This window comes from Paenibacillus sp. PK4536 (assembly GCF_028594455.2).
GTDB classification, from domain to species: domain Bacteria; phylum Bacillota; class Bacilli; order Paenibacillales; family Paenibacillaceae; genus Saccharibacillus; species Saccharibacillus nuruki.
Genome location: NZ_CP126313.1, coordinates 4,707,889 through 4,765,559, shown reverse-complemented (window position 1 = coordinate 4,765,559; position 57,671 = coordinate 4,707,889). Strand labels below are relative to the sequence as shown.

Annotated in this window: 43 protein-coding genes, 1 riboswitch and 1 other annotated feature (2 of these 45 only partly in view); of the genes, 39 read left to right on the top strand and 4 right to left on the bottom strand. The window is 40.5% G+C overall.

The genetic code is table 11. The annotated features are described in order from the left end of the window. Positions 1-2,217, bottom strand: the 5' portion of a protein-coding gene (locus PO903_RS21110) for a right-handed parallel beta-helix repeat-containing protein (RefSeq protein WP_273594474.1). 234 nt of this gene lie to the left of the window's left edge; the window shows 2,217 of its 2,451 coding nt (coding positions 1-2,217); its start codon is at positions 2,215-2,217; the stop codon falls past the left edge of the window. 308 nt (positions 2,218-2,525) lie between these two features. After that, positions 2,526-3,599 (bottom strand): M42 family metallopeptidase, encoded by a 1,074-nt coding sequence (locus PO903_RS21105; RefSeq protein WP_137220801.1) that lies wholly within the window; start codon positions 3,597-3,599, stop codon positions 2,526-2,528. A 221-nt stretch (positions 3,600-3,820) separates the two neighbouring features. On the opposite strand from PO903_RS21105, the gene PO903_RS21100 reads away from it, so the two are divergent. The 15 genes from PO903_RS21100 (at position 3,821) to PO903_RS21030 (ending at position 18,437) form a co-directional block, all read left to right on the top strand. Beyond that, the gene (locus PO903_RS21100; protein ID WP_069329875.1) at positions 3,821-4,777 is read left to right on the top strand and encodes an AAA family ATPase; all 957 of its coding nucleotides are present in this window, start codon (positions 3,821-3,823) and stop codon (positions 4,775-4,777) included. Positions 4,778-4,779: 2 nt separating this feature from the next. Continuing rightward, positions 4,780-6,045 (top strand): DUF58 domain-containing protein, encoded by a 1,266-nt coding sequence (locus PO903_RS21095; protein ID WP_137220800.1) that lies wholly within the window; start codon positions 4,780-4,782, stop codon positions 6,043-6,045. Further along, a complete protein-coding gene (locus tag PO903_RS21090; RefSeq protein WP_273594473.1) occupies positions 6,042-8,258 on the top strand; it encodes a DUF4129 domain-containing transglutaminase family protein in 2,217 nt (738 codons plus the stop codon). Before PO903_RS21095 ends, PO903_RS21090 begins: the two co-directional genes overlap by 4 nt. A 149-nt stretch (positions 8,259-8,407) precedes the next feature. Then, complete coding sequence (locus tag PO903_RS21085; protein ID WP_069329872.1) at positions 8,408-8,935, top strand: YqeG family HAD IIIA-type phosphatase; 528 nt, start codon at positions 8,408-8,410, stop codon at positions 8,933-8,935. Further along, positions 8,932-10,059, top strand: a complete 1,128-nt coding sequence (yqeH, locus tag PO903_RS21080) for a ribosome biogenesis GTPase YqeH (RefSeq protein ID WP_069329871.1) — start codon at positions 8,932-8,934, stop codon at positions 10,057-10,059. The genes PO903_RS21085 and yqeH overlap by 4 nt, the downstream gene beginning before the upstream one ends. 36 nt (positions 10,060-10,095) lie before the next feature. Then, the gene (gene aroE / locus PO903_RS21075) at positions 10,096-10,971 is read left to right on the top strand and encodes a shikimate dehydrogenase (protein ID WP_273594472.1); all 876 of its coding nucleotides are present in this window, start codon (positions 10,096-10,098) and stop codon (positions 10,969-10,971) included. 18 nt (positions 10,972-10,989) lie between these two features. Then, positions 10,990-11,286 carry a ribosome assembly RNA-binding protein YhbY gene (gene yhbY / locus PO903_RS21070; protein WP_069329869.1) on the top strand — a complete coding sequence of 99 codons (297 nt, stop codon included), beginning with the start codon at positions 10,990-10,992 and terminating at the stop codon, positions 11,284-11,286. 43 nt (positions 11,287-11,329) lie between these two features. Beyond that, positions 11,330-11,923 carry a nicotinate-nucleotide adenylyltransferase gene (gene nadD / locus PO903_RS21065; protein ID WP_069329868.1) on the top strand — a complete coding sequence of 198 codons (594 nt, stop codon included), beginning with the start codon at positions 11,330-11,332 and terminating at the stop codon, positions 11,921-11,923. After that, positions 11,904-12,488, top strand: a complete 585-nt coding sequence (gene yqeK, locus PO903_RS21060; RefSeq protein WP_273594471.1) for a bis(5'-nucleosyl)-tetraphosphatase (symmetrical) YqeK — start codon at positions 11,904-11,906, stop codon at positions 12,486-12,488. Before nadD ends, yqeK begins: the two co-directional genes overlap by 20 nt. Then, complete coding sequence (rsfS, locus tag PO903_RS21055; RefSeq protein WP_069329867.1) at positions 12,488-12,835, top strand: ribosome silencing factor; 348 nt, start codon at positions 12,488-12,490, stop codon at positions 12,833-12,835. Before yqeK ends, rsfS begins: the two co-directional genes overlap by 1 nt. Then, a complete protein-coding gene (locus PO903_RS21050) occupies positions 12,832-13,755 on the top strand; it encodes a CvfB family protein (RefSeq protein WP_069329866.1) in 924 nt (307 codons plus the stop codon). Before rsfS ends, PO903_RS21050 begins: the two co-directional genes overlap by 4 nt. A 47-nt stretch (positions 13,756-13,802) precedes the next feature. Beyond that, a complete protein-coding gene (locus PO903_RS21045; protein WP_273594470.1) occupies positions 13,803-14,597 on the top strand; it encodes a class I SAM-dependent DNA methyltransferase in 795 nt (264 codons plus the stop codon). A 106-nt stretch (positions 14,598-14,703) separates the two neighbouring features. Further along, the gene (locus PO903_RS21040) at positions 14,704-15,801 is read left to right on the top strand and encodes a GGDEF domain-containing protein (RefSeq protein WP_175425256.1); all 1,098 of its coding nucleotides are present in this window, start codon (positions 14,704-14,706) and stop codon (positions 15,799-15,801) included. A 71-nt stretch (positions 15,802-15,872) separates the two neighbouring features. Beyond that, positions 15,873-17,309 carry a glycoside hydrolase family 1 protein gene (locus PO903_RS21035; RefSeq protein WP_273594469.1) on the top strand — a complete coding sequence of 479 codons (1,437 nt, stop codon included), beginning with the start codon at positions 15,873-15,875 and terminating at the stop codon, positions 17,307-17,309. Positions 17,310-17,459: 150 nt separating this feature from the next. Beyond that, entirely contained in the window at positions 17,460-18,437 is a 978-nt protein-coding gene (locus tag PO903_RS21030; RefSeq protein WP_069329863.1) for a LacI family DNA-binding transcriptional regulator, read from the top strand. Between the two features lie 34 nt (positions 18,438-18,471). Here the strand turns inward: PO903_RS21030 and PO903_RS21025 are convergent, their stop codons facing one another. Then, positions 18,472-20,523, bottom strand: a complete 2,052-nt coding sequence (locus tag PO903_RS21025; RefSeq protein ID WP_273594468.1) for a molybdopterin oxidoreductase family protein — start codon at positions 20,521-20,523, stop codon at positions 18,472-18,474. A 222-nt stretch (positions 20,524-20,745) separates the two neighbouring features. Next, positions 20,746-20,837, top strand: a riboswitch (SAM riboswitch). Between the two features lie 245 nt (positions 20,838-21,082). On the opposite strand from PO903_RS21025, the gene PO903_RS21020 reads away from it, so the two are divergent. The 10 genes from PO903_RS21020 to holA all read left to right on the top strand — a co-directional run bounded on the left by PO903_RS21020 (position 21,083) and on the right by holA (position 35,299). After that, the gene (locus PO903_RS21020; RefSeq protein WP_273594467.1) at positions 21,083-22,111 is read left to right on the top strand and encodes a 2-hydroxyacid dehydrogenase; all 1,029 of its coding nucleotides are present in this window, start codon (positions 21,083-21,085) and stop codon (positions 22,109-22,111) included. Further along, positions 22,083-23,555 (top strand): FGGY-family carbohydrate kinase, encoded by a 1,473-nt coding sequence (locus tag PO903_RS21015; protein ID WP_273594466.1) that lies wholly within the window; start codon positions 22,083-22,085, stop codon positions 23,553-23,555. The genes PO903_RS21020 and PO903_RS21015 overlap by 29 nt, the downstream gene beginning before the upstream one ends. Before the next feature lie 70 nt (positions 23,556-23,625). Next, positions 23,626-24,879: an MFS transporter gene (locus PO903_RS21010; protein WP_273594696.1), complete on the top strand. Its 1,254-nt coding sequence runs from the start codon at positions 23,626-23,628 to the stop codon at positions 24,877-24,879. 57 nt (positions 24,880-24,936) lie between these two features. Continuing rightward, positions 24,937-25,218, top strand: a binding site (T-box leader). A 115-nt stretch (positions 25,219-25,333) separates the two neighbouring features. Then, entirely contained in the window at positions 25,334-27,775 is a 2,442-nt protein-coding gene (leuS, locus tag PO903_RS21005; RefSeq protein WP_273594465.1) for a leucine--tRNA ligase, read from the top strand. Positions 27,776-27,910: 135 nt separating this feature from the next. Then, positions 27,911-28,528, top strand: coding sequence for a ComEA family DNA-binding protein (locus PO903_RS21000; RefSeq protein ID WP_273594464.1), 618 nt, complete (start codon positions 27,911-27,913; stop codon positions 28,526-28,528). 21 nt (positions 28,529-28,549) lie between these two features. Continuing rightward, complete coding sequence (locus PO903_RS20995) at positions 28,550-29,053, top strand: deoxycytidylate deaminase (RefSeq protein WP_273594463.1); 504 nt, start codon at positions 28,550-28,552, stop codon at positions 29,051-29,053. A 197-nt stretch (positions 29,054-29,250) separates the two neighbouring features. Beyond that, entirely contained in the window at positions 29,251-31,917 is a 2,667-nt protein-coding gene (locus tag PO903_RS20990; protein ID WP_273594462.1) for a DNA internalization-related competence protein ComEC/Rec2, read from the top strand. A 293-nt stretch (positions 31,918-32,210) separates the two neighbouring features. After that, on the top strand, positions 32,211-32,759 hold the full coding sequence (locus PO903_RS20985) for an RNA polymerase sigma factor (RefSeq protein ID WP_069329857.1): 549 nt from the start codon (positions 32,211-32,213) through the stop codon (positions 32,757-32,759). Then, a complete protein-coding gene (locus PO903_RS20980; protein ID WP_273594461.1) occupies positions 32,756-34,162 on the top strand; it encodes a hypothetical protein in 1,407 nt (468 codons plus the stop codon). Before PO903_RS20985 ends, PO903_RS20980 begins: the two co-directional genes overlap by 4 nt. Before the next feature lie 117 nt (positions 34,163-34,279). Then, a complete protein-coding gene (gene holA / locus PO903_RS20975) occupies positions 34,280-35,299 on the top strand; it encodes a DNA polymerase III subunit delta (protein ID WP_069329855.1) in 1,020 nt (339 codons plus the stop codon). Between the two features lie 267 nt (positions 35,300-35,566). Here holA and rpsT read toward each other — a convergent pair whose 3' ends face one another. Beyond that, on the bottom strand, positions 35,567-35,839 hold the full coding sequence (gene rpsT / locus PO903_RS20970; RefSeq protein WP_069329854.1) for a 30S ribosomal protein S20: 273 nt from the start codon (positions 35,837-35,839) through the stop codon (positions 35,567-35,569). A 221-nt stretch (positions 35,840-36,060) separates the two neighbouring features. Between rpsT and lepA the strand changes: the two genes are divergently transcribed. The 14 genes from lepA to addA all read left to right on the top strand — a co-directional run. Beyond that, positions 36,061-37,875, top strand: a complete 1,815-nt coding sequence (gene lepA, locus PO903_RS20965; protein ID WP_069329853.1) for a translation elongation factor 4 — start codon at positions 36,061-36,063, stop codon at positions 37,873-37,875. 210 nt (positions 37,876-38,085) lie between these two features. Next, positions 38,086-39,276 (top strand): radical SAM family heme chaperone HemW, encoded by a 1,191-nt coding sequence (hemW, locus tag PO903_RS20960; RefSeq protein ID WP_069329852.1) that lies wholly within the window; start codon positions 38,086-38,088, stop codon positions 39,274-39,276. A 584-nt stretch (positions 39,277-39,860) separates the two neighbouring features. After that, positions 39,861-40,331: an N-acetyltransferase gene (locus PO903_RS20955; protein WP_069329851.1), complete on the top strand. Its 471-nt coding sequence runs from the start codon at positions 39,861-39,863 to the stop codon at positions 40,329-40,331. Positions 40,332-40,518: 187 nt separating this feature from the next. Then, positions 40,519-41,550 carry a heat-inducible transcriptional repressor HrcA gene (gene hrcA / locus PO903_RS20950; protein WP_069329850.1) on the top strand — a complete coding sequence of 344 codons (1,032 nt, stop codon included), beginning with the start codon at positions 40,519-40,521 and terminating at the stop codon, positions 41,548-41,550. A 61-nt stretch (positions 41,551-41,611) separates the two neighbouring features. After that, the gene (grpE, locus tag PO903_RS20945) at positions 41,612-42,217 is read left to right on the top strand and encodes a nucleotide exchange factor GrpE (RefSeq protein ID WP_273594460.1); all 606 of its coding nucleotides are present in this window, start codon (positions 41,612-41,614) and stop codon (positions 42,215-42,217) included. A 93-nt stretch (positions 42,218-42,310) separates the two neighbouring features. Continuing rightward, entirely contained in the window at positions 42,311-44,155 is a 1,845-nt protein-coding gene (gene dnaK, locus PO903_RS20940) for a molecular chaperone DnaK (RefSeq protein WP_069329848.1), read from the top strand. Between the two features lie 214 nt (positions 44,156-44,369). After that, complete coding sequence (gene dnaJ / locus PO903_RS20935) at positions 44,370-45,491, top strand: molecular chaperone DnaJ (RefSeq protein WP_069329847.1); 1,122 nt, start codon at positions 44,370-44,372, stop codon at positions 45,489-45,491. A gap of 152 nt (positions 45,492-45,643) precedes the next feature. After that, positions 45,644-46,612 (top strand): 50S ribosomal protein L11 methyltransferase, encoded by a 969-nt coding sequence (prmA, locus tag PO903_RS20930; protein ID WP_069329846.1) that lies wholly within the window; start codon positions 45,644-45,646, stop codon positions 46,610-46,612. A gap of 3 nt (positions 46,613-46,615) precedes the next feature. Then, positions 46,616-47,299, top strand: coding sequence for a site-2 protease family protein (locus PO903_RS20925; RefSeq protein ID WP_069329845.1), 684 nt, complete (start codon positions 46,616-46,618; stop codon positions 47,297-47,299). A gap of 149 nt (positions 47,300-47,448) precedes the next feature. Next, entirely contained in the window at positions 47,449-48,237 is a 789-nt protein-coding gene (locus PO903_RS20920) for a 16S rRNA (uracil(1498)-N(3))-methyltransferase (protein WP_069329844.1), read from the top strand. A 46-nt stretch (positions 48,238-48,283) separates the two neighbouring features. Next, on the top strand, positions 48,284-49,654 hold the full coding sequence (locus PO903_RS20915; RefSeq protein WP_069329843.1) for a class I SAM-dependent rRNA methyltransferase: 1,371 nt from the start codon (positions 48,284-48,286) through the stop codon (positions 49,652-49,654). A 239-nt stretch (positions 49,655-49,893) separates the two neighbouring features. After that, complete coding sequence (locus PO903_RS20910) at positions 49,894-50,328, top strand: hypothetical protein (protein ID WP_273594459.1); 435 nt, start codon at positions 49,894-49,896, stop codon at positions 50,326-50,328. 192 nt (positions 50,329-50,520) lie between these two features. After that, a complete protein-coding gene (addB, locus tag PO903_RS20905; RefSeq protein ID WP_273594458.1) occupies positions 50,521-54,072 on the top strand; it encodes a helicase-exonuclease AddAB subunit AddB in 3,552 nt (1,183 codons plus the stop codon). Continuing rightward, on the top strand, positions 54,069-57,671 hold the 5' portion of the coding sequence (addA, locus tag PO903_RS20900; protein WP_273594457.1) for a helicase-exonuclease AddAB subunit AddA. 567 nt of this gene lie beyond the right edge of the window; only the first 3,603 of its 4,170 coding nucleotides appear in the window; its start codon is at positions 54,069-54,071; the stop codon falls past the right edge of the window. Before addB ends, addA begins: the two co-directional genes overlap by 4 nt.

Sequence of the window (57,671 nt, the reverse complement as noted above, 5' to 3'; positions counted from 1 at the left end):
TTTGAAATGAGTCCCATTCGGGTATTCAGGATGCCATTTTGGATTCAACATATTTTTCCATAGATTCGTATCATATCCATACGTATCTGCCAGCACACGACCATACTCTTTCCAAGGCCCGGTAGAAGGGTTCTTAGCAATTAATTGTTCTGCATGAGTACTGTCTGCTGTATATTTGCGTGCAATACCGCGATCATCAATCTGAATACCAGATGTGGCATTAATAATCAGATTGCCTGTAGCTCGATTATGATGACCTCCGCCAAACAGAAATGCTTTGGATACTCCTGAGACAATATTGTTGATAAATGTATCTCCGCTATCCCCGTCATCTGCATAGAATCCATTTGCCCGCGGGCTATCATGTACATAGTTATAACGTAATACATTACCGTATGAAGTCCAGTCTTGAGCGGTATAGAAAGCTCCTGCATCTCCATCTTCAAGCGAGATATGATGAAGCTCATTATATTCGAAAAGCAGATCATTATTATACACATAACGTATACCATGCTTAGGCACATCATGGATTAGATTATGATTGATCGTCATTCCGATCGACTGTGTAATAATTAATCCTTCCAAAGCAATCAGTGTGCCTGTGTTATGGATATGATTGTTGGTGATCCATGAATCAGCAGGGGTCAATGTATCTCGATTCCCTGCATATCCAATACTGATCCCAAAACTTCCTGTTTCATAGATGGTATTATTTTGTATCCGATTGTCATGACCATAATAATCGAGAATTCCACCGCCACCGATATTACGAATCGTATTGTTATCCAGTGAAATATGATGAGAACTTTGCATCTCGATACCGTTATTTAAGCCACCTTCAATCGTCAGACCGACAAAGTTCAGATAGGAAGCATTATTTAATTTGATAATAGGGCCTGTACGATCGGCAATAATAATATTCTGTTTGTTGATATCGCCGTCAGGATAATAATAGATTTTCTGATCTTTAAAATCCAAAGCCCATTCTCCCGGCGTATCAATCTCATCCAATAGGTTCAGTGCTTGCCATTCTTCGGTTCCTGTCCCCACCCGATACACTTGATATGTAACAGAAGTAGCAGTTAGCAACGGCTCAGGAAACAGGGGCGCATGATAAACGTCATCGGTTACATAGACATCTTGCGTAACATACGTATCCCCGTGAATAGTCACAGGAGACTGAGCTGGCAGGGGAGTAGAGATAGTTGTAGATGTAGTTGTCCCTGTCCCTGTAGAATCAGCTACAGGAGCATCTTTACTCCATTTAGAACCCATTCCGCCTTCTGGAATATCGACTAGACGAATCGTATGGCGTGTGTTATCAATACTTTCTACTTTGCTAGTAACAGGGTCAAAATCAGTACGCCAGAATCCTTTGAGATACAGATCATGACCTTGTTCGATAGATCGTTGCCAGCGTGCAGTACGATCGGTCTGATCGGCATTCACTTCATCTGTCGTTATTCCATCTTTCGGTTGTCCACCTTCACCGTAATAAAAAGATTGAGGATCAGCCGAACCATTCATCGTTACCCAGCCCACCCGATTTTTGCCTATTTTTTGCTGAGGATTGGGCCATTGAGAAATCGGTTCTCGTACGCCATCTACAATCAGATCGACAATACCCCATTCTTTTGTAAACGAAGTCCCTCCCGGGAACCCAGACGTATTTTTGAGTCCTAACGATTGTACATCCAATTCGACTAATTGATCAGCATAGACCGCCGGATGAACACGAGCTGCCGCTTCAGAATTAAGCGGTTTCCAACGTGTGGGATCAATTGTTTTGGCAGTCGTAATCACCGCTTGTTCATTAGGATAGTTGCGATATGTCACTGGTCTGTCGGCTGAATCTGAATCCAGTTCATTTAATTCTAATGTAGAAGACAATTCATATTCGCCTTCTCGCAACCAGATTGTTGTTCCGCCAGCAGGTCGTTCAGCATACGTATCCCGCAAAACAGAGCGAACTTTGGGAAGGGTACGATAAGGAGCCTGTAGAGTCCCTGATCCTAAGAAGTCACTACCTTTAGGAGACACATATACATTTTGAGTCACTGTAGACAGATTGGACAGAGTCGATTCGCTGTTAGATGCAGAACTTTCTTCCGCAGTGACAGGTACCGAGTAGATAAACGAACTTAGAGGCATCAAAAATACAGTCAATAACATCAGATTTTTAGACCATTTTTGGTACAGTATAGTCTTTAAATTCATTAGTTCTCTCCTTTTATCTATCTATTTTGTTGCTTATTATAAATGGTATATCACTAGATTACATGTGCCGATAGGGTTAAACCGTTCGTTTGCAAAGTCTCATTTATGCACTGAAAATGGCGAGTGATGTAGATTAAGCGAAGAAAAAGTCGGGAAGAATTTGTAGTTATTTAGTATATAAATCACTTTGAAAAGAAGGAAATGTATAAAAAAATCCGGTTACTTTTCTCCTATTAAGAGATCTGGCAACCGGAAATTTACGTATCATTAAAGTGAAAACATAGGAATAATCATGATCATTCGATAGATTAAGCTCGATCCAAAATGGTACGATAGGTAGAATGATTCATCCCTTTTACCAATTTAATGAGCAATTCTTTGGCAGCATCATAATCATCGGTATGAATAATCGAAGATGAAGTATGGATATACCGTCCGCAAATACCGATAATAGCTGAAGGTACACCTGTTCCGCTGACATGAACTTGACCTGCATCTGTACCACCAGCAGAAATGAAATACTGTACTGGAATCTGGTGTGTACTTGCAGTATCTTGAATATATTCAACTATACCCCGGTGGGTAAACATAGTTGGATCATAAATACGTAATAATGCACCTTTACCCAAATGACCGAATGCATTGCGATCGCCTGTCATATCGTTAGCCGCACTACAGTCAAGTCCGAAAAATAGATCTGGTTGAATCAATTGTGCAGCAGTACGTGCACCACGTAATCCCAATTCTTCTTGCACAGTTGCGCCAGAATACAAAGTCCCACCAAGCTTCTCTCCATGAAGAGCTTGTAATAATTCAATCGCTAGACCGACTCCATAGCGATTATCCCAAGCTTTTGCCATAATTTTTTTGGGATTAGCCATTGGTGTAAATTCACAGATCGGTACAATTTGCAGTCCTGGACGTAACCCCATTTGTTCTGCTTCTGCACGATCATCAGCACCAATATCAATATACATGGATTTGATATCTACAGGTTTGTTACGTTGTTCCGGGCTAAGTAAGTGAGTAGGGGTAGAACCAACAACTCCCACTATAGGGCCTTGATCGGTAATAATATGTAGACGTTGAGCAAGCACGACTTGACTGAACCATCCGCCTAACGGTTGAAAACGGATAAGACCTTGATCAGTGATGCCTGTTGTCATAAATCCAACTTCATCAAAATGACCAGCGACCATCATTTTAGGGCCACTTTCATCACCACGCATAACACCAAATAGACTACCTAATCGATCTTGTACAAATTCGTCGGTATACGGTTCCATTTTTTCTTTAACGAATTGACGAAGTTCTCTTTCAAACCCTGATACTGCGGGGAATTCGGTTAATTGTTTAAACATCTGAAGCGTCTGCTTATCCATTGACGTAGGTCACTCCTTAACAGTGTTATTCTTTGATACAGTATGAACTTCATGTCGAAAAATGTCCAATCATTCGCGCTGACTTCAAATTGTAATCAGCTATTGAAGTGACTCTGACTTATCGTTCATGTACAATATAACTATATACACATTTTCAACAAAGTTAGAGTCATTACATCATTATATAAGAATATGAACCAGAAGTAGGAGGTTTTATATATATGTCGGCACGCAAAGAATCTATGGAAGTCATTGCAGCTGTAAGATCCAATCTAGAATCCTGTATATTAGGCAAATCATTTGAAATCGAATTGTTGCTTACCGCTTTGCTTGCTGGAGGACATGTACTCATAGAAGATGTCCCGGGAACAGGTAAAACACAAATGATCAAAGCGCTTGCTAAATCAATGAGTGGTCAATATCGTCGTATTCAATGTAATCCCGATATTTTGCCAAGTGATATCACAGGTGTTTCTATTTTTCATCCTCGGGATGAGCAGTTTTATTTCCGTCCAGGTCCAGTAATGACGAACATTCTACTTGCGGATGAAATTAATCGTGCAACGACCAAGACACAATCCGCTTTATTAGAAGTTATGGAAGAGCGCAGTGTCACTGTAGATGGAGAGACTCATCCATTGCCTCATCCTTTTATGTTATGTGCTACACAGAATCCGATTGATTTCGAAGGAACATACATGTTGCCTGAAGCTCAATTGGATCGTTTTATGATGAAAATTACATTAGGGTATCCAGATGAGCAGACTGAACGCAATTTGCTTCGTCATGGTGCTGCCGGACAACCGGTGGATCGCTTAGAACCTGTTACGGATATGCAACATATCGCTGATATTCAACAAGAGATTCGTAAGATTCATTTGGATGAATCGGTAAGTGATTATTTAGTAAGTGTGGTTCGCCATACACGTGAACATGGATCGGTATTACTTGGAGCCAGTCCACGTGCAACATTATCCTTTATGATGGCTGTCAAAGCCTATGCATTTATACAGAATCGTGATTATGTACTCCCTGATGATGTGAAGAAGTTAGCTCCTTATGTTATTCCACATCGTATACTTCCACGTCCAGAAGCACGGATGGAGCGCATGAGTTCTGAACGAATTGTAGCGCAGATTTTGGAGCAAATTCATGCTCCTGTATCTATGGGACAATAAGTATGAGAGCCTTATTTTCATACTTGCGTCTGAATTTGCAGTGGAAACGCCAACCGTCTAAATTATGGTTGGTGTTTATGGTATGGATTGGATGTTTATTTTATGTGCTTTTTCAAGGTGGTAAAACATCGGTCATGCTATTTGTGATGGTTTCTTTGCTGTCGCTATATTTAATTGGCGGTGGCTTTCGTGGTGTTGGACGCGCTCATGGTCAGCGCCATTTATCGACAGCAGGGGAACAAGGAGAAATGATATTGGCAGGTGATCAAGTACAGGTACGTCTGGATGTGACGATTCCTGGATTTCTGCCATTACCATATGTGATTATTCGTGAAACGCTTAAGCGTCACAATGGCGAATCGTGGTCTTTTGAAGAAAGTTTGATTCCAAGTATGCGGGGCAAAGGTGAACTACTATTTCAGACCCCTCCGTTAGAACGAGGACGTTACCGCTTTTATGGTACCGAATGTATCAGTGAAGATATTTTTGGATTAATCGAAAATAAAGGGCGATTTACAGCGTCCGGTGAGTTTTTGGTATTACCACGAATTGCTTTTATTCCGAACTGGCAAATGGGATCACGGTATTCTAGACTTGGAGGTCAACAGACCTCGCAATTGATGTCCCGTCCGGAAACGAATCAGATTAATGGTGTACGTGATTATGTATATGGTGACCGAATTTCAAGAATTCACTGGTCTGCTACCGCTCGTACAGGCAATTGGAAGTCAAAAGAATTTGAACATGAATCATTACCCAAAACTGTACTGGTACTTGATGCGATCGCTGATCATTATGAATCAGATGAAGCTTTTGAATTAGCAGTATCCACGACGGCATCAATGCTTGATTATGGGGTACGAGAACGGATGGGAATGGGTTTATTTACAACCGGTCAGAATAGCGGAGTATTCTTGCCATCCGATCATGTAGGGGAACGTCAAAGAATGCGTCTACACCTTGTCGATGTGATGGCAGATGGTAAAGGACGTTTATTAGATAAACTTGAAGATCATGCGCGTATGTTTCCAGCAGGTACTTTATTTATTTTGATTACGCCTTTAATGAATGAAAAAGTATGGGAGATTTTTCAATTTGCTCGTATTCGTCAAATGACTCCTCTTCAATTTTTAATTAACCCTACGATGCAAAAAAATAAAGAAGCTGTAATCAACTGGTCACAATCTGCTCATGCACGCGGAGTATCTTGTTATCCAATCTCTTCATTAGAGCAATTGCCAGCTGTGTTAGGAGGTGGAGCGATTTGAAAAAATGGTGGGATGGAATAAGTCGCTCTTGGTATTATTCGTTATCTTTAATATGGGTTTTTATTATTGCGCTGCAATGGATTAATTATGCCAATGGAGTCTGGTATCAAGAAACGACACCGCTTGTTCTGGCGACGATGGCTGTAGTGGCTATTATTGATATTTTGATACCACTCAAAATGATCTATCGTCTAGTGATCAAATTATTTGCTGTACTGGGTGCAGTCTATTATGTACTCAGTCATTATGGATTTTATAGCTGGCAAGAAGGCTTACTCACCGATAATGTAGAAACATTTACTCAGACTGTCTCGCCTTACTTGTGGTTTGTGTTATCGGCATGGGTGTTGATCGAAGTCTCTGCTCGAATCGGTTCTTCACGTAGAGCCATTATTATGTTTGTCGGTACGAATATTGCGGCATTGTCGATTTTGGATTCTTTTACAACCTCGATGATGTGGGAAGAAGTCGCATGGGTTGTTTTTGCAGGAATGGGTTGGCTGGTAAGTAATCATTTTCGTTATTTTCAGCAACGATTCCCCAAAGGATGGAAACATTTACGTAGATATCCGCTCAAAATCGTTTTTAATATTGCTGTTATTTTCTCCATCATTTTACTGGTAGGTGTCAATGTACCGGAAGTTCAACCTACACTTAAAGATCCATATACAGCATGGAAAAATTGGCGTGGTGAAGCTGTTATTACGATCAATGGTTCTAATCCTTTAAATGGACAAGGTGCTTCTTCTGGATATAGTCGTGAAGATTCCAATCTAGGTGGCGGTTTTAATTTTGACTATACACCGGTGATGACAGTTAGCACTACCAGTCGTAGTTACTGGCGCGGCGAGACACGATTAGTCTATTCAGGCGAAGGTTGGATCGATCGCTCTAGCAATGGTTGGAGTGAACTGCAATCGGTCGAAGCAGGTACCGAGCTTCCACTGGATGAATCGTCAGATGTAGAAAAGAAAACCGTTAAGCAACAAGTAAAAATGCTGTCTGAAGATAATGTAACATATCCTGTATTATTTGGTGCTTATACGATAGGGAGAGTAACCGATGTCGATGGTGGGTCAGATACGTCACAACTGGATTGGCGTAGTAACCCGGGCGAAGTGCACTGGAGCCCTACCCGTCAGAATCGTAAATTCCCAGAATCGTATTCACTGGTTTCCAGAGTGCCGATCGTACCTGTCAAAGAATTAGAAAAGAAAACATTTAATCAACTCTATGCCGATAAATCGTTAGATCGGTATCTACAAGTTCCTTCGGAATTGCCTGATCGTGTGCGTAATCTAGCCAAAGAAGTAACCGCATCAGGAGACACGCCGTACGAGAAAGTAGAGTTATTACAACAATATTTGCAAAACAATTTTGCGTATACCAACAATCCTGATTTGTCGAAGAAAAAAAGTCGTGATTTTGTAGATAGCTTTTTATTTGAAGTCAAAGAAGGGTATTGTGATTATTATTCTACAGCGATGGTCATGATGGCACGTTCATTAGATATCCCTGCACGCTGGGTTAAAGGGTATGCACCCGGGCAAGCGTCCGGTTATGTAACCAGTGATTATTTCCCGGATGGTGCTACAGAATATACGGTAACTAATGCAGATGCACATTCATGGGCAGAGATTTATTTTGCTGATTATGGATGGGTTCCGATTGAAGCCACACCAGGATTTGATATGCCGATGATTACAGAGGCTGTTCAGACACCAGCAGATGATACACCAACACCTGAGCCAGAGGAAGAAGAACAGACACCAGAGGAAGAAGAAACGCAAGCACCGGTACAAAACAATGAGCCTGCAGTACCTGCTGCTGTGATCTGGATAGCAAGTGGTGTGATTGCTGCTTGGGCAATCGTGATGTTGATTCGCTACCGTCGTGAACTGAGCTTTATGATTATGCGTATGCGTCAAGGTGAAGCTTTGACACCGCAACAAAAAATGATGGCTGAATCCAAACGCTGGTTCGCCTGGATGAAACGCCATGGAATGGATCGTCGTCCTCATGAAACATTGCGTGAATCGGTGACCCGATGGGAAGAGGTACGTCCAGATTTGGCGATACATTTAACCCCATTACTTGAATTGTTTGAAAAAGCCAAATACAGTCCGAATCAGATTACAGAGGAAGAGTGGACAACAATGCAACATCATCTACAAAACTTGCGAAAAAGATGGCGCAAAACGTCCACAAAGTAGTATAATAATGGATGGCTGAACGATTGTTCAAAACGTTGGACAAACTATTTATAAATCCTACAAAAAACGCCGCTTATGCGGCGTTTCTTTTTGTCAGATAGGTTACACTTATGATATAGTTTGTCGTATGAAACCGAGGTGAATAAAGCTTGTTTGAGATGCTCGTACCCAAGTTGCGCGTGAATACTGTATTTGATATTGATCTAGAAGCAATGTATGCCAAAGGTTATCGTGGAATCATTACAGATTTAGACAACACACTCGTTGGTGCTAAAGCGCCAAATGCGACACCGGAATTGATCGAATGGTTTGCTAAAGTAAAAAAATACGGCTTCGAGCTGATTATTGTCTCGAATAACAATATGAGCAGGGTATCCTTATTTGCTACACCACTGGATATCAAATTTGTGCATGCGGCACGCAAGCCGTCCAATGCACCATTTCGCAAAGCAATGACGCTGATGAAATGGAGCGAAGAACAGACTATTGTTATCGGTGACCAATTGTTAACAGATGTATATGGTGGGAACAGACTGGGTTTATTTACAATTCTAGTCTTACCTATCGCTGCTGCTGATGAAGGTTGGAGAACCAAAGTTAACCGTCAGGTCGAACGGTTTGCAAGAAAACGACTGCGTAGAAAAGGACTATGGTCCGAGGAGGAAAAGAATAAATGACAGAACAAAGCGGTCTTACCGCGGGTGCGAAATGTAGTGGATGCGGTATTGCTCTACAGATGGACGCGCCTGAATTACCAGGATATTTGCCAGCACAAGCACTAGAAAGAACACCTCTAGTCTGCCAGCGTTGTTTCCGTATCCGCAATTATAATGAATCGTCGACAGTAACGGTAGATCAGAGCGAATTCTTGCGATTGCTCAGTGAAGTGGGCACAAAGGATGCACTGGTTATCCATATTGTCGACTTGTTCGATTTTCAGGGTAGCGTGATCTCAGGATTGCAACGTTTTGTAGGAAATAATCCTGTGATTCTAGCTGTAAACAAAATCGATTTGTTGCCTAAAGTAACCAACTGGAACAAATTGCGTAATTGGGTACAAAAAGAAGCGAAAGAAATCGGACTCAAAACCGAGGAAATTATTCTTTGTAGTGCCAAACAAAATACAGGGTTTGAACGTATTTTGGAAGTGGTTGGCGAGATGCGTGGTAACCGTGATGTGTACGTGGTCGGTGCAACGAATGTAGGTAAATCTACATTGATCAATCGTCTGATCTCAGATTATAGTGATCTGGAAGAAGAATTAACCACTTCGCGCTATCCGGGAACAACATTGGATACCGTCAATATTCCATTAGATGATGGACATTTTATTATTGATACACCAGGAATTGTATACGAATCTCGTTATACAGAATTGGTGACCAAGCAAGATTTGGCTGCGATTATGCCGGACAAACCACTCAAACCGATGGTATACCAATTAAATGAAGGTCAGACGCTATTTTTCGGAGCGATGGCACGATTTGATTACCTTGAAGGTGGTCGTCAATCATTTACTTGCTTCATTAATAATGGTCTCAAAATCCATCGTACCAAGTTGGAACGTGCAGATGACTTATTTGCAGATCATGCAGGAGTTATGCTTGCGCCACCAACCAAAGAACATTTAGCTGATTTGCCAGAATGGACACGTCATGAATTCCGTGTTCCACGCGGTTCACAATATGATCTATTTATTTCAGGCTTGGGTTGGATCAAAGTTAACGGTGACACAGGCGCATTAGCTGCTATTCATTTGCCTAAAGGTGTCAAAGTAATGATGCGTCCATCATTGATCTAATCGAAGACCCATCTTATTCACAGGAGGATGTACATCATGACAGACCGGAAAAATGATTTATCACATCATACGCTTTTATTAGGGGTTATGGGAGATCCAATTGGACACTCCAAGTCACCAGCTATGCATAATATTGCGTTAGAAGCATCAGGAATTCCGGGGATGTATGTTCCTTTACATGTGAAACCAGAACAACTTGCACAAGCTGTAGCAGGAACCAAAGCGCTAGGCTTCAGCGGATTCAATGTAACGATTCCTCATAAAGTAGAAATGCTAAAGTTGATGGATGAGCTTGATGAATCTGCGGTATGTTGTGGTGCTGTGAATACAGTGGTTATTCAAGATGGTAAATTAAAAGGATATAATACCGATGGTATCGGTTATGTCCGTTCATTAAAAGAAGAATTAAATAGTGAGTTATCCGGTAAGCACATTACGATTCTAGGTGCAGGTGGTGCTGCACGTGGAGTGGTCTATGCTTTGTTGCGAGAACAACCTGAAAGTGTAACGGTTATTAATCGTACAGTAGACAAGGCTGAACAGCTAGCAACAGAGTTCAGTCATGACACTTTACAAGTACAAAGTGGCAGTTATGATACACTCGATAAAGTTCTTGCGCAGACCGATATACTTATTAATACCACTTCGATCGGCATGTCACCGAATAGTGACGAGACTCCACTAGAGCAGTCACGCATTCCCGAAGGAATTATTGTCAGTGATCTGATCTACAATCCGTTAGAAACACGTTTTCTACGCGAAGCTAAAAGTCGTGGTTGTACGGTAGTTGGCGGACTCGGTATGTTTGTATATCAAGGAGCATATGCCTATGAATATTGGACAGGGCAACCTGCACCGGTATCTGTCATGCGTAGTGCTTTACTTGAAGCAATGAATCATCAAAAAGAATAGGTATTGAAGGAGAAATATATGTTAACAGGAAAACAAAAACGCTTTTTGCGTTCACAAGCACATCATTTAGATGCGATTTTTCAAATCGGTAAAGGCGGTATGAATGACGGGATCGTTCGTCATGTACTGGATGCGATTGAAACGCGCGAATTGATGAAAATCTCGGTATTGAACAACTGTCTAGAAGAGCCAAAAGATTTGGCTGAAGAATTAGCAAAAAGTACAAAATCCGAGTTGGTACAAGTGATTGGACGTACGATTATTTTGTACAAAGAATCCAAAGACCACAAACAAATTGAATTACCAAAAGCTTAATTGATCTTATTTTTATTATAAAATCGTATTCGGTGGTGTATTCATGAAAGTCGGTATTATGGGTGGAACATTCGATCCTGTGCATATCGGTCATATGTTAGCAGCAGAAGCAGCACTTCAAGGTTGTCATTTAGATGAAGTCTGGTTTATGCCGTCACATATTCCACCGCATAAGCACGAAGCAGGAGCCGGAGGAGATGAACGTCTTCAGATGGTGGAGCTTGCAGTAGGAACGAATCCTGCTTTTCGTACATTGGATATTGAGCTTGTACGCGGAGGTGTATCTTATACAATTGATACGATCCGTGAATTAAAAGCACGCTATACAGAACATGATTTCTTTTTTATTATCGGTGCAGATATGGTAAATTCGTTAACACAATGGCATGGAATCGAAGAGCTAGCACAGGTGCTTACTTTTATCGGTGTCGGTCGTCCAGGTTCTGTGATTCGCAAAGAAGATTTACCTCATTATTTGCAGGAAAAAGTTGTTCTGGTTAAGATGCCACAAGTAGACATTTCGTCGACCGATATCCGTGAACGTCTAGCAACAGGGCAATCTGTTCGTTATATGGTACATGATCAAGTGAATGAATATATAAAAAGGAGCGGAATCTATGAACCTGACACGAGATGAGTTGATGGAATCAGTATCCGCTCAAATGCCACAAAAGCGCTGGAAGCATACCGAAGGTGTGATGCAATCAGCGATTGTACTTGCCAAACGTTATGGTGCTGATCCCGTCAAAGCCGAGATCGCTGCAATCTTGCATGATGTCGCTAAATATTGGACCAGTGATCGCCAGGAGCAAGTGTTACGTGAACATGCTTTGAATGATGAATTATTATTGTATGATAAGCCGTTATGGCATGCTGAAGTGGGAGCATATACGGCACAGGTAGAATATGGTGTAGACGATGAAGAGATATTGAATGCGATTCGTTATCATACTTCTGGACGTGTCGGTATGACTGTTTTGGAAAAAGTGATTTGTTTGGCTGATTATATAGAGCCTGGACGTGATTTTCCAGGAGTGGATCATATTCGTAGTCTAGCTGAGCACAGTCTTGAAGCGGGGTTAGTCGCTGGATTTGACTCAACGATTCAGTTATTGGTTGCCAAACGCCAGATCATTTTTCCTTTGACCGTATTATCTCGCAACGATTTAGTCAAACAGATACAACTCGAGGGGGAACTTTAATGAAATTGAATCCTGAACAATTATTGCAACTTGCTGTAGAAGCAGCTGAAAGTAAAAAAGCAAGCAATCTGGTAGCACTAGATCTACGTGGTGTCTCTATGATTGCTGATTATTTTGTGATTTGTCACGGTAACTCGGATACACAAGTACAAGCGATTGCTAGCGAAATTCGTAAAGTAATGCATGATGCTAAAGCTGAGATTCGTGGTATGGAAGGTGTAAATGCAGCTCGTTGGGTATTGATGGATTTGGGCGATGTTGTCGTGCATATTTTCCATCGTGATGAGCGTGAATACTATAACATCGAGCGTCTGTGGTCAGATGCTAAAGTGATGGAGAACGTATGAGTTTTGAATCAGGTACAGTATTAACACTTGAATTAGTGCGTGAAGTGTCGCCGTATGGTTTTTTTCTGTCTGATGGAGAAAACGATGTGTTGCTTCATTACAGTGAAATCACTAAAAAAATCAAGATAGGCGATCATCTGGAAGTGTTTATTTTCCATGATACGGAAGATCGTCTAGCAGCAACGATGAAAAAGCCATTTTTAACGTTAGGTGGAATGGCGAAATTAACAGTGGCTGATCTTCATCCTCGTCTGGGTGCATTTCTTGAAATGGGACTGGGTCGCCAGTTGTTATTACCTCTAAGCGAAATGCCTGAACTCAAAGAACTTCGTCCGCAAATAGGCGATGAAGTCTATGTGATGATGGAGCATGATCGTCAAGGTCGTCTTCGTGCCAAATTAGCAGGTGAACTTGAATTTATGGAGCATACTTTTCACGCTCCTGAATCTTGGGTCAACCTCTGGTTAGATGCACAAGTCTATCGTCCGTTACAAATGGGAACATTTGTGATTGTAGAAGGTGGCGTACTTGGATTCGGTGCATTGGGTATGATTCACCAAAGCGAACGCAGTCGTATGCTTCGTCTAGGTGAAAAAGTCAATGTACGTGTGACTCAAGTTCGTGAAGATGGACGTGTCAATCTATCCATGATTCAGCGTAAAGAAGTCGGTCGCGATCTAGATGCAGAGCGTTTACTTGCATTCTTAAACGAGCGTCCTGACGGAGCGATGCCTTACTCGGATACAACGACACCTGATATTATCAAGCAACGTTTTGGCATCAGTAAATCTGCGTTCAAACGTGCACTTGGTAAATTGATGCGTGAAGGCATTGTCGAGCAGAAAGAAAACTGGACGATGTTAGTCAAGCCAGCCGATGCTGCTGAAGCTTCTGCGCCTGACGAAGAACAACAGTCTTAATAGATAACTTGTAGTATGAATTGATCATTCTGTAATCAATGTTGCAGATGTACGGAAGGACGGTTAGCGTATTGTCGTACCGGAAGTTTGCTTATGTATATGATGAATTAATGGCAGACATGCCCTATCCAGATTGGTTACGTTTTGTACGTGAAGTCTGGGATAAATATGGTATGCCTCGTACCGTCGCTGAGCTTGGCTGTGGAACAGGGAGTATTACCATTCCACTGGTCAATGCAGGCTTTCAAGTGACAGGAATCGATTTATCTTCGGATATGTTATCTGTTGCTAAAGACAAGCTAGAATCGACTCCGCAAGGACACCGTCTTTTCCAAAACGGGAGTGTCAATTGGGTGTGTCAAAATATGACGCATTGGATGCTGCCAGAGCCTGTGGATAGTGTAATTTCATTTTGCGATTGTCTTAATTATTTAACAGAACCTGAATATATCGTAGATACATTCCAATCTACGTATAAAGGTCTCAAATCAGGTGGTACGTTTGTGTTTGATGTTCATCATCCGCAGACCCTACGCCGTTACGATGAAGAGCAACCTTTTATGTTAGATGAGCGTTCTGTTTCATATTTATGGACATGTGAATATGATCAAGTTCGTACTGAGATCGAGCATCATTTGACGATTTTTGCCCGTGCAAGTGAAGAGCGTAATGCTTTATATGAACGATTTGAAGAAACGCATGTTCAGCGTTCATATGATCCAGAATGGCTGAAAACAGAATTAATCAAAGCAGGTTTTCGAGATGTACATTGTTACGCTGACTTTGAATGGGTTGAAGCTGGTAATGATGCGTCTAGATTGTTCTTTGTAGCGATTAAATAATATGATATGCTTTATAAGAAGCTCCCAGTATAGGGAGCTTTTTTGATCTATCTATTTGATTGATCTACACGTAATGCTTTTCAAATTCATAGATGAGGATTTTGAGATGATAACTATTATTCAATCCCTGCTGAACAATCTTACGTTTCTAACCACAACTCTTTTCTTTGGTAATTTAATATTAAAATGGCTTAGTAAACGAATCGATATCCATTCATTGTATGTCAAATTAGTATCCGGTATATTTGCTGGTGTGATTGGTATCATGCTTACCAAATACTTTTCATTTCGTTTATCAGATATGATCGTGCTGGATCTTCGCCAAGTGGCTATTATCCTTTCCTTTTATTTTGGCGGGGCATTAAGTAGTTTGGTGACTGCTGTTATTATTGGCGTATATCGACTCTTTTTGATTGATCCGATCAATTTTAGTTCATTTATTGGCTTTTTTAATGCGATCTTTACCTTTATTGTGACTGGATTTTTTATCAAAAAAGGCAAAGAGTTAGTCTTATCGCAATGGGTTCGTATGATGTTTGGTATTTTACTTGTATATGGTTTATCTGTTTTTTCTGTATTGGGTGAGAAAGCCTTTTTTACGATTATTATTTTTTCCCTTTTTTATATTCCTGCGGTCTTATTCGTCTACTATTTGCTTCGTTATATGAAACGTACGGATGATGCATTACTACTGATGCGTGAAGCGGTCAATCTCGATTTCTTAACAGGGCTTCATAATCCAAGGGCGTTTGAGAAAATGTTTGAGCAAAAAACAATGAATATAGCGTATCAAGCACAGCCTTTTAGTTTGCTTATGTTTGATCTTGATCATTTTAAACAAGTTAATGATACGTATGGGCATCTGAATGGTGATGTTATTTTGATCCAAGTGGCTCAGTTATTAAAGATGACTATGCGATCGAATGATTATTGTGCTCGTAAAGGCGGAGAAGAATTCGCTGCTATTTTGAATGATTGCACTATAGAAAAGACGCTAAAGATAGCAGAGTCTATTCGTAAAAAGGTCGAAGTTCATCCATTTGAATTAGAAGATGGACAGATTATTCAGGTCACCATCTCAATAGGAATTAGTTGTTATCCGCAAGATCAGCCTGAAAATATGTTTGAACAAGCAGATCGAGCATTGTATGTGGCGAAGTCTTCGGGACGTAATCAGGTGAAGTTAGCTGAACCACTGAAATAAACAGTGCTTGATCTGAAATGCATTTCATACTTTATCATAAAAGCATGATCAGCTTGAAGGAGGAGTATAATATGCATCATGAACAGAAAAAAGCGTTTCCGACAGATTTTCTATGGGGTTCTGCTTCAGCAGCCTATCAGGTAGAAGGAGCTTGGGATGAAGATGGTAAAGGGCCTTCGATGTGGGATTCTTTTACCAAAATTCCAGGGAAAACGTTTAAAGGAACTAACGGAGATGTAGCGGTAGATCATTATCATCGTTATAAAGAAGATATTGCTTTGATGGCAAAGCAAGGGCTTAAAGCATATCGCTTTTCGATTAGTTGGCCTCGTATTTATCCGCAAGGTAAAGGGAAAGTCAATGAAGCAGGCTTGGTGTTCTATGATCAATTGATTGATGAATTGATTGCGAATCAGATCGAACCTGTATTAACGCTATATCACTGGGATGCGCCTCAAGCGCTTGCCGATGAGTATGGAGCATGGGAATCCAGAGACATGATTGAAGATTTCAACCAGTATTGCATCACATTGTATAAGCGTTATGGAGATCGTGTGAAGTATTGGGTATCTTTAAATGAGCAAAATTATAACTCAAATCATGCTTTTATTACAGCGATGCATCCACCGGGTGTACATGATCGCAAACGATTTTACGAGGCGAACCATATTGCTTTTCTTGCGAATGCCAAAGCGATCGAATCATTCCGTCAATATGTACCAAACGGTAAAATAGGACCTAGCTTTGCGTATTCTCCTTCGTATCCAGCGAGTAGCCAACCTCGTGATATGTTGGCGTATGAGAATGCAGAAGAGTTTCAAAATAATTGGTGGCTGGATACGTATTGTCTCGGTCATTATCCACAGGTAGCACTTCGTTATCTGCAAGAACATGATCTAGCACCAACGTTTGAAGAAGGCGATATTGAGCTACTGACCAAAGGGATTCCTGACTTTGTCGGTGTTAATTATTATCAGACGATCACTTATGAATTCAATCCGATTGATGGTGTCGCTGAAGGTAAAATGAATACGACCGGTCAAAAAGGAAGCAATGAAGATACAGGGCGACCAGGACTATACAAAACAACACCTAATGGACATTTAGAAACGTCGAACTGGGATTGGGCGATTGATCCGATCGGGCTTCGTATAGGATTACGCCGTATTACAAGTCGTTATGGATTGCCTGTCTTTATTACTGAAAATGGATTAGGTGAATTCGATAAGTTAGAAGCCGATGGAAGTATTCAAGATGATTATCGTATTGATTATTTACGTTCACATCTCGAACAATGCCGTGAAGCTATAGCTGATGGTGTTGATCTGATTGGTTATTGTAGCTGGTCATTTACAGATTTGTTAAGCTGGTTGAATGGCTATCAGAAACGGTATGGATTTGTCTATATTAACCGTGATGAAGACAGTGAAAAAGATATGCGTCGTATTCCGAAAAAGAGCTATTATTGGTATCAACAAGTGATTGAAAGCAACGGCGAACAATTGTAATAAGATCCCTTTATATCTAAATAAACCGTTTATTCTTCGTTAGATGACTAAGAAGAATAAACGGTTTTTATCGTTTTTATCATTTATAAGCTATGATAGAAATAATACACAAAGTTTATTGAAATGGTATAAACAGAAAGGAGTTACCTCATGGTCAATATCAAACAAATTGCCAAACAAGCAGGCGTATCCGTCACTACAGTCTCCAGAGTGCTCAACCATCATCCTTATGTCAGTGAAGATAAGCGATTGCGTGTTCAGCAAGTGATCGAACAAAATAGCTATACACCTAATTCACAAGCAATCAGCCTCATTCGTGGCAAAACACGTACAGTGGGCTTGATTTTGCCTTTTAGTCATCATCCGTATTATCATGCCATTATTGCAGGAGTGATGGAAGAAGCTTATCAATATGGATATCATGTATTGTTATGTCAGACTTCATATAATCCAGATCAAGAACGGGAATATCTACATATGCTCAGTACAAGACAAGTGGATGGCGTTATTTCATGCTCACGTGTATTACCGTGGGCAGAATTTCAGTCCTACAGTGAATCAGGACCTATTGTCGTCTGTGAGTATACAGAAGAGTCTAATCTCTCAGCAGTCTATACCGATCATTATGATGCTTTTTGTAGTGGAATTCAGTATTTATTAGATCGTGGTTATACCCGGATCGGTTATTGTGTCGGTCGCAAAACAAGTGCTAGCAGTCAAGCGCGATTCCGTGCATATCAAAATACACTCCATGCCGCAGGGCTTGAAGTGTATTCAGAGTGGATTTTTCCAGATTGTATTCATATGAGTGATGGCGAACAAATTGCGAAACAGATTGCTGAAATGGATAAACCACCTTCTGCATTGATCGTTACAGGGGATGAAGCTGCCGCAGGGGTGATGTTAGGCGCACGGCAATATGGTCTACGTATTCCAGATCAATTAGCGATTATCGGTTATGATAATCAGCCGATCTCCGCAGGCTTACAACTCACGACGATTGATCAGAATTTGCAAGAAATCGGCAGACAAGCTTTTTCTTTATTTTATGAACGTAGCCTTGATCCTACATTAACTTCAGCCAAACGGCTTATTCCCTATACATTAATCGAACGCAGTAGTGTCTAACATCTATGGTTATTGGTGGATAAATACTTGAATATTAACTGGACTTCTTCATCACATCGACTCGACCAGAAAAGAATGTCGCACCGCCACCCATATCCGCTAAGCGATCAGGTGTTAGAGCATTCACTAGATGTGTCGCTTGATTGTTATCTGTATCTGCCCACAGTCCTTGACTGACGACAACGCCCGGTAATACATGTTCACCTACCGTAGCAAGCAATTCACAAGAACCCCGCTCGTTCCAGACGGTGACCCAGTCTCCATCTTCGATACCTGCATTCTGTGCATCAGTAGTATTCATAAATAGCTTCGGTGTTTTTTCAAGACCGATATGCTTGGCATTATTAGAGAATGTTGAATTCAAAAAGTTATGATTAGGACCCGGCACAAAAATATAAGGATGAGTACCTTGTTCTTGAAGTGGTGTATAGGTTGGCAATGGAGGTAATCCATCACGTTCCATATCTTTAGAATACAATTCGATCTTACCGCTAGGTGTAGGTAAGCGATCCGGGAAAATATATTGCCGATCTGCTTTGACATATTGATGCTGGACTAACGAATCATACGTAATCGGCTTAAGTGCAGGATTAGCAGGATGATCGAGCGCTTGACGAATTAACTGTTCATCGCTGTCTTGTAATGCTTGTTCTTCATACCCCATAGCTGTAGCAAGTAAGCGAAAGACTTCAGTATTCGATTTACTTTCACCATAGCGAGCAATAACAGGTTGTTGAATCTGCATATAATGATGCCAGTAAGACGCATAGAAATCTGTATTTTCAAAAGCAGATGTAGCTGGTAAAACGATATCTGCATACTTAGCGGTTTCAGTTAAAAATAGATCATGAACCACTGTAAATAAATCTTCACGCGCTAATCCTTGACGCACTTTACTAGATTCAGGAGTGACAACAGCAGGATTCGAATTATACACATACAGAGACTGTACAGGTTCAGATTCTTCTAATAATACACGACCCAATTGGTTCATATTGAAAGAGCGTGTATTGCGATTGATGAGCAAGTCTGGACGCTGTAATGCTTCTTCGTTAAAGCTAAGCTGGAATGTATTGGATTTGATTGCACCACCGCCACGTACTAACCATTGCCCTGTAATCGCAGGCAGACACGTAATGGTACGTACATTCATACCACCATTGTCATGATGTTGTAATCCATTTCCGATGCGAATTAGAGCAGGGCTGGCATCTCCATACATACGTGTTAAACGATACAGATCATCGACAGGTACGCCTGTAATCGCAGATACTGTGGCTGGATCGTATTGTTTCACATGCTCACGAAGTTGTTCATGCCCTACGGTATATTGCTCCATAAAAGCTTGGTCTACTTTATGTTCGGCAAATAAAATATGCATCATGCCTAGAGCAAGTGCACTATCCGTCCCCGGCAAAATAGGGATAAACCAATCTGCTGATCGACCGGTTTGATTTTTGTGAACATCGATAACAATCACTTTAGCACCTTTTTTGCGAGCTTGTTGAGCTAAAGTGACTTGATGCATATTGGTACTTACTGCATTGATCCCCCAGAAAATAAAAAGCTGTGTATCTACAGTATCTTCTGGATCGGTACCGATACTGCCACCCATTGTATATTTATATCCTGCTGAACCGGCAGCTGTACAAATCGTACGTTCTAGTAGACTGGCACCCATATGATGGAAAAAGCGACGATCCATACCTTCTGCTGACAGATTGCCCATATTTCCGTAGAAACTGTAAGGAAGAATACTTTCAGGACCTGATGTAGCAATCATTTGTTTCCAATTCGATGTAATGGTAGAGATAGCTTCTTCCCACGAAATAGGCTCAAATGATCCTTCTCCTTTAGCCCCAACACGTTTAAGCGGAGTCGTCAGGCGCTTCGTATCATAGATACGTTCAGCCATATTGCGAACTTTATTGCAGATATTGCCTTTAGTAACAGGATGATTAGGATCGCCTGCAATTTTGACGATTTTACCCTTTTCTTTATGAACAAGCAGTCCGCATTGATCGGGACAATCGAGTGAGCAGACAGAAGGAAATAGCCCATCTTGTTGATCAATATAAGTAGACATATACCAAGCTCCTTTCAAAATACATCAAACAATTTAAATTATACATACGATGTGTACATGTTGTGTTTATCATAAATCAAATTTTAGATTTAATGTTGACTTTTTTACTAGGTTTAATTAGAATTAAGAAAATTATTTCGAATTCGACAAAATTAGATGTTTTATACCTTATCGTGTCTGATCCTGATTTGCAAGTTTTTTCGACAACTGCATACATTAGATTTTCTATCCAGAGAGGTGGAGGGACTGGCCCTACGAAACCTCGGCAAAAACGTGCCAATTCCAGCAAGCTTGAATCGCTTGGGAGATAGGAAAGCAGGATGAATTATTGCATTAGCTGTTTGTAGATATACAACAGTATAGTGAATATTTAGATAACCTCTTTCCTTGATTTGGGAAAGAGGTTTTTTTATATTTTATCCTTTTACTCATCATATCTATATCTCATATGATCCTTCCATTTGGATCAAAAGGAGAACATGCTATAAGTTCATACTTTCTTACTTTAAAGCTTCACTTAAATAACACTGCACCTAAGTGTACCAAAGGAGATTCAATAATGAAAATATTAATTACTGCCCCTTATAACGAACAAGGTCGTCAGCAACTCGCGGATACTTTTAGAGAAGTCATCTATCGTTGTTGGAAAGATCATGGACAAGCCTATCAAGAAGACGAATTAATTTCTTTATTACAAGAAACACAAGCAGATGGACTGATTGCAGAACTTGATCTGGTAACTGAAAAAGTTATTCAATCGGTACCCAATCTACAATTTATTGGTGTCTGCCGTGGAACACCTTCCAATGTAGATGTTCCTGTTGCCACCCATCGCCGTATTCCAGTCTTTTATACGCCTGCACGTAATGCACAGGCTGTAGCAGAAATGGTTGTAGGCAGTCTGATTACTTTTCTACGGCGTATTATTCCATCCAGCCAATGGTTGGAAGACAAGCAATGGCAAAGTGGCAGTTTAACCGCTTATCTCAAATTCAAAGGTAATGAACTAGCAGGGAAAACCATAGGTATGGTCGGTTTTGGAGCTGTAGCTCAGCGTACCGCAGGTATTCTACGTAGCTTTCCTTGTGATATTCGTTATTACGATCCTTATGTGAAAAGCCCGGATCCACGTGATCAGAAAGTATCGTTAGAGGAGTTATTTGCAACCAGCGATATCATATCAATTCATTTACCAGTCACTGAAGATACCAAAGGATTGATCGATAAGACATTATTACAATCGATGAAAAGCGACGCTATTTTTGTAAATACGGCTCGTTCGATTGTGGTAGATCATGATGCACTGGTTGAACGGTTACAACAGAATCAGATTCGTGGAGCGATTATTGATGTATTTGATCAAGAACCACCACTTCCTAAAGATTATGAATTGATTTCATTGCCGAATGTATTAGCCATTCCGCATCTAGCAGGTGCTACTTATGAAGTAGAAGATCATCATGTAGAGATTATGAATACCGCGTTAATTGATTGGTTTGAACATCATCAGACCGATGTGAAAGTGCTCTACAATAAAGCGATCTTGGAGGATATGAACAATGACACAACAAGCTTATCTAGTCTTTGATATTGGTACAGGTAATGCCCGTGTAGCCGTTGTTGATATCAATGGGAACGTATTATCGATTGAACGTGCTGATATTGTCTATCACAATGATGAACAGTATCCAGATGCACGTCACTTTGTACCTGAAGTATTGTGGGAACAGATTGCCGGGTTGACGAAGGTAGCATTATCTAGAGTACCTGATATTCATATCACAGCGATTACTTCGACTAGTCAACGTCAAGGGATTGTATTGATCGACGAAGCAGGAGAATCGTATTTAGGATTACCGAATATTGATAACCGTGGACGAGAGTGGGAAGAACAGTATACAGATCTATCGTCTATTTATCATAGAACAGGAAGAACACCATCTGCTTTATTTTCAGCGATGAAATTAGTTGGGTTACGCGAACGCCGTTCAGAGCAGTATCAACGGTTACATCGTTTGACAAGTATTAGTGATTGGGTGACATATACGCTCAGTGGATCGTTAAGTTATGAACCTTCTCAAGCATGTGAGACTCTTTTATACGATGTAGAGCAAGGAAATTGGTCAGACGAGATGTGTAGTGTACTTGGAATCTCACCTACTGTATTGCCAGAGTTGGTGTCTTCAGGCAGTGTACTTGGGACAGTCATACCCCCTATAGCAGCAGAGTTAAATCTACCTATAGATACACCTGTGATCGTAGGTGGTGGAGATACACAACTGGCTATTCATAGTACAGGCGCAGAGGCTGAAGATATTGTTATCGTATCGGGAACTACGACACCTATCGCTAAGATTACAAGTACATTTACTACTGATGATTCAGCGCAAGCATGGATTAATGCGTATACGACACCTCATCAATTTTTGATCGAAACTAATCCAGGCATTACAGGCTTGAATTATCAGAAATTGCAATCTATTTTCTATCCTAATGAAGGATATGACGTGATGGAGCAAGAGATGGATGCGCTAGGTGAAAGTCAATGTATTGCAGCCTTAGGTTCTTATCTATCTTCTGCCAAAAATGCACGTGTACGTGGAGGATTTGTATTTGATGCTCCATTATCCGATCAATTAAGTCGTGCTCATTTTGTCAGATCCGCCTTACATGAGATTGCATTTTCAATCAAAGTGAACTTCGATCAACTGGCACAAGTGATATCACTAGATCGTTCGTATATCTGGGCATGTGGCGGAGGATTACAAAGCCGTACTCTGATCCAAAGTATTGCAGATCTGTTGGGCAAAGAAATTCGGATTCGTGCTGGGTTCGAACATGCATCTATTGTCGGTGCCGCTTATATCTGTAATGAAGCTTTGAGTATAGATTCAACGCAAGAAGAACAGATAGAATCTTTTTATCCTCAATCTTCAGATCAATTGCAAAAAGATTATCAACAATGGCATGCGGCACAGCTCTTTTTTGCACAATTACAATTAGCAGAATCAGCACCAACCCCTTCTGGATAAAAAATAATTACTTTTGATGGTACACATCAATATCCATAGTCAAAAAAGAAAAGGAGTGTGGAGTATGAATATATTGGATCGAGTCGGTATCCCCAAAACACTAGTCTGGGGCTATCTCGGAGTATTGATTTTTATGATGGGAGATGGGTTAGAAGCAGGTTGGTTAAGTCCTTATTTGGTTGAACGAGGACTTAGTGTACAACAAGCCAGTCTACTATTTACTGTATACGGAGTCACTCTTGCAATAGCTTCATGGTTCTCAGGCGTATTTTTAGAAGCATTTGGAGCGAAGAAGTCGATGTTGATTGGATTTATCGCTTATGTAATCGGTACGTCTGCTTTTATCGCTTTTGGCATCACTGATTTGAACTATCCAATAATGTTGTTAACGTATGCTGTCAAAGGATTCGGATATCCATTATTTGCGTATTCCTTTTTAACATGGGTCACTTATCGTAGTCCTGAAAATAAATTAAGTACTGCGATTGGTTGGTTCTGGGTCGCTTATTCCGGAGGTATGTTTGTTTTGGGAGCTTATTATTCCAGTTATGCAATCAAACATCTAGGGTATATGCAGACATTATGGAGTGCTGTAGTACTTGCAGGAATCGGAGCTATTTTTGCTTTGTTAATCAATCGTGATCGCTTACCGAAAAAAGCAGGAAATGCCCGTGAAACATTACGTGAGCTCGGCAAAGGCTTAACCATTGTCAAAACGCATCCCAAAGTCGGATTGAGTGGGATCATACGGGTTATCAATAGTGTAGGTTCCTACGGATTCCCTGTATTTTTACCATTACATATGGCACAGTACGGTATACAAACCGGTACATGGCTCAATATTTGGGGAACGATTTTCTTAGGTAATATCGTATTTAATCTACTATTCGGGATTATCGGTGATAAGTTTGGTTGGAGACAGACGGTGATGTGGTTTGGTGGAGTGGGGTGTGGAATTTTCACATTATTACTATTCTATGTTCCTGAATGGACGAACGGTAATTTGTGGATTACAACGATTGTTGGATTTATCTGGGGTGGATTGTTAGCCGGTTATGTTCCAATCGCTGCACTTGCTCCATCGGTTGCAGGTGGAAATAAAGGGCCTGCCATGTCGATCGTGAATCTAGGTGCGGGGTTATCTGCATTTATTGCGCCTGCAATCGCTTTTGCTTTTATTGGTACGATCGGTGCAGAAGGGGTCGTATGGATATTTGCTATCCTTTATTTTATCAGCGCAATTATTACCAAATTTATTACAACACCCGAAGAAGATGCCGCCAAATTAGCAGGCAAACGCAAAGTGCAAGAGAATATTGCGTAATCATTGACTTTCACAGGTGAATTTTTTAAAATAGAACTATTGTTATATTTTATAATACAATGCTCAGTGAAAAGGAATAGTAATATCAGTAAGCATGTAATGATAGAGAGTCGACGGGTGGTGCAAGTCGATATGATACTGGTATGAACTCACCTTGGAGATATGTTGCAAGAATATGTGGCACGCTGTGATCGTTAGCGATACATAGTCAGCGTTGTTATGATAGTTCTGAACGACATCGGCTTCCTACCGTTATCAGGCAACTAAGTGAGTGAATAGCAAAGTATGCTTGTTCACTAACTAGGGTGGTACCGCGAGACACAACCTCTCGTCCCTAGCGATATTATGCGCTATGGATGAGAGGTTTTTTTGTCGCATATGCGCAGTAAAACAGAACGAAATTAATCTACACCACAGACACAAACGGTCTTTAAGACCGAAGGAGGACACATTGATGACAGATTCAAAAACAGCTCAACCCGGTTATCATCCACAGCAGATCGAACCAAAGTGGCAAGGATATTGGGATCAGCACAAAACATTTAAAACACAAGAAGAACCAGGTAAGCCGAAATTCTATGCTTTGGATATGTTCCCTTACCCATCTGGAGCAGGACTACATGTAGGGCATCCTGAAGGGTACACAGCAACAGATATCGTGTCTCGTTACAAACGGATGCGCGGTTTTAATGTTCTTCACCCAATGGGCTGGGATGCTTTTGGTCTACCGGCAGAACAATACGCGATGGATACAGGTGAACATCCTCGTGATATTACATTCAAAAATATTGATAATTTCCGTCGTCAAATTAAATCACTAGGTTTCTCTTATGATTGGGATCGTGAGATCAGTACAACCGATCCACAGTATTACAAATGGACACAATGGATCTTTATCCAACTGTATAATAAAGGGCTCGCTTATGTAGACGAAGTAGCTGTGAACTGGTGTGAAGCATTAGGAACAGTACTTGCGAATGAAGAAGTTATTGATGGCAAAAGTGAACGTGGAGGACATCCAGTTGTCCGCAAACCGATGCGTCAATGGGTGTTACGCATCACTGAATACGCAGAGCGTCTGTTAGATGATTTGGAAGAATTGGATTGGACAGAAAGTATCAAAGATATGCAGCGTAACTGGATCGGCAAATCTGTCGGTGCAGAAGTTCATTTTGATATCGAAGGTACAGATAAGAATCTAACGGTATTTACAACTCGTGCAGATACATTATTCGGTGCAACATACTGCGTATTAGCTCCTGAACACGAATTAGTAGACCTGATTACAACACCTGAACAAAAAGCGGCTGTTAAAGCTTACCAAGACCAAGCAACGCATAAGAGTGATCTGGAGCGTACTGATTTGGCAAAAGATAAAACAGGCGTATTTACAGGTGCTTATGCGATTAATCCAGCAGGCGGAGAAAAATTACCAATCTGGATCGCTGATTATGTTCTTGCAGGTTATGGTACAGGCGCTATTATGGCTGTTCCTGCCCATGATGCTCGTGACTGGGAATTTGCGAAAAAATTCAATTTGGAAATTAAAGAAGTGGTAGCTGGTGGTAGTGTACAAGAAGAAGTGTACACAGGCGAAGGCGAACATGTAAATTCTGATTTCTTAAATGGATTAAATACAACCGATGCGATTGCTAAAATGATTGCATGGCTTGAAGAAAGTGGCAAAGGACAAGGCAAAGTCACTTATCGTCTACGTGATTGGTTGTTCAGCCGTCAACGGTACTGGGGAGAGCCTATTCCTATTTTGCATTTAGAAGATGGGACGATGAAGACTGTTCCTGAATCTGAATTGCCTTTATTGCTTCCTGATATTGATCAAATCAAACCTTCAGGTACAGGCGAATCACCACTCGCTAATATCACGGACTGGGTAGAAACGATTGATTCTGAAACAGGAATGAAAGCACGCCGTGAAACAAATACAATGCCACAGTGGGCAGGTAGTTGCTGGTATTACTTGCGTTATATCGATCCACACAATGATGATGCTTTGTGTTCACCAGAGAAGCAAAAAGAATGGTTACCTGTTGATCTATATATCGGAGGTGTAGAGCACGCTGTTCTTCACTTATTGTACGCTCGTTTCTGGCATAAAGTACTATACGATATCGGTGTAGTCGATACGAAAGAGCCTTTCCAAAAACTTGTGAATCAGGGCATGATTTTAGGTAATAATAACGAGAAAATGAGTAAATCTCGTGGTAACGTGATTAATCCAGATGATATCGTCAATGAATATGGCGCAGATACATTACGTCTATATGAAATGTTTATGGGACCACTGGAAGCAACGAAGCCTTGGAATGAAAATGGTGTAGAAGGCATGTACCGCTTCTTATCTCGTGTATGGCGTCTATTTATCAATGATGAAGGACAATTGAATCCGAAGATTACTGACAGTGAAGGCGATGAAGCTTTCAAACGTACCGCTCACAAAACGATCAAAAAAGTAACCGAAGACTTAGACGGACTTCGTTTCAATACAGCGATTAGTCAGTTGATGATCTTTGTCAATGATGCTTACAAAACCGAAGTATTGCCACGCGATTTGATGGAGAAGTTTGTACAATTGTTATCTCCACTTGCTCCGCATATCGCTGAAGAATTGTGGACTCGTTTGGGTCATGAAGGCAGTATTACGTATGTGGAATGGCCTACATTTGATGAGCAATGGACAACAGAATCTGAAGTGGAAATTGTGATTCAAGTGAATGGCAAAATTGTACAACGTAACAAAATTGCAAAAGACTTGGATGCCAAAGCCATGGAAGAATCGGCATTGTCTTTAGAAACCGTGCAACAAGCCATCGAAGGTAAAACCGTTCGTAAAGTCATTGCTGTACCCGGGAAATTAGTAAATATTGTAGCTAACTAATCACGAACCAGTGAATAGATTAACTACAATAGGATGAATTGATTTAACAGTAAAATCGTTTAATCTCCTATGCGATGGGAGTCTATTACCGGGATTCCGGTAATGTACTGGAGTCCCGACGGCAGAGGTGTAATTATGAGACGGGATATCATATGGACAGCGGTAGTGTCCGCTGTACTTGGTGTAGGATTGATTGGGTTCGGCACTTTACAATCCAGTGATCAAGAAACGAAATGGACAGCTTTAAATGAACAAGCACAAGCTTCACTTACAGAAGATCAGACAGTTGCTCCCAAAACGAAAGATTCTGCTTCACAAGAATCAATAGCTACACCAACCAACTTAGGAGATCGTTCTAGAGATGAACCGACTTCTGCAACAGCTTCTCTTAAAGAGAGTGCGGTTGAGGTAGCTGCTGAGAGTATCACAACTGAACCTGCTTCTACCCGTGAGAAACGATCCACCACAACTTCAATGAACTCAGCAGCATCTACAGGTTCAAGCTCACCGCAGACTGAACCTGTATCAACGACGGTTGAGTCATCTGCTAGTGTGCAAGATGGTCGGATTAGCATTAATCGTGCCAGTTTGTCGGAACTGACTGAATTACCTGGCATCGGGGAAAAGAAAGCACAGGCGATTATCGATTATCGGAATACACATGGAGCTTTTGGCAGTGTCAATGAATTGGATAATGTCAAAGGAATCGGTAGCAAAATGTTAGCGAAGATGTTGCCTTATGTACAGCTTTAGGGGATATAAGGGGGAGTAGGATTGGTACGTAAAGATTGGGATACGTATTTTATGGATATTGCTCATATGGTCTCGACACGTTCACGATGCCCGCGTCGTCATGTCGGTTCAGTCTTAGTACAAGGGAAAAAGTTACTTGGTACTGCATATAATGGAGCACCGATGGGTGTACCCGATTGTTCTGAAGATGGTTGTATGATCTCAGAAGAAGTAGAAGTGGTCAAAGTGGATGGTGTAGAAACAATGGTCAAAAAGCAACGTTGTATTCGCACCATTCATGCCGAACAGAATTTACTCCTTTTTACCGATCGTGCTGACCGTGAAGGTTCAGTAGTGTATGTTACAGACGAACCGTGCTGGACATGTGCCAATATGTTAGCCAATAGTGGGATTATCGAGATCGTCTATTATCGTCCTTATCCTAAAGATACACGTAAAGTGACAGCTATGATGAAGCAAAAAGGCATTATTTTCCGTCAGTTGGATCATTATAATCCACCACCTGACACCACAGTGATCAGCTAATTTCATAAGATTCATCTGCCCTCATCGCAAATTAGGGAACGATATATGGAAGAACCATTATCTTGTAAGTACACCACATCTGTTGAAGATGCGTGTGAACTTATACAGGTAATGGTTCTTTTTTGTGCGTAGAGGGCGAGATGGTCTTGAAAAATAGTTTTTTTGAACACAATAAATCAAGAACGGAGAGAATAGGATTGCAAACACGTCCACTTGTCGCATTATGTGCAGTATGGGTTGGAGGCAGTATGATCGCTTGTCTAACCAGTGAATATATAGGGTGGGTACTTGCAGGTTTAAGTCTGATTTTATGCTCAAATTATCTGTTATTACCGGAAAATCGACGTTCGATCATTATTCTAGGTTCTGTTATGTTGATTGCGCTACTTTACTGGCACTGGAATGAAGTGAATAATATCAGCAGAATCCCTTCTACCCTTCAAGTTCAAGCGTCACAGATGATCGATCAACCGGTTCAAAGTAGTGGTATCATTATTAGCCCTATCAAAATAGATGGTGATCTAGTTACTTTTTTGATGAATACATATCATTTTCAGAAAGATCAATCACTGGCTACACCAGAAAAAGTAAGAATTCAACTCAAATTAGCAAAAGAGTCCGAATTGCAAACAGCGGCTTTGTGGCAACGAGGAGATCAGATACAGATTCAAGGTGTATGGAAAGTACCCGGAGAAGCTCGTAATTTTAATACGTTTAACTACAGAGATTATCTACGTACACAATACGTCCATTGGATCATTAGCGCAAAAGGTGCCCATTCACTGGAAAAGACGACATTGCCATTATCCAAAATAACACAGTGGAAATGGGAACTACTACGTTATAACGATCAGGTTCGAGCGGATCTTGGAGCACGCATTGATGCATTATTTGATGATCATGATCGTGGATATATGAAAGGATTGTTGATCGGAGACTCGGGTGATCTGGATCCTGAGACATTTGCTTCTTTTTCCAGACAAGGATTAACGCATATTCTGGCGATATCTGGATTGCACGTAGCCATTTATACAGCTATTTTATTATGGCTGTTACGCCAGATGAGAGTGACAAAAGAACGGGCTTGTTTGATTGTGATTGTGCTTCTTCCTATCTATGTCTTATTAACAGGAGCTTCTCCATCTGCTGTCCGTGCAGGTATTATGGGCATGATTGGTCTATATGCACTTAGCCGTGGCATCCTCAAAGATGGACTGCATATACTATGTGCTGCTTGTATAGGAATGTTAATCTATGAACCTTATTATTTGCTGAATGTGAGCTTTCAATTATCTTTTATCGTAACAGCGGGATTAATTATTTTTGTACCTTTAGTTCAACCTTTACTTCAAAAAATACCGTCCAAATGGGCAGGAGCGATAGCTGTAACATGGGTGGCACAGATGATCTCGTTTCCTTTAACCATTTATTATTTTAATCAGTTTTCTATATTATCCTCGGTGGCTAACTTCATCTTGGTTCCGATTGTAAGCTTGATTGTATTGCCGATCGGATCTATCGTACTTGCTCTTAGTTATGTATGGTTGCCTATAGCGAATAGTCTTGGAAATGGAGTCTCATGGATCAACACATGGACATTTCATCTGGTAGATTGGATCGATGTTATACCCGGCATGTTAACGATCTGGTATTCGCCTTCTATGTTATGGATCTTATTATATTACGTACTGCTTTATATAGGATTGCGCTGTAATCAAAGTATTATACAGTGGAAATTTCGAGAACAGTCAGCACATGCTGATTCTTCGGATCATTCAACGGATCTACAATCTGCAATCACACAGCCTTTAAAGACTATACATTCTAAATGGCATGCCGTATCTTATCAATCTCCATGGATCAAGCGAAGATATATCGCTTGTTGGATCAGTGGATGTTTAGTCACTATTTTGATCATCTATGGTTATATTCAGCCGACCACTTCAGGTAACGGAATCGTTCAATATTTAGATGTAGGGCAAGGCGATAGTATTTTGATTACGACTCCACAAGGAAAGCAGATCTTGGTGGATGGTGGCGGTACAATGACATTTGAACGTCCGGGACAAGAATGGAGAAAACGCAAAAATCCGTATGAGATTGGTAATAAGCTACTGGTTCCATTGCTCAAAAAGCGAGGGATACATCAATTAGATGCGGTTCTTTTAACACATGGCGATCATGACCATGCAGGAGGATTACCTGCTGTAGTGAAGCAGATTCCGGTTAATCATTTTATTTTTAATGGCACATTGCCAGATGGAGATAGCTTGAATCCATTGATGAAGACGCTATTAGATCAACAGATTCCTTTAATTACACCTACACTGGGTAGCGAATTACAGATCGACGATCAGACTACATTGACCTTTTTAGCTCCTGAATCATTACATCAAGGAAAGAATAATCAGCTCAAAGGATTACCACGTGAAGAAAATCAAAATCATTATTCGGTTGTATTTTTGCTGACCATGAATAAGCGTAACTTTGTATTTACAGGAGACGCTGATCAAGCAGAAGAACAAGGCATATTATATCATCTTCAGCAGTCGTCTACGTTTGAATCTAACTCAGCGTTTGTAGCATCACGAACCGAATCGACATTTCCTATTGATGTGCTCAAAATCGGTCATCATGGTAGCAAAACATCGTCTTCTAGTGAATGGTTACACTACTGGCAACCTCATTTGTCTGTAATCTCTGTAGGAGCTACAAATACATACGGTCATCCTACAGAAGAAGTATTGCAACGGATAGAGCAAGTAGACTCGGAAGTTGCTCGTACAGATCTGCAAGGAGAAATACAGATTCAAGTGACACCCGATGGAGACATGTTAGAGCGAGTGATGTTTCCTTTACCTTAATCCTCCATTACAGCCTTTCTTTAGACGTGTATTCTAATCCATACCAACTGTCGGGATGACGAATACAAGTGTTTCTGTTATTCTAAATACAGTCTTGAACCGTTTACATCTTGACATTCGATTCGGATGAATCCTACATAGGGTAAATCTTTATAACACCAGAGTTCACAAGATAAAGCGCGTAGACCACTAATTATTCAAATGAATCAATTAATTAAAATTAATTTGAAAATAACTGCAACTATTAGGCAACTCTTTGCGTCTGAATAGTTGTAAGGAGAGGGGGATCCTCCGTGGTGGAGCAGGGACTCATCAAGGCCGCCCAAGCGGGAGACCGGGATGCTCTAATCACCCTATTAAGAGAGATAGAACATCATGTCTACAAAACGGCATATTACATTTTAAATAATGAACAAGATGCTCTAGACGCGGCTCAGGAAGCTTTGATCCGTATTTATACCAAAATCGGTTCCTATGAAGAAAAAGCACAATTTAAAACATGGGTACAACGAATCGTGACAAATGTATGTATTGATAAATTTAGACGTAACAAACCAACGGTCTCGATCGATGAACATGAAATGATTTTTGAAGGTCGCGATAATGTAGAGCATGATGTTATGCGTGCTTATACATCAGAAGATGTACGCGAAGCGATTAATCAACTACCAGAGCATCACCGAACCGTGATTGTACTCCGTTATATTCAAGATTTATCCTATAACGAAATAGCAGATTGTCTTGATTTGCCATTGAATACTGTGAAATCGTATTTGTTTCGTGCCCGTCAACAATTACAGAGTCTGCTTGCAGATTATGAGAAAGGAGGAGTGACTGGATGAAACGTGAAGTAGCGGAAGAATGGATGAACCGCTATTTGGACGGTGATCTAAGCGAGGAAGATGCTGATATCCTGTTCCGCCATATCGATAATAATCCTGATGATGCGGATACATTTCGAATAATGAGCGCTTTATCTTTACAGCTTGAGAAATTACCAGATGTTAAGCCCCGGTTTAGTCTAGTCGATTCTATATTGCCTACTTTAGATGATATCGATGCCGAACGTCGTGCTGAGATTGCTTCTGATATCGGCATTATGGAACCGCAACATGAAAGTAAAGATGAATTCACTGAACGTCGTAGACAGCGAAGTTCTTGGAGAGATCGTCTGCCTGTACGTACGATCGGTGGGCTAGTCGCTGCTGGTGTTATTCTTGGAGTGTCGATTGCAACATACGAACCCAAAACACTTTCAGATGCAGGACAAGCACCAACTAGTATCAGTATGGAACAACAAGCAGCAGAGCAAGAAAAAGGCGCAGCGAAATCCAATGCTGAACAAGATGCTACCTTACAAGCACCTGCAACAAATACGCCTGAATCAACAACTTCACCTGAAAGTAATACACAACCACAGTCGGATCAATCACCAGAAACTACGGTGCCTGACAGTGGAACACTAGATTCACAAGCGACACCGCCAGATAAAGCGACTCCTGATACAGGTACAGGCACTAGCCAGGAAAGCACTCCTTCTTCAGGCAACAAGGGAGGCAATCCTCCAGCAAGTTCCCAGACTGGACCAGAAGCAAGTCCGCCGAGTTCGAGCAGTGACCCAAGCAGTAATCAAGATCAGTTGATGAAACAGCAAGAAATTGCGCCGAATACCGATAGTAGTGGCACAAGCGAATCATCATCTGCAACAGGAACCGATTCAGGAACAACAGATAGTAGTTCTTCGAACAGTTCCAAATCGTCAGACAGCACTACCCCAAGTACAGCAAATAACGATGAATCTTCATCTACAGTAGCACCCAAATCAAGTGCAGATGATAGTTCGTCCAAAGATAGTTCATCGTCTAAAGATAATGCTTCTAGTACTACACCGGATACATCCGATAGTGATGTTGCACCAAAAACGTATAGTATAGCACCAGAAACAGATGCTAAACCTAAAGACGATAGTAAGCTTCGTTCATTTAGTACCAATACCATACAGCAAGAGCAAGAATGGGTATCTCCCACTTCGCAATTTGCAGTTGTATTAACCACATCCAATACGTTGAGATTGGATAGTCTATCCAAAAACAATATTAATGGTCGCACAGTTGTGGCTACTGCTACAATTGATGGTACCTGGTTAAATGGTCAATGGACTAAAGATGGCAAAGCATTTAATTATCAAGTAGCTAAAGAAGGCAAAACCAAATGGTATAAACTTTCTACAGCTGGACTTCAATAACATTAATGTACATGATAACAAGTGTAAATTAAGAACTTTCCGAGTATTTAGGAAAGTTCTTTGTCGTATACTCCTTTTTCCGTTAAAATAAAAAGGACGAACTTGGGGGGACGGAAGATGGACTTAAAAACAGCAAGTAAAGAAATTAAAAATAATAATCCAGCCGCTATTTATGTATGTTATGGCAACGAAAAATATCGTATTCGTGAGTTTATTGATTTTGCGACTTCGCAATTAATTGAACCCGAGCATAAAGACTTTGCTCTAGCTCAATATGATCTTGCAGAAACACCGCTAGAGACCGTTATCGAAGAAGCAGAAGAGATTCCCTTTATGGTGCCTCGTAAAGTAATGATTGTCAGAGATTCTTCTGTACTAACAGCAGGCAAAGACACCAAAATCGAGCATCGCATCGATTCTTTACTTCGCTACATGGAACACCCCGCTGAATATAGCATTATTATTTTTTGGGTACAGGGCGAAAAGTTAGATGAGCGCAAAAAAATTGTCAAAGCACTTAAATCATCATCAGCGTGTATATTGCCCTTTCAACCAATGGGTGCAGATGAATTGTTACAATGGTTGATTCGTCATGCCAAAAAGTTAGAATGTGAATGTTCTACAACAGCCGCAGAAGCACTTGTACAGTCTGCGGGTACTGGTTTGGGTATTCTAGCTGCCGAGATGGACAAGTTATGCTTACACGCTGGCAAAGGCGGTGTCATCACGGTAGAAGATGTACAGCACCTTGTTGCGCGCAGTACAGAGCAAAATGTGTTTGCTTTAGTAGAACAGATTGCAGCTGTTCGTTTAGAACAAGCATTGACTATTTTTTATGATCTACTGAAACAGCGTGAAGAACCGATCAAGATTGCGGCTCTGATTGCTCGTCAATTTCGGATTATGTTGCAGGTAAAAGAGCTAGCGGGGCAGAATTATTCGCAACAACAGATGGCTTCTCAACTGAGCCTACATCCTTATGTCGTTAAGTTAGCCGGTGAACAAGCTCGTAAATTTGATAGTCAGAAATTACGCTCGATTTTAGCACATTTGGGTAGATTGGATTATCAGATGAAAACAGGCGCGATCGACAAAGTATTAGGGTTAGAAATGTTTTTGTTGCGTTTAGGAGCTTGATCCTTTTGAGGTAGGCACTACTGTTTATCATAAATTTATCTTATTTCACACAAAAAAGGCTTACCCAGAATGTATATTATCTGTGGTGCAGCCTTTTTTTGTTACAATCATATTTTGGTAAATATAAAAAGTAGATGTGCATGGATAGTATCAGTATCCCAAGCTCACCCTAGCAAACTAACAAAATAAACCCCTGCTCGGAATGGCCGATGCAGGGGTTTATTATATGCAGATTGTGAATACATTCAACAATCTGTTGCACGAAATTTAGCCTTGGCTAGAAATCGCGTTTAGTTTTTTAGCCAAACGAGATTTTTTGCGAGCAGCCGCATTTTTGTGGACAAGACCTTTAGTAGCAGCTTTATCAAGCTTCTTAGAAGCAGCCATTACAGCAGCTTTTGCAGCTTCTACATCAGTATTCACAAGTGCAGTATCAGCAGCTTTAACTGTTGTACGAAGAGCAGACTTGTGAGAAGCATTCAACATACGACGTTTTTCATTAGTTTTTACACGTTTCACCGCGGATTTAATGTTAGGCAATTACATTCACCTCCTGTAGAGCATATACGTATTCTTCACAACTTTAAATATTCTATCATGTACCCTAATCAAATGCAATACCATTATTGACTATAGTCAATGATATTTGAGATGTGGGATTGCTGTAAAATCGCTCAACTGCTATAATAAATGGATTAATGGGATTGTTGATTTTTTTCAATAATCAGCAGTATATTTCAGGCTTGTGTTGGGGGTAAGGCATGACTGATATGTCAGTAAGACAACAAAAAATTCGTAATTTCTCAATCATTGCGCATATAGACCACGGTAAATCCACTTTGGCTGACCGTATTTTGGAATATACAGGCGCGCTCACTTCGCGTGAGATGCAAGCACAAGTACTTGATCAAATGGACTTGGAACGTGAACGTGGAATCACGATCAAATTACAAGCCGTTCGTCTTGTGTACAAAGCAGATGATGGTGTGGAGTATCTGCTGAATCTGATTGATACACCGGGACACGTCGATTTCACGTATGAAGTATCTCGTAGTCTGGCAGCCTGTGAAGGCGCTTTGCTTGTCGTCGATGCGGCGCAAGGTATCGAAGCTCAGACGTTAGCTAACGTGTATTTAGCGTTAGATAACAATTTAGAAATTTTGCCAGTCATCAACAAAATCGATCTTCCTAGTGCTGATCCTGAACGGGTGAAGAAAGAAGTAGAAGATGTTATTGGACTGGACACAAGCGATGCTGTACTGGCTTCTGCCAAAGCAGGAATCGGGATTAAAGACATCTTAGAGCAGATTGTACAAAAAGTTCCTGCACCTACAGGTGATCCGAATGAGCCGCTTAAAGCATTGATTTTCGATTCTCATTATGATCCGTATAAAGGCGTTATTGTCTATATTCGTGTCATTAATGGCAAAATCAAATCAGGTTCCAAAATTAAAATGATGGCAACAGGAAAAGAATTCGAAGTTATCGAAGTAGGGGCATTTATGCCACGTATGGCGATAGTCGATGAATTGAATGTTGGAGATGTAGGATTTATCGTTGCCGGGATTAAAACAGTTGGCGATACCAGTGTCGGTGATACGGTAACCGATGCTAAAAATCCTACGTTAGAACCTTTACCAGGTTACCGTAAAATCAATCCGATGGTATATTGCGGATTGTATCCAATCGAATCATCCGATTATATCGATCTACGTGAAGCGTTGGAGAAATTGCAATTGAACGATGCATCGCTAAGTTTTGAGCCTGAATCTTCAAGTGCATTAGGTTTTGGATTCCGTTGTGGATTCTTAGGACTTCTGCATATGGATGTTATTCAAGAGCGTATTGAGCGTGAGTTCAATATTCCATTGATTACAACGGCCCCAAGTGTTATTTATAAAGTAACATTGACCAATGGCGATGTCATGACGATTGATAACCCTTCGAACTATCCAGAAGTGGGTAAAATCGAATATGTAGAAGAGCCTTATGTGAAAGCATCTATTATTGTGCCGAATGATTATGTAGGTACAGTCATGGAATTGTGTCAGAACAAGCGTGGCGAATTTATCAACATGGAATACTTGGATACTACACGTGTAACGATTACGTACCAAGTACCTTTGTCAGAGATCGTATATGACTTTTTTGACCAATTGAAATCAAGTACTAAAGGATATGCTTCATTTGATTATGAAGTGTCTGGATATCGTAAGTCGAACTTGGCAAAAATGGATATTTTGCTAAACGGCGAGCAAGTTGATGCCTTGTCCTTTATCGTTCACCGTGAGCGTGCTTATCATCGTGGACGAATTATTTGTGAAAAATTACGTGAATTGATTCCTCGCCAAATGTTTGAGATTCCGATCCAAGCATCAGTAGGAACCAAAGTTGTTGCCCGCGAAACCGTTAAAGCGATGCGTAAAAACGTATTGGCTAAATGTTATGGCGGTGACATTTCACGTAAGCGTAAATTGCTAGACAAGCAAAAAGAAGGTAAAAAACGGATGAAACAAGTCGGTAATGTCGAAGTGCCTCAAGAAGCATTTATGGCAGTACTGAAAATTGATGATTAAAGCGCTTGGCAATATAAGCGTGACTTTCTCTATTTGAATCAAAAGTGATTTTTGCAAAGCAAAATATCTTACGTTCGTTTAGTTTTTTTATCACAACTGCAATACTAGGATCATTCGGGGAGAGCCGCAAGGCTTTCCCTTTTGTCCTAGCAATTGGCACCATAAGTGCTGGGCACTACCAACTATCCACAAACGGGGAGGAAAAGAGTCATGAATAGTAATGTACAAAACGACGCGCCCCGTGCGATCTATATGCACATTCCTTTTTGCACCAATAAGTGTTTTTACTGCGACTTTAATTCTTATGTTCTTAAAGATCAGCCGGTAATGGATTATTTACGGGCGTTAGAACGTGAGATGGAATATACAGTACAACAGACTCCACCCGGAGTCATTGATACGATTTTCGTCGGCGGCGGAACACCAACCGTTCTCAAAAACGATGAAATGGAATACTTTTTACAATCGATCCGTAAGCATTTTCCAAATTGGTCAGAAAATATAGAATTTACGATGGAGGCCAATCCAGGTACAACGGATTTGGAAAAAATGGCAATCATGAAAGCAGGCGGCGTCAATCGAGTAAGCTTTGGCGTACAGGCTTTTCAAAATGAGCTGTTAACAGGTATCGGACGTATTCATAATATTGATGATGTGTATCGCAGTCTGGAAAATGCACGTAAAGTGGGGCTAAATAATCTATCGATTGATTTGATGTTTGGTTTGCCGAATCAGACACTTGAGATGCTGTCGTACAGTATTGATCGTGCGCTAGAATTGGATTTGCCTCATTATTCAATTTATAGCTTAAAAGTGGAAGAAAACACATTGTTCCATACCATGTTCCAAAAAAACCAACTTCCTTTGCCTGATGAAGATGATGAGTTGAATATGTATTTGCTTCTGATGGAGCGGATGAAAAAAGCCGGTTACGAGCAGTATGAAATCAGTAACTTTGCCAAACCGGGTTATAGTAGTCGGCATAATACCACGTACTGGCATAATGAAGATTATTACGGTCTTGGAGCAGGAGCACATGGTTATGTAGGAGGTAAACGTCATATGAATATTAAAGGCGTAAATCCTTACAATGAAGCGGCTATGAAAGGCTTACCACGATTAGAACATTTTGAAGTGGATCGTGAAGAAGCGATGGAAGACTTTATGATGGTGGGTCTGCGATTATTACAAGGTGTCTCCAAAGAACGCTTTGTTCGTCAATTTAACGGAGCACAGCTAGATGATATTTTCCGCCCACAAATTGAGAAATTGTTACGTCTAGCATTGATAGAACCTACAGCAGAAGGGTATAAATTAAGCGAAAAAGGTCTGCTGTTTGGTAATGATGTGTTCGGTGAATTTGTAGGCAGTCTAGTGCAAGAAGCAGAAACTGCAAAATAATATTCATTAAATTAAGAACCTGAAGAGAAATTCTTCAGGTTTTTTGTTTGTATTTTACATAAAAGTAGATCATAAAATCGAAAATAACATAAAAATTATGCAGTGACATGAATAATTAGTACTCATTTGGTTAAATGGTATATAACCTATTACATTCATTTGAAGTCTGTTGTACAAGTATAGCAAAAGCATAAGCAAGGATATACAGAAAATACTTGTATATCTACGCTTTAATATAGAAAATATGAATATTATCTCGAAATAGTAGAATATAAAGAATCCAGCTATAAAGAAAAATAGAGTGTTTGTCCGATAATATTTATATCTTTTTCTTCTGAAAATCTATTGAAATATCATTCATCTTAATGTATATTTATACGTATTCTCTTATAAGATTCAAATTTGTAGCATAATAGCTACAGTTTACAAACCAAATTCAAATAAATATTTCTATTTCAAATCAAAGCTATTTTAAAAATAAATGAATGAAAATCTAAACTAAAAAATGAACGGTTATACGGATGATAAGAAAATCGCTAAATGATACCGATTGATCCGCATTACCTCATGAGGAGGAAAGCTATATGCCTGCCGTAGTTACTTGTAGAGCAGCAGTACTTGAAGATGTAGAGCCACTGTATCAGATGATTGCAGGTTATGCCGAGCAAGGGATTATGCTTCCCCGTTCTCGTGAGGCATTGCAACGTCAATTGAGACATTTTGTTGTCGCTGAAATCGATAATGAATTAGTCGGTTGTGGATCGCTTTGTCAATTAGGCAAAGATTTGGTTGAGATTCGTTCGTTGGGTATTTCAGATGGACATAAAGGTCAAGGAATAGGTTCAAAGTTAGTCGATACTCTGCTTGAACATGCAGCAGCTAGAAAACTACCTAAAGTGATGGCATTAACGTATGAAGTTTCTTTTTTCAAAAAGAATGGATTTGAAGTCGTAGATACCAGCATTTTCCCTGAAAAGGTATGGACGGATTGTGTGCATTGTCCCAAACAACATTGTTGCGATGAAATTGCTGTGTTGAAAGTTATTGCCGTATAATCAAAAAAAGTAAGCATATTCATCAAATATATATTAAAAATCAGCCAAATTAACTTGACAATAATCGAGTCAGTTTGGTATTTTTGTATTAGTCGTTAGCACTCATGTTGATTGAGTGCTAACGATGATAGAGCAGAATGAACTTGGATTGATATCAAACTGGATATGTTTAGAAGGAGGGAACTACATGTTAACCGAGCGTCAAAAGATGATTCTAAATGCGATAGTGGATGATTATATTCGTTCGGCAGAGCCTGTCGGGTCCCGTAGTATATCCAAGCGTGGCGATGTGCAATACAGCCCGGCTACGATTCGGAATGAAATGGCGGATCTAGAAGAGTTAGGTTTTCTAGAACAGCCGCATACTTCAGCTGGACGTATTCCTTCTCATAAAGGATATCGTTATTATGTGGATCATCTGACTCCTTTTCAACCGGTAGGCGCTTCAGATGTTAAAGAACTCAAACAATTTTTTACAGAGAAATTAACAGCAGCAGAGCAGGTTATACAACATGCTGCGATGGTTTTGTCCCATATGACAAACTATACTTCGATTCTATTAGGGCCTGAAGTGTTTAATACATCATTACGTCATTTTCAGTTAATCTCACTGGATGACCAGACGGCACTTGCGATTATAGTTACGAATACCGGACAAGTTGAAAATCGTAAAATCAGTATTCCAGAAGGTGTAGCTGTTTCCGATTTGGAACAAGTCGTCAATTTACTAAATAGCAAATTGATTGGTGTGCCTCTCTATAAATTAAAATCACGTATCTTTTCCGAAATTGGTGAAGAGATGCAGCGCCATATGAATCATTATGAAGAAGTAATGAGCACACTGAATGCTGCATTTGATCAAGATCAAGAACAGAAGATTTTCTTGAGCGGTGCAACCAATATGCTGATCCAACCGGAATTCAAAGATATGGATAAAGTGAAAAGTATTCTTGATTTGTTAGAAGAAACACCGACACTTTCCAAAATAATTACAGAAGCTTCGGCACCAAATGGTATTCAAGTACGTATAGGTACAGAGAATCGACATGAAGCGTTTGAAAATTGTAGTCTGATTACAGCTACGTATGAAGTGAATGGCGAATCGTTAGGAACGATTGGTATACTGGGACCTACACGAATGGAATATGCCAAAGTAATCGGTATTTTAAATGTGTTATCTCGTGATATGACTAAAATTTTGAATCACTGGTATCGTTAGTAGATACTATTTCAATATAAATAATGATCTGTATTTAAGTATTTTAAGGAGGTGAACAATCTTGAATAAAGAGCAATCCTTTCAAGAAAATAATCAATCGGAGCAAGAAATCCCGGTTAATCATACAGAAACTGAAGCGGTAGAGAGCGAAGTACCTGCTCCTGAGGCAACAGAAGGTTCTACAACAGCCGATATGGGTTCTGATGAAATGGTATCCAAAGCTGAATTAGAACGTGTACAGGCGCAACTAGACGAGCAGACACAACGTGTTCTACGTGCTCAAGCGGATTTTGATAACTTCCGTCGTCGTACACAGAAAGAAAAAGAAAACTTGGCGAAATATGCTTCCGAGCAATTGATTACCGAGTTGATTCCGGTTGTTGATAACTTTGGACGCGCAATGGCAACTAAGCCAGAAAGCCCTGAGTTGGAATCATTTAACAAAGGTATTGATATGATCTTCCGTCAATTAGACGAAGTGCTTAAAGGAGCAGGCTTGACACAAATGGACGCTGTAGGGCAACCATTCAACCCTGAACTTCACCAAGCCGTAATGCAAGTTGAGTCTGACGAGCATGAAGAAGGTATCGTTGTTGAAGAATTACAAAAAGGTTATGTACTGAAAGATAAAGTACTTCGCCCGGCAATGGTTAAAGTAAGTAGCTAATACAAACTTTTAATTAGCTATATCCTTTTTATACATTAATAATTACCAACATTTTAAAAATATATTAAATAGATGCTAGGAGGAAGTTTTACGATGAGTAAAGTAATTGGTATTGACTTAGGTACAACAAATTCATGTGTAGCAGTAATGGAAGGCGGCGAAGCTGTCGTTATCCCAAATCCAGAGGGTGCACGTACAACTCCTTCTGTTGTAGGTTTCAAAAAAGACGGTGAGCGTATTGTTGGTGAAACAGCAAAACGTCAATCCATCACTAACCCTGACCGTACTATCAGCTCTATCAAACGTCATATGGGTACAGATCACAAAGAATCGATCGATGAGAAAAGCTACAGCCCACAAGAAATTTCAGCAATGATTTTGCAAAAATTAAAATCAGATGCAGAAGCATACTTGGGTCAAACAGTAACTCAAGCCGTTATCACTGTTCCTGCTTACTTTAACGATAGCCAACGTCAAGCTACTAAAGATGCTGGTAAAATTGCAGGTCTTGAAGTACTTCGTATTGTCAACGAGCCTACAGCAGCAGCTTTAGCTTACGGTTTGGAGAAATCAGAAGATCAAACGATCCTTGTTTATGACCTTGGTGGCGGTACGTTTGACGTATCGATCCTTGAACTAGGCGACGGATTCTTTGAAGTAAAAGCAACCAGTGGTGACAATCACCTTGGTGGTGATGACTTTGACCAAGTGGTTATCGACTATTTGGTAAGTGAATTCAAAAAAGATCAAGGCTTGGACTTGAGCAAAGATAAAGCAGCAGTACAACGTCTAAAAGATGCAGCTGAAAAAGCGAAAAAAGAATTGTCTGGTGTATTAACAACAACCATTTCTCTTCCGTTTATCACTGTTGTAGATGGCGTACCTCAGCATTTAGAAGTAAACTTAACTCGTGCTAAATTCGAAGAATTAGCTGCTCCATTGGTTGAACGTACACTTGGACCTACTCGTCAAGCGATCAAAGACTCTGGTCTAAGCGCTAGCGAAATCGATAAAATTGTATTGGTTGGTGGATCTACACGTATTCCAGCTGTACAAGAAGCAATCAAAAAATTAACAGGTAAAGATCCTCATAAAGGTGTTAACCCGGATGAAGTTGTAGCATTGGGTGCTGCTGTACAAGCAGGTGTCTTGACTGGTGACGTTAAAGACGTTGTCTTGTTGGATGTAACTCCATTGTCTCTTGGTATTGAGACAGCAGGTGGCGTATTTACTAAAATGATCGAGCGTAATACAACGATCCCTACAAGTAAATCACAAGTATATTCCACATATGCTGATAACCAAACAAGCGTAGAAATCCATGTCCTTCAAGGTGAACGCGAAATGGCAGCAGGTAACAAAACATTGGGTCGTTTCATGTTGGGTGATATTCCTGTTGCTCCTCGTGGCGTACCGCAAATCGAAGTTACTTTCGATATCGATGCGAATGGTATTGTTAACGTATCTGCTACAGATAAAGGTACAGGTAAGAGCCAAAAAATCACAATCACTTCTTCTAGCGGTTTGAGCGATGATGAAGTTGAACGCATGATGAAAGACGCTGAACTTCATGCTGACGAAGATCGTCAACGTAAAGAATTGGTTGAAGTTAAAAACAGTGGTGACCAATTGATCTACTCTGTTGAAAAAACAATCAAAGATCTTGGCGAAAAAGCAGATGCAGCTGAAGTTGAAAAAGCAAATGCAGCGAAAGAAACATTGAAAACTGCTTTGGAAGGCGACGATGTAGAAGCAATCAAATCTGCTACAGAAGCGCTAAGCGAAGTGGCTCAAGCTCTTGCTGTTAAATTGTATGAGCAAGCTGCACAAGAAGGTCAAGCAGCTGAAGGTGCTGAAGGCACAACAACTCAAAAAGATAACGTTGTTGACGCTGAGTACGAAGTGGTTGACGAAGACGAGAAAAAAGACAAAGAATAACAGCACTTGGCATTATAAGTGCAACAAAGTGTAATAAGAGAAAGATTTTTGCAAAGCAAAATATCTATACCACAGCACGGAATAAATAACATTTATGAAGTGGGAAGGTCAAAGCCGGGGCATCCCGTGCTTTGACTTTCGTTTGTTTATAAGGATACACTTGAATACTGTGTGAGATTGATACGATTATATGACAAGGAGTCGAGGTGGAACGATGGCAGATAAGCGCGATTATTATGAAGTACTGGGTATAGGCAAAAGTGCTTCCGATGATGAAATTAAAAAAGCATATCGTGGGCTAGCTCGTAAATATCATCCAGACGTAAACAAAGAAGCAGATGCAGAAACGAAGTTTAAAGAAGTTAAAGAAGCTTATGATGTATTAAGCGATTCTTCTAAACGTTCTCAATATGATCAATTTGGTCATGTCGATCCGAACCAAGGTATGGGCGGAGGCGGATTCTCAGCAGGTGGCGGAGGATTCGGCGATATCTTCGATATGTTCTTTGGTGGCGGTGGAAGACAGCGTGATCCGAACGCTCCACAACGTGGTAATGACCTACAATATACGATGACCATTGAATTTAAAGAAGCTGTATTCGGTAAAGAAACAGATATTACAATTAACCGTAGTGAAAATTGTGATACATGTAATGGAACAGGTGCCAAAAAAGGGACTCAGCCTAAAACATGTTCTGTATGTCATGGTAGTGGTCAAGAAGAAGTAGTACAAAATACACCATTCGGTCGTATGGTCAACCGTCGCAGTTGTTCTAACTGTGGAGGTACAGGTACAATCATTGAAGAGAAATGTAATACTTGTAGCGGTACAGGTCGTGTACAAAAACAACGCAAAATCAATGTTCGCATTCCAGCGGGTATAGATGATGGCGCACAAATGCGAGTTAACGGTGAAGGCGAAGGTGGTTCACGTGGAGGTCCTCCAGGTGATCTATATATCGTATTCCGCGTTAAACCGCATGATTTCTTCGAACGTGAAGATGATGATATTTACTGTGAAATTCCGATTACATTTGCTCAAGCTGCTTTGGGTGATGAGATCGAAGTTCCTACATTGAATGAAAAAGTGAAAATCAAAGTCCCTGCGGGTACGCAAACAGGAACGTATTTCCGTCTTAAAGGAAAAGGTGTTCCTCGTCTACGTGGTGTAGGTCAAGGGGATCAACATATCAAGGTAGTTGTGGTTACACCAAGCAATCTAAGCGAAGAGCAAAAAGATTTACTTCGTCAATTTGGAGCGCTTAATGGTGAGCATACTCATGAAAATGAGCAATCTTTCTTTGATCGTGTAAAACGTGCTTTCCGCGGTGATTAAGTGCTAACATGTCTAAATAGAAAGCCCGGTTCTTTATGAGCCGGGCTTTTCATTCAGGCATTTACAAGGTATGAAAGAGAATTTTGAATTGTTCAGTCCAGATGTAGTACAATAAATCGTACGTATGTTTCACTATTAGGGGGAAATGAATAATGTTATGGCATGAATTAACTATACATACAACAGAGCAAGCAGTAGAAATGATTTCCAACTTTCTGCATGAAGCTGGAGCTGGTGGTGTAGCGATTGAAGAATCAGGCACACTGAATAAGCCACGCGATACTTCATATGGACAATGGTATGAACTTCCGCTTAACGATATTCCAGAAGGATTAGCAGTGGTGCAAGGTTATTTTGCAGAAGAAACGGATATGAATACATTGATGGAAGAAGTGCGTGTACGTATTGCACAACTTCATGAATTTGATATTGAAGTCGGTACAGCAGAGATGTCTTTCAAAACAGTAGACGAAGAAGATTGGGCAAATGCATGGAAACAGTATTTCAAGCCTATTCGTGTGTCTGAGCGTCTAACGATTAAGCCAACATGGGAAGATTATACTCCTGAAAGTGATATCGAAAAGATTATTGAATTAGATCCAGGTATGGCTTTTGGTACAGGGACTCATCCTACAACATCACTTTGCTTACGTACACTTGAGACTGTTATCAAAGGCGGAGAAGAAGTTATTGATGTCGGTACAGGATCAGGTATTCTGGCAATTGGAGCGATCAAATTAGGAGCAAAAAGCGTGCTTGCCCTTGATCTTGATCCGGTAGCTGTATCCAGTGCCAAAGAAAATACACATTTGAATGGATTAGAGCAAGAGATCACTGTATTTGAAAGTGATCTGTTATCTGTGCTCAAAGCAGATGCAACAACCAAGCTGAATGTAACGTTACCTGTGCAAGTGGTAGTGGCTAATATTTTAGCTGAAATTATTTTGTTATTTATTGAAGATGTGTATGAAGCACTAACACCAGATGGTGTATATATCGCATCAGGTATTTATAAAAATAAAGAAGATGTTGTTCGTGAAGCTTTAGAAGCTGCCGGATTTATTATCGAAGGCGCACATCGGGATGAAGATTGGATTGCCTTTGTTGCGAGAAAGAGGTAAGTAATGGATTTTTTGAACAACTTATTATTTGTACGGTTAGATGTATTACCTTTTTACGTATTGGCATTAGTGATCGGATTTACAGTACATGAATTTTCGCATGCTTATTTTGCCAATAAGTTCGGCGATCCAACTGCTCGCTTGTTAGGACGGGTTAGTCTTAATCCTGCGGTGCATATTGATCTGTTGGGTATTATCTTGTTATTGATTGCTGGTTTTGGTTGGGCGAAGCCTGTACCTGTCACCCGTGAAAATTTCAAAAATCCACGTCTGATGGGGATTATTGTCTCTGCGGCAGGGCCAATCAGTAATTTATTACTAGCTTTAATCACAGTCATCATTTATTATGCTTTAAATTATTTTGGTATTGTAGGTTCTTTTGCCAATACTCGGATTGATGAAGCAATCTTTATGTTTGTACAGTATATGGCATTGATGAACTGTTTCTTATTTGTATTTAACTTAATTCCTTTGCCTCCGTTAGATGGTTACCGTATTTTAAGTGATTGGCTACCAAGACGTGCTAGTGCTAAGTTACAACGTGTAGAACAATGGGCAATGTTGATCTTTTTACTGGTTGTCTTTTTACCGCCACTACGTGCAGTTACTATTTCACCGTTGTATACATTTGCTCAAGACTTAGCGTCTAGCTTTTATACATTCGCTGGTGTGATTTTCGGAGGATAGATCAAGACAGTTACACAAGTATACATTCGTTAATATAAGGGACAGAAGCAGGTGAACGATACATTACACCTAGCCCTGTCCCTTTAAAAGTTGTATGATATTAACTTGAGTTAGCACGTTATCAAATGCACATAGAAAGTGGATGAAGTATGCAGCGATATTTTGTACCCGCAGACCAGTTTGACGAACAAGAAGTGCGTATTACTGGTGAAGATGCGCGTCATATTAGTCGAGTGATGCGATCCCGTGTAGGCGATCAAGTGATTGCTTGTAACGGTCAATCTCTAGATGTATTGGTTGAAATTACAGAACTTGCCGAAGGCGTAGTTACTGCGTCGATCGTAGAAACATTAGAACAGCATGGAGAGCCTAATCTATTTGTGACGATTGCTCAGAGTTTGCCCAAGGCAGACAAAATGGAAAGTGTGATTCAGAAATGTACAGAGATCGGTGCATCTTCTTTTCTACCCTTTTTGTCTGAACGTACAGTTGTTCAATATGATGAACGTAAAGAAGTGAAACGGATTCAGCGTTGGAGCAAAATAGCTAAAGAAGCAGCAGAACAAAGTCATCGTAGTCGTGTTCCACTGGTCGAATCACCTGTATCGTGGAAACAATTATTGAAGCAATTTGCAGATTACGATTTGATCTGTTTTTGTTATGAGAAAGAGAACGGGCATCAACTTCGTGATGTGGTTCAACCTTTTGCACAATCGTTAACAGCAGATCATGATCATGCTTCTCATCAAGTGACTCGTGTCATGATTGTTGTCGGACCTGAGGGTGGATTCAGCGAGCAAGAAGTAGCAGCAGCCGAAGCAAGTGGTGCAGTAGCTACAGGTCTAGGAAGACGTATCTTACGTACAGAGACCGCTGCGATGACAGCACTGGCTTGTATCATGTATGAAACAGGCGAAATGAGCGCTAACAACGTATAAAGAGCTTAAACAATAAACAGGTATATGAAGAAGGAGTGGAATACTATTGGCAAGTGTTATATTGCAACCCAAGCGTAAAAAAAGATTAGAACAAGCTCACCCGTGGGTTTTTCAAAATGAGATTGCTTCGGTTGAAGGAGATCCTATTCCCGGGCAATTAGTGAGTGTATTGACGCATCAGAAGCGCTTTTTGGCAACTGGATATTATAATCCAGCTTCTCAGATCACAGTGCGGGTAGTGTCGTATCAGCCTTTAGAAGAAATGGATACTGCTTTTTTTGTAGAGCGCTTCACTCGTTGTCTCAAGCATCGTCATCGTTTTTTGCCTACAGAAAATGCATATCGTCTAGTTTACGGTGAAGCAGACTTTTTACCTGGCTTAATCGTAGATCGCTTTGGAGAAGTATTGGTTGTCCAGTTATTGACGTTAGGTATGGATGCTTGTCGTCAATCGATTATTGATGCATTGGTACAAGTTATGCAGCCATTAGGTATCTATGAGCGTAGCGATGTATCTGTACGCAAATTAGAAGGGCTAGAAGAAGTCACCGGTGTGTTATATGGAGAATGTCCTCGACATGTAACGGTTACAGAAAATGGTCTATTGATTGAAGTGGATATTGTAGAAGGTCAAAAAACAGGTTATTTCTTCGATCAGCGTGAAAATCGTGCTTCGATTGCTCCACTGATGTTAGGTTGGGGAGATCGTAGTGGAATTGAACTGACTGAAGTTGAAGTAGATGGGCATATGACGCATAAGCCTATGAATCGTAATGGCAAAATTGTCGATTTCCCTTATTGGGATGGAGCTAATGTGTTAGAGTGCTTTTCACATACAGGAAGCTTTACGCTACATGCTTGTCATTATGGAGCCAAAAAAGTAACTTGCCTTGATATCTCAGCACACGCAATCGAAAGTGCCAAAGAAAATGTACGTTTAAATGGATTTGAAGATCGTGTTGAATTTGTAGTGGATGATGCTTTTGATTATTTGCGCCGTAATGCTAAAGGATTAGATGAGCGTCAATTACGTAGTAGCACAGATAGCAAACAAGATACGTCCAAACCGATGACTGCTTCTGGTGGACGTTCATGGGATGTTGTTATTTTGGACCCGCCTGCTTTTGCCAAAACGAAAAGTGCTGTAGCTGGTGCTGTTCGTGGATATAAAGATATTAATTTACACGGAATGAAGCTTGTAAATGAAGGTGGTTATCTAGTCACTGCTAGTTGTTCGTATCATATGCGTCCTGATCTATTTTTGGAGACGATTCAAGATGCAGCTAAAGATGCGGGTAAAGTATTACGTCTCATTGAATGGCGTGCAGCAGGTAAAGATCATCCGCAAATTTTGGGTGTAGACGAAGGACATTATTTGAAATTCGCTATCTTTGAAGTACGTAGTAAAACGTTTTAAATCGTAATTTTAATAGAGTGTTTATAAAATTGCTAGATGACTTGACTAATCTATTCGTGATTCTGGAATGTTAAAGCTACCTCTTACATGTTAGCTGTTGATCTAGGGTCTCTGTAGTACAATAAACAGTAGACTGTATATGCTTTGAAATATATAATTAATCATTTATTTTAATTACAACATCCACATTCACAAAAATCATGTATAAATATAAAATCGATCATGAAAGAGGAATTGCATTGTCAGAGCAAAAAAGTGAAATTGAAGCGGTGATCACGCCACTCGGTTATCTGTATGGACGTGATGCGATCTATGTGGATAAGCTTTACTATGGACTGGGTCGCAGAATGACGTTAGCAGGTGAGTTTAATGGTGCGCTAGCAAGTAAAAGCGAGTCAGACGATTTTGTCATGTACACGCTTCGCTTTGAAGGGGTGTTCTACTTTAATATGGTAGAACTCGATTTGTATAGTGATCAGCTACCGCCAGGGCAATCGGACATTAAGTCGAACTGGTTGGAATATCGTCAGTCTCCACTTTTGGAACGAGCGCAGCAGAAGCAAGAGCTAAAGGAACTGCGTCATTTTATACTGTTTACGTATGATGATGTGTTTGAAATTGCTTGTCAGCGTTATGAGTTAGAACTACATCCGAACAAGAGCAACGCCGAATAGTCATTGTCAGATGGCTATTCTTTTTTTATAATAAAATAGAACACATATTCGCTACTTATCGGGTTAGCAGTTTCCAGGTGCGGCGTTCTACAAAAAGGAGTTTTTGCGACGTCAACATCGATTGCACCGCTCTAATAGAACAATTTTTATGCATCGTGAAGACTATACTATAATAAATAAGGGTGAACTCATATGCCATTGCATTTTTTATTAGGTCGCTCTGGAAGTGGCAAAACGACCACCATCACTAAGCGAATCATTGATAATATTACACAACAACCTGATGGACCGCCTATATTGCTACTGGTTCCTGAACAGGGTTCTTTTCAAGCTCAATATGCACTTGTTCGTTCTAATCAATCGAAAGGAAATGTACGTGTGCAAACGTACGGTTTTCGACGCTTAGCTAATTGGGTGCTTCAAGATGTAGGTGGAAGTGCCAAAACACCGATCGGTGAAGAAGGTAAAAAAATGCTTCTTTATCGATTAATTCAGCGATATCAATCACAACTACGGATGTTTGGTACATCTAGCGATCAGTTTGGTTTTATCGGCAAATTAAGCGAATTATATAATGAATTTAAGCGTCATACGATTACATTAGAACAGTTAACGGAATATAGTGACCGTTTATCCACTTCGGCGCGCTCACCGTTGTTAATTGATAAATTACATGATCTACAACGTATTTATGAAGATTTTGAACAGAATCTGCAAGGGTTATATGTAGATGGGGAAAATACGTTAACAGATCTGGCTTTGGCGATTCCAGAATCACAGGTGCTGCATAATATCGATATCTGGATAGATGGATTTCATAGCTTTACTCCACAAGAATATGCTGTGATTACAGCTTTATTGCAAAAAGCCAATTCTGTCACGATTGCGTTAACATTGGATCGTCCTTATAATGGTGAGCCTCCTCATGAGCTAGAGCTTTTCCATCAGACTGCTACAACGTATATCAAGTTAAAGCAGTACGCTACAGCGATTGATGAATCGTTTACTATAGATGTTGAAAATCTTTCGGAGAATCCTATAGATGTTCCTGTTCGTTTTCAATCCAGTCCACAGCTTGCTCATTTGGAAAATGCATATCGTTCATCTCACCGCTGGCAACAAGCTCCGTATGTGAAGCAGGTAAATGAACGTCAAGATATTCATACGTATGCTGCTCCTGATCGTCGTTCAGAAGTGGAGAGTGCGCTTCGCGAAATGATTCGTTTGGCTCGTGAAGAAGGTGCACGCTGGCAAGAGATGGGCGTTTTTGTACGTCAATTAGCAGATTATGAACATATTATTGCACCACTACTACAAGACTATGAAATTCCCTATTTTCTCGATCAGAAACGTAGCATTTTACAACATCCTTTAGCAGAGTTTATACGTTCAGCACTGGATATTGTGCAATATTTTTGGCGGTATGAAGATGTATTCCGCTGTATCAAGACAGGGCTATTACTTCCAGATGATGGACGTGTCACTACAGAAGATATTGATCGTTTGGAAAATGTGGTGTTGGCTTCTGGGATTCATGGATCACGTTGGACAGATGGACATCCGTGGAAAGGTATTCCTAGCCTTTCACTCGAAGCGGGGGATGAAGTTAAAGAAATTAGCGAACGTGAATTAGCTGAAGGACAACGCATGCAACAAGCACGTCAGTTAGTAGTGGAACCATTGTACCGATTTGAAAAACGAATCAAAAAAGCAAAACATGCCAAAGAAATGTGTATCGCTCTGTATCAGCTATTGGAAGATTGTCAGATTGCGATGCATTTGGAACATATGAGTACCACAGCTACGGCGCAAGGCAATCCATTACGTGCGCGTGAACATATACAGATCTATGGAGAAATTATCGATTTACTGGATCAGATGGTGGATATTATGGCAGAAGATGCTATAGATTTGGGAACTTTTGCAGGCTTACTGGAAACAGGATTAAGCGGCATCCGTCTAGGGATTGTTCCTCCAGCGATTGATCAGGTGTTGATCGGTTCTATGGATCGTACTCGTCCGATGGATATCAAATATGCATTCGTTTTGGGCATGAATGAAGGGATTGTGCCTTCACTATTTCCAGACAGTGGTATTTTGAGTGAACCGGAACGAACGAATATGTTGGAAGGTGGCTTAGAGCTGTCTCCAGGTAGTAAGCGTCTTTTGTTAAATGAGCAATTTTTGATCTATCATGCGTTAACGGTAGCCAGTTCCAAATTATGGCTTAGTTATGCATTGACAGACGATGAAGATAAAGGACTTTTGCCTTCTGAAGTGATTACGAATGTGCATAAATTATTTCCTTTTTTACAAGAACAAGTTGCTACTACTCCATTATCTGCTCAATCTAATGATATAGAATCTTTGCGATATGTGACTACACCAACTACAACGTTACCACATGTAATAGCACAGTTACGGGAATGGAGTCGTGGAACAACGATTGCAGATTCATGGTGGCATGTGTTGAATTGGTATACAGCACGTGAAGCATGGCGACCGCAGATCAGTATGTTAGTTCAATCTTTATTTTATAGAAATACAGGCGAATTATTAGAAACGGAAACCAGTCGGCATTTATACGGGCAGACGTTACGTACCAGTGTATCAGGTATGGAGCAGTTTGTTTCTTGTCCTTTCGCTCACTTTGCTTCCCGTGGATTACGATTGCGAGAACGCCAAGAGTATCGGTTGAAAGCACCTGATATTGGGCAGTTATTCCATGCTTCCTTAACCGATCTTGCCACTACACTGAAAGAGCAAGGACGGGCATGGGGAGAATTGACTCGTGAAGAGTGTGTAGAGATCGCTTATGAAGCTGTAGATAAGCATATCCCACGTCTGCAAGGACAGATTCTTTCCAGTTCCAAACGATACAATTATATTTCACGTAAATTGCGTGAGATTGTAAGCCGTGCTTCGATTATGTTGGGAGAGCAAGCACGCCGTGGAGATTTTGAGCCGCTTTATTTAGAGCTGGCATTTGGACCGAACGGACAATGGCCACCGCTTCGTTTCACCCTTGAAAATGGATGTACGATGGAGATTGTAGGACGAATTGATCGGGTGGATGTTGCTGAAGGTGATGATACATTATTGCTACGGATTATTGATTACAAATCCAGTCAAACCGATCTCAAATTGCATGAAGTCTATTACGGACTTGCTTTGCAAATGCTGACGTATCTGGATGTATTGCTAACTCATGCAGAACAACAATTAGGTCAATCGGCACAACCGGCAGGTGCTCTTTATTTCCATGTGCATAATCCGATGCTACAAGCAGGGAACGGGCTAAGTATGCAACAATCCGAACAAGAAATGCTCAAGCGTTTCAAAATGAAAGGATTACTTCTTGCAGACCGTGACGTGATCGGCAAAATGGATACAGAACTGGATAAAGGATATTCTGCGATTCTTCCTGTAGCTGTCAAAGCAGATGGAGGATTTTACAGCAGTTCAGCAGTAGCCACAGGAGAGCAATGGCAAGAATTGCTTCGTAATGTGCGTCAGACGGCTCAAGAAATTGGGACGCAGATTACAGACGGTACAACACAGATTACACCTTATCGTATAGAGCAAGAAAAAGCATGTGATTACTGTGATTACAAATCAGTCTGCCAATTCGATGAAACGCTAAAAGATAATCAATATAAATTACTGCAAAAACCGGGCAAAAATGAAACATGGGAACTTTTACAAAACCGTCATGACTACCAGAAAGGAGATTCACCTTCATGATCCATAACAACGATAACGACAATAATGAATCACTAGATCATTTATTCGCAGACCATGATCAACCATTGCCTGTTAGAAATGAAATGCCTAAGCCTGAACAGAGTACATGGACCGATGATCAGTGGAAAGCGATCTCTCTGGACGGTGGAAATATGCTGGTTGCAGCAGCGGCAGGTTCGGGTAAAACAGCTGTTCTTGTGGAGCGTATTATTCGTCAAGTAACCGACCCTATTCATCCAATGGATGTGGATCGGATGTTAGTGGCTACCTTTACCAAAGCAGCCGCAACTGAAATGAGACAACGGATACGTGCTGCTCTGGACAAAGAAGTATTGCGTCGCCCGGAAGATGATCATTTGCGTCAACAATTGGCTTTGTTAAGCCAAGCATCGATCACGACGCTACATTCTTTTTGTTTAGAAATTATTCAATGTTATTATTCGATGATTCCGTTAGATCCGGGATTTCGGATAGCGACTGCTAATGAATGTGATATTTTGCGGGAAGAATTGTTAACTGAACTATTTGAAGAAAAGTATACCGAAGAAGAAGAGCGTGATAATAAGCAATTTTACCGCTTAATGAACTGGTTCGGTGGAGAGCGAAGTGATGATGCCGCTTTGGTTTTGGTAGAGCGCCTTTATCATTTTGCACGTAGTCATCCATGGCCTGAATACTGGTTAGAGCGAACAGCGGCTGAATTCGATGTAACCGATGGGTCTTCATTGCAAAATACGTCATGGGTACAGAATATTATGACTGATATTGCTTTGACATTAGAAGGTATTCAAGGGGTGCTACATCAAGCGATAGATACAGCATTATTGCCGGGGGGACCTGTAGCTTATGCAGATAGTCTACGAGATGATCTGGAAGTGATTCATGCCCTTCAATCTGCAATGACTGTACAGCCGTGGGAGCAATTGTATACCGTTTTCCAAAGCGCGGCTTTCGGTAAATTAAAAGCAGTACGCAAAGAGGGAATCGATCCTCAATTACAAGAAACTGTTAAACAATTGCGTGAAAATGCGAAAAAATCGTTAGCTGAGATCAAAAATTTATTTTTCGGTAGAACTCCTGATGAATTTGCTCAAGAATTACGTGAAACATTTCCATTGATGAAAGAATTAACAGAATTAGTGATTCGTTTTAGTCAAAAGTATCAACAGGAGAAACAGCGTAAAGGATGGGTCGATTTTGCCGATCTAGAACATTACGCTCTTCATATATTACGTCATGCCGATTCTACACCTGAGCATGTGATTCCTTCACAAGTTGCTTTGGAATATCGTGAACGATTTGATCAAGTGATGCTCGATGAATATCAAGATACTAACTCTGTACAGGAAGAATTAGTACAGCTCATTTCACGAGATATGGTAGGGAATCGCTTTATGGTTGGTGATGTGAAGCAAAGTATTTATCGTTTTCGTCTGGCAGAACCGGGGCTGTTTTTAGATAAATATGAGAAGTATCAAGACGATTGGGAAGGAGAAGGACGACGAATCGATCTTTCTCGTAACTTCCGTAGCCGTCATCAAGTTGTCGATGCTGTTAATATGATTTTTAGACAGATTATGAATAAAACAGTAGCAGAAATCGAATACGATGAGCGAGCAGAATTAGTAGCCGGTGCAACTTATCCACCGGGTGACGAAACTGCCTATGCACCAGAATGCTGGATTATTGATCGTGCAGGAAGTGGAGCAAGTGCTGACTACAACAATGCAGATGACAGTAATGATAGTGAGGGATATGGCAATAGCGAAGTCTCGGAAATGGAATCTGCTCGCTTAGAAGCACAAGCGATTGCTGTACGAGTACGTGAAATGGTAGAGCCTGATGGCAAACCATTGATGATTTATGATAAATCGGTCGATAGTTTACGTCCGGCTGAATATCGCGATATGGTTATTTTACTACGTTCAACTGCAGCATGGGCACCACTCATATTAGAGGAATTGCAACGTGAAGGTATCCCTGCATATAGCGAACTGAATCAAGGATTTTTTGAAGCAGTGGAAGTAAAGATTATTCTATCTTTGTTAGCTGTAATTGATAATCCGCAACAAGATATCCCACTGGCTTCTGTACTGCGTTCACCGATTGTTGGTTTGAATGAAGATCAATTGGCGACCATTCGCTTATTTGGCAAAGACACTTCGTATTATCAAGCCATGATGTTAGCGGCTGAACATATGCAAGAACAACCGGAAGAATGGGGTTACAAATTACTTCATTTTCTTGAACAATTGAATCAATGGCGATTAGCAGCACGAGAAGGTGAACTAGGTGATCTGATCTGGCGTATTTACCGGGATACAGGTTATCTCGACTGGTTAGCTGGTTTACCTGGAGGATTGCAACGTCAACATCATTTACGAATACTATATGATCGTGCTCGTCGATTTGAAGTGTCTACATCTTCACGAGGACTATTTCGGTTTATGCGTTTTATTCGCCGTCTGCAAGATACAGATGGTGATCTAGGAGCTACAGCTTCGGTCGATGGTCAAGAAAATGCTATTCGAATTATGACTATTCATAAAAGTAAAGGTCTAGAGTTTCCAGTTGTGTTTCTAGCAGGCATGTCCAAAATGTTCAATATGCAAGATTTAAATACTTCTTTTTTGATGCATAAAGAATTAGGATTCGGCCCTAAATTTGTAGATGAAGATACACGTGTGAGTTACCCAACATTACCGAATTTGGCGATTCGTCGTCGTACAGCCACAGAGTTATTAGCAGAAGAAATGCGTGTCCTTTATGTAGCATTAACTCGTCCTCGGGACAAACTGATTATGATTGGAACAGTCAAAGATATCGACAAAAAAATCTCGGCATGGAGTCAGGTTCAGAACTCTGATCATTTGCAACTGCCTGATTATGTATTAGCCAAAAGCCGGACGTATCTTGATTGGGTGGGTCCAGCATTAATGCGCCATCGTGCGGCTTCTGTATTCCGTGAGCGTAACGAAATTGCGGCAGGACCTTATTCAGCTTGCTTGGCAGATGATCCAACACCGTGGAGCATTACCATTCTGGATAGTCGTCAATTACAATCGAAAACAGAAGATACCGAGCAATCGATAACAGCTTTGCGCGAACATGATCCCAAGTGGATTGCTTTGCAACAGATTGCAGATGGGGAACAGGTACAGCCTGTGACTGATTTTGAAAATAATCATGATCTCGCTGTTGAAGATATTGATACGTCTGTGAACGCGAAAGAAGTCGAACAAAGACTGTCATGGCAGTATCCGTATGAATTATCGACTCATATTACTGCCAAAACAACGATTAGTGAAATCAAGCGACAATTGGTTTCAGAAGAATCTCCAGCTGTAGACGGTATCCATGAATCTCTGGATCAACGGGTTACAATTGGACATTATACCGATCAGCATCAAGATCAATCCATAACAGATGTGCCACAAGTCAAAGGGGCTAATCCATTTTTGATGAGCACTATTTTACAGCGGGCAGGTATACTGCTGGAAAATCAGACAGATGATCAGACCTCTTCAGCTGAGCCTGTATCGAATAGATTGCAAACAGATGTATCTTCTCAGCAATCAGCTACTTTGTCTGGTGCGATC

What these genes read in the sequence shown, in the direction of transcription:
- PO903_RS21105 (WP_137220801.1), bottom strand. Translation starts at nt 3,599, where the DNA reads ATGGATAAGCAGACGCTTCAGATGTTTAAACAATTAACCGAATTCCCC.
- PO903_RS21100 (WP_069329875.1), top strand. Translation starts at nt 3,821, where the DNA reads ATGTCGGCACGCAAAGAATCTATGGAAGTCATTGCAGCTGTAAGATCC.
- PO903_RS21095 (WP_137220800.1), top strand. Translation starts at nt 4,780, where the DNA reads ATGAGAGCCTTATTTTCATACTTGCGTCTGAATTTGCAGTGGAAACGC.
- yqeH (WP_069329871.1), top strand. Translation starts at nt 8,932, where the DNA reads ATGACAGAACAAAGCGGTCTTACCGCGGGTGCGAAATGTAGTGGATGC.
- aroE (WP_273594472.1), top strand. Translation starts at nt 10,096, where the DNA reads ATGACAGACCGGAAAAATGATTTATCACATCATACGCTTTTATTAGGG.
- yhbY (WP_069329869.1), top strand. Translation starts at nt 10,990, where the DNA reads ATGTTAACAGGAAAACAAAAACGCTTTTTGCGTTCACAAGCACATCAT.
- nadD (WP_069329868.1), top strand. Translation starts at nt 11,330, where the DNA reads ATGAAAGTCGGTATTATGGGTGGAACATTCGATCCTGTGCATATCGGT.
- yqeK (WP_273594471.1), top strand. Translation starts at nt 11,904, where the DNA reads ATGAACCTGACACGAGATGAGTTGATGGAATCAGTATCCGCTCAAATG.
- rsfS (WP_069329867.1), top strand. Translation starts at nt 12,488, where the DNA reads ATGAAATTGAATCCTGAACAATTATTGCAACTTGCTGTAGAAGCAGCT.
- PO903_RS21050 (WP_069329866.1), top strand. Translation starts at nt 12,832, where the DNA reads ATGAGTTTTGAATCAGGTACAGTATTAACACTTGAATTAGTGCGTGAA.
- PO903_RS21045 (WP_273594470.1), top strand. Translation starts at nt 13,803, where the DNA reads ATGTACGGAAGGACGGTTAGCGTATTGTCGTACCGGAAGTTTGCTTAT.
- PO903_RS21040 (WP_175425256.1), top strand. Translation starts at nt 14,704, where the DNA reads ATGATAACTATTATTCAATCCCTGCTGAACAATCTTACGTTTCTAACC.
- PO903_RS21035 (WP_273594469.1), top strand. Translation starts at nt 15,873, where the DNA reads ATGCATCATGAACAGAAAAAAGCGTTTCCGACAGATTTTCTATGGGGT.
- PO903_RS21030 (WP_069329863.1), top strand. Translation starts at nt 17,460, where the DNA reads ATGGTCAATATCAAACAAATTGCCAAACAAGCAGGCGTATCCGTCACT.
- PO903_RS21025 (WP_273594468.1), bottom strand. Translation starts at nt 20,523, where the DNA reads ATGTCTACTTATATTGATCAACAAGATGGGCTATTTCCTTCTGTCTGC.
- PO903_RS21020 (WP_273594467.1), top strand. Translation starts at nt 21,083, where the DNA reads ATGAAAATATTAATTACTGCCCCTTATAACGAACAAGGTCGTCAGCAA.
- PO903_RS21015 (WP_273594466.1), top strand. Translation starts at nt 22,083, where the DNA reads ATGACACAACAAGCTTATCTAGTCTTTGATATTGGTACAGGTAATGCC.
- leuS (WP_273594465.1), top strand. Translation starts at nt 25,334, where the DNA reads ATGACAGATTCAAAAACAGCTCAACCCGGTTATCATCCACAGCAGATC.
- PO903_RS21000 (WP_273594464.1), top strand. Translation starts at nt 27,911, where the DNA reads ATGAGACGGGATATCATATGGACAGCGGTAGTGTCCGCTGTACTTGGT.
- PO903_RS20980 (WP_273594461.1), top strand. Translation starts at nt 32,756, where the DNA reads ATGAAACGTGAAGTAGCGGAAGAATGGATGAACCGCTATTTGGACGGT.
- holA (WP_069329855.1), top strand. Translation starts at nt 34,280, where the DNA reads ATGGACTTAAAAACAGCAAGTAAAGAAATTAAAAATAATAATCCAGCC.
- lepA (WP_069329853.1), top strand. Translation starts at nt 36,061, where the DNA reads ATGACTGATATGTCAGTAAGACAACAAAAAATTCGTAATTTCTCAATC.
- hemW (WP_069329852.1), top strand. Translation starts at nt 38,086, where the DNA reads ATGAATAGTAATGTACAAAACGACGCGCCCCGTGCGATCTATATGCAC.
- PO903_RS20955 (WP_069329851.1), top strand. Translation starts at nt 39,861, where the DNA reads ATGCCTGCCGTAGTTACTTGTAGAGCAGCAGTACTTGAAGATGTAGAG.
- hrcA (WP_069329850.1), top strand. Translation starts at nt 40,519, where the DNA reads ATGTTAACCGAGCGTCAAAAGATGATTCTAAATGCGATAGTGGATGAT.
- dnaK (WP_069329848.1), top strand. Translation starts at nt 42,311, where the DNA reads ATGAGTAAAGTAATTGGTATTGACTTAGGTACAACAAATTCATGTGTA.
- dnaJ (WP_069329847.1), top strand. Translation starts at nt 44,370, where the DNA reads ATGGCAGATAAGCGCGATTATTATGAAGTACTGGGTATAGGCAAAAGT.
- prmA (WP_069329846.1), top strand. Translation starts at nt 45,644, where the DNA reads ATGTTATGGCATGAATTAACTATACATACAACAGAGCAAGCAGTAGAA.
- PO903_RS20925 (WP_069329845.1), top strand. Translation starts at nt 46,616, where the DNA reads ATGGATTTTTTGAACAACTTATTATTTGTACGGTTAGATGTATTACCT.
- PO903_RS20920 (WP_069329844.1), top strand. Translation starts at nt 47,449, where the DNA reads ATGCAGCGATATTTTGTACCCGCAGACCAGTTTGACGAACAAGAAGTG.
- addB (WP_273594458.1), top strand. Translation starts at nt 50,521, where the DNA reads ATGCCATTGCATTTTTTATTAGGTCGCTCTGGAAGTGGCAAAACGACC.